General features: G+C 59.0%; 36 protein-coding genes (2 of these 36 only partly in view). 14 read left to right on the top strand and 22 right to left on the bottom strand.

What is annotated here, in order from left to right; all coding sequences use genetic code 11:
* Positions 1-3,141 carry the 3' portion of an ATP-dependent RNA helicase HrpA gene (gene hrpA, locus ACMWKK_RS13725; RefSeq protein WP_112780289.1) on the top strand. The gene continues 762 nt to the left of window position 1, outside the view, so only the last 3,141 of its 3,903 coding nucleotides appear in the window; its start codon lies off the left edge, out of view; its stop codon occupies positions 3,139-3,141.
* Between the two features lie 84 nt (positions 3,142-3,225).
* On the opposite strand, the gene ACMWKK_RS13720 is transcribed toward hrpA, so the two are convergent.
* From ACMWKK_RS13720 to ACMWKK_RS13705, 4 genes are all read right to left on the bottom strand, one after another.
* Positions 3,226-3,885: an O-methyltransferase gene (locus ACMWKK_RS13720; RefSeq protein WP_112780288.1), complete on the bottom strand. Its 660-nt coding sequence runs from the start codon at positions 3,883-3,885 to the stop codon at positions 3,226-3,228.
* A gap of 99 nt (positions 3,886-3,984) precedes the next feature.
* On the bottom strand, positions 3,985-5,364 hold the full coding sequence (locus ACMWKK_RS13715) for an efflux transporter outer membrane subunit (protein ID WP_112780287.1): 1,380 nt from the start codon (positions 5,362-5,364) through the stop codon (positions 3,985-3,987).
* Complete coding sequence (locus tag ACMWKK_RS13710) at positions 5,364-6,443, bottom strand: HlyD family secretion protein (protein WP_045330150.1); 1,080 nt, start codon at positions 6,441-6,443, stop codon at positions 5,364-5,366. The genes ACMWKK_RS13715 and ACMWKK_RS13710 overlap by 1 nt, the downstream gene beginning before the upstream one ends.
* Positions 6,444-6,465: 22 nt before the next feature.
* Positions 6,466-8,118: an MFS transporter gene (locus ACMWKK_RS13705; RefSeq protein ID WP_112780286.1), complete on the bottom strand. Its 1,653-nt coding sequence runs from the start codon at positions 8,116-8,118 to the stop codon at positions 6,466-6,468.
* Positions 8,119-8,321: 203 nt separating this feature from the next.
* Here ACMWKK_RS13705 and ACMWKK_RS13700 point away from each other — a divergent pair, with 203 nt between their 5' ends.
* Positions 8,322-9,116 (top strand): YdcF family protein, encoded by a 795-nt coding sequence (locus ACMWKK_RS13700; RefSeq protein WP_112780285.1) that lies wholly within the window; start codon positions 8,322-8,324, stop codon positions 9,114-9,116.
* Between the two features lie 54 nt (positions 9,117-9,170).
* Here ACMWKK_RS13700 and gap read toward each other — a convergent pair whose 3' ends face one another.
* Entirely contained in the window at positions 9,171-10,172 is a 1,002-nt protein-coding gene (gene gap / locus ACMWKK_RS13695) for a type I glyceraldehyde-3-phosphate dehydrogenase (protein ID WP_045330161.1), read from the bottom strand.
* Between the two features lie 189 nt (positions 10,173-10,361).
* Between gap and cybB the strand changes: the two genes are divergently transcribed.
* Positions 10,362-10,892, top strand: a complete 531-nt coding sequence (cybB, locus tag ACMWKK_RS13690; protein ID WP_112780284.1) for a cytochrome b561 — start codon at positions 10,362-10,364, stop codon at positions 10,890-10,892.
* A gap of 89 nt (positions 10,893-10,981) precedes the next feature.
* Here cybB and ACMWKK_RS13685 read toward each other — a convergent pair whose 3' ends face one another.
* Both ACMWKK_RS13685 and ACMWKK_RS13680 read right to left on the bottom strand, forming a co-directional pair.
* The gene (locus ACMWKK_RS13685) at positions 10,982-12,049 is read right to left on the bottom strand and encodes an oxidoreductase (protein ID WP_112780283.1); all 1,068 of its coding nucleotides are present in this window, start codon (positions 12,047-12,049) and stop codon (positions 10,982-10,984) included.
* 13 nt (positions 12,050-12,062) lie between these two features.
* Positions 12,063-12,806, bottom strand: coding sequence for a DeoR/GlpR family DNA-binding transcription regulator (locus ACMWKK_RS13680; protein WP_112780282.1), 744 nt, complete (start codon positions 12,804-12,806; stop codon positions 12,063-12,065).
* Between the two features lie 738 nt (positions 12,807-13,544).
* On the opposite strand from ACMWKK_RS13680, the gene ACMWKK_RS13675 reads away from it, so the two are divergent.
* The 4 genes from ACMWKK_RS13675 to ACMWKK_RS13660 all read left to right on the top strand — a co-directional run bounded on the left by ACMWKK_RS13675 (position 13,545) and on the right by ACMWKK_RS13660 (position 36,537).
* Entirely contained in the window at positions 13,545-14,882 is a 1,338-nt protein-coding gene (locus ACMWKK_RS13675) for a TolC family outer membrane protein (protein ID WP_112780281.1), read from the top strand.
* A 120-nt stretch (positions 14,883-15,002) separates the two neighbouring features.
* Entirely contained in the window at positions 15,003-33,008 is an 18,006-nt protein-coding gene (locus ACMWKK_RS13670) for an Ig-like domain-containing protein (RefSeq protein WP_406542815.1), read from the top strand.
* Positions 33,009-33,184: 176 nt separating this feature from the next.
* On the top strand, positions 33,185-35,365 hold the full coding sequence (locus ACMWKK_RS13665) for a type I secretion system permease/ATPase (protein WP_112780279.1): 2,181 nt from the start codon (positions 33,185-33,187) through the stop codon (positions 35,363-35,365).
* Entirely contained in the window at positions 35,362-36,537 is a 1,176-nt protein-coding gene (locus ACMWKK_RS13660) for an HlyD family type I secretion periplasmic adaptor subunit (RefSeq protein ID WP_045330177.1), read from the top strand. The genes ACMWKK_RS13665 and ACMWKK_RS13660 overlap by 4 nt, the downstream gene beginning before the upstream one ends.
* A gap of 36 nt (positions 36,538-36,573) precedes the next feature.
* On the opposite strand, the gene ACMWKK_RS13655 is transcribed toward ACMWKK_RS13660, so the two are convergent.
* Positions 36,574-37,458 (bottom strand): MarR family transcriptional regulator, encoded by an 885-nt coding sequence (locus ACMWKK_RS13655; RefSeq protein ID WP_112780309.1) that lies wholly within the window; start codon positions 37,456-37,458, stop codon positions 36,574-36,576.
* A gap of 285 nt (positions 37,459-37,743) precedes the next feature.
* Between ACMWKK_RS13655 and ACMWKK_RS13650 the strand changes: the two genes are divergently transcribed.
* A complete protein-coding gene (locus tag ACMWKK_RS13650) occupies positions 37,744-39,207 on the top strand; it encodes an EAL domain-containing protein (RefSeq protein WP_112780278.1) in 1,464 nt (487 codons plus the stop codon).
* A 27-nt stretch (positions 39,208-39,234) separates the two neighbouring features.
* On the opposite strand, the gene ACMWKK_RS13645 is transcribed toward ACMWKK_RS13650, so the two are convergent.
* Together ACMWKK_RS13645 and ACMWKK_RS13640 are read right to left on the bottom strand one after the other, a co-directional pair.
* Complete coding sequence (locus ACMWKK_RS13645) at positions 39,235-39,507, bottom strand: DUF883 family protein (RefSeq protein ID WP_045330181.1); 273 nt, start codon at positions 39,505-39,507, stop codon at positions 39,235-39,237.
* A 119-nt stretch (positions 39,508-39,626) separates the two neighbouring features.
* On the bottom strand, positions 39,627-40,295 hold the full coding sequence (locus ACMWKK_RS13640; protein WP_045330183.1) for an epoxyqueuosine reductase QueH: 669 nt from the start codon (positions 40,293-40,295) through the stop codon (positions 39,627-39,629).
* A gap of 382 nt (positions 40,296-40,677) precedes the next feature.
* On the opposite strand from ACMWKK_RS13640, the gene ACMWKK_RS13635 reads away from it, so the two are divergent.
* From ACMWKK_RS13635 to ACMWKK_RS13625, 3 genes are all read left to right on the top strand, one after another.
* A complete protein-coding gene (locus ACMWKK_RS13635; protein ID WP_112780277.1) occupies positions 40,678-40,953 on the top strand; it encodes a metal/formaldehyde-sensitive transcriptional repressor in 276 nt (91 codons plus the stop codon).
* 31 nt (positions 40,954-40,984) lie between these two features.
* Entirely contained in the window at positions 40,985-42,103 is a 1,119-nt protein-coding gene (locus ACMWKK_RS13630; RefSeq protein ID WP_112780276.1) for an S-(hydroxymethyl)glutathione dehydrogenase/class III alcohol dehydrogenase, read from the top strand.
* A 160-nt stretch (positions 42,104-42,263) separates the two neighbouring features.
* On the top strand, positions 42,264-43,955 hold the full coding sequence (locus ACMWKK_RS13625; protein WP_406542814.1) for a methyl-accepting chemotaxis protein: 1,692 nt from the start codon (positions 42,264-42,266) through the stop codon (positions 43,953-43,955).
* A gap of 121 nt (positions 43,956-44,076) precedes the next feature.
* Here the strand turns inward: ACMWKK_RS13625 and ACMWKK_RS13620 are convergent, their stop codons facing one another.
* From ACMWKK_RS13620 to ACMWKK_RS13605, 4 genes are all read right to left on the bottom strand, one after another.
* A complete protein-coding gene (locus ACMWKK_RS13620) occupies positions 44,077-46,458 on the bottom strand; it encodes a glucose/quinate/shikimate family membrane-bound PQQ-dependent dehydrogenase (RefSeq protein WP_112780274.1) in 2,382 nt (793 codons plus the stop codon).
* A 246-nt stretch (positions 46,459-46,704) separates the two neighbouring features.
* Positions 46,705-47,628: a LysR substrate-binding domain-containing protein gene (locus ACMWKK_RS13615; RefSeq protein WP_047717716.1), complete on the bottom strand. Its 924-nt coding sequence runs from the start codon at positions 47,626-47,628 to the stop codon at positions 46,705-46,707.
* A gap of 181 nt (positions 47,629-47,809) precedes the next feature.
* Complete coding sequence (locus tag ACMWKK_RS13610) at positions 47,810-48,691, bottom strand: SDR family oxidoreductase (RefSeq protein WP_161656306.1); 882 nt, start codon at positions 48,689-48,691, stop codon at positions 47,810-47,812.
* A 52-nt stretch (positions 48,692-48,743) separates the two neighbouring features.
* On the bottom strand, positions 48,744-49,133 hold the full coding sequence (locus tag ACMWKK_RS13605) for a YdeI family stress tolerance OB fold protein (RefSeq protein WP_045326145.1): 390 nt from the start codon (positions 49,131-49,133) through the stop codon (positions 48,744-48,746).
* Positions 49,134-49,487: 354 nt separating this feature from the next.
* Between ACMWKK_RS13605 and ACMWKK_RS13600 the strand changes: the two genes are divergently transcribed.
* Positions 49,488-50,006 carry a 2-oxo-tetronate isomerase gene (locus ACMWKK_RS13600; RefSeq protein WP_112780272.1) on the top strand — a complete coding sequence of 173 codons (519 nt, stop codon included), beginning with the start codon at positions 49,488-49,490 and terminating at the stop codon, positions 50,004-50,006.
* A 34-nt stretch (positions 50,007-50,040) separates the two neighbouring features.
* Here ACMWKK_RS13600 and cydB read toward each other — a convergent pair whose 3' ends face one another.
* The 7 genes from cydB to ACMWKK_RS13565 all read right to left on the bottom strand — a co-directional run bounded on the left by cydB (position 50,041) and on the right by ACMWKK_RS13565 (position 54,620).
* On the bottom strand, positions 50,041-51,051 hold the full coding sequence (gene cydB, locus ACMWKK_RS13595; RefSeq protein WP_112780271.1) for a cytochrome d ubiquinol oxidase subunit II: 1,011 nt from the start codon (positions 51,049-51,051) through the stop codon (positions 50,041-50,043).
* The gene (locus ACMWKK_RS13590; protein ID WP_048994465.1) at positions 51,051-52,454 is read right to left on the bottom strand and encodes a cytochrome ubiquinol oxidase subunit I; all 1,404 of its coding nucleotides are present in this window, start codon (positions 52,452-52,454) and stop codon (positions 51,051-51,053) included. Before ACMWKK_RS13590 ends, cydB begins: the two co-directional genes overlap by 1 nt.
* A 211-nt stretch (positions 52,455-52,665) precedes the next feature.
* Complete coding sequence (locus tag ACMWKK_RS13585; RefSeq protein WP_024908416.1) at positions 52,666-53,172, bottom strand: ferritin-like domain-containing protein; 507 nt, start codon at positions 53,170-53,172, stop codon at positions 52,666-52,668.
* Between the two features lie 25 nt (positions 53,173-53,197).
* Positions 53,198-53,401: a hypothetical protein gene (locus ACMWKK_RS13580; protein WP_032640249.1), complete on the bottom strand. Its 204-nt coding sequence runs from the start codon at positions 53,399-53,401 to the stop codon at positions 53,198-53,200.
* A gap of 23 nt (positions 53,402-53,424) precedes the next feature.
* Entirely contained in the window at positions 53,425-53,919 is a 495-nt protein-coding gene (locus ACMWKK_RS13575) for a ferritin-like domain-containing protein (protein ID WP_023311678.1), read from the bottom strand.
* 93 nt (positions 53,920-54,012) lie between these two features.
* Positions 54,013-54,198, bottom strand: coding sequence for a general stress protein (locus ACMWKK_RS13570; RefSeq protein WP_004136767.1), 186 nt, complete (start codon positions 54,196-54,198; stop codon positions 54,013-54,015).
* Positions 54,199-54,299: 101 nt separating this feature from the next.
* A complete protein-coding gene (locus ACMWKK_RS13565) occupies positions 54,300-54,620 on the bottom strand; it encodes a hypothetical protein (RefSeq protein WP_139156880.1) in 321 nt (106 codons plus the stop codon).
* A gap of 105 nt (positions 54,621-54,725) precedes the next feature.
* On the opposite strand from ACMWKK_RS13565, the gene ACMWKK_RS13560 reads away from it, so the two are divergent.
* Both ACMWKK_RS13560 and ACMWKK_RS13555 read left to right on the top strand, forming a co-directional pair.
* Positions 54,726-56,069: a VOC family protein gene (locus tag ACMWKK_RS13560; protein WP_112780269.1), complete on the top strand. Its 1,344-nt coding sequence runs from the start codon at positions 54,726-54,728 to the stop codon at positions 56,067-56,069.
* Positions 56,070-56,114: 45 nt separating this feature from the next.
* A complete protein-coding gene (locus tag ACMWKK_RS13555; RefSeq protein WP_045326609.1) occupies positions 56,115-57,620 on the top strand; it encodes a carboxylesterase/lipase family protein in 1,506 nt (501 codons plus the stop codon).
* Here ACMWKK_RS13555 and ACMWKK_RS13550 read toward each other — a convergent pair.
* Positions 57,607-57,671, bottom strand: the final stretch of a protein-coding gene (locus ACMWKK_RS13550; RefSeq protein WP_045326156.1) for a LysR family transcriptional regulator. It continues 778 nt past the right edge of the window; 65 of the gene's 843 nt are visible here — the last part of the coding sequence; its start codon lies off the right edge, out of view; its stop codon occupies positions 57,607-57,609. The genes ACMWKK_RS13555 and ACMWKK_RS13550 overlap by 14 nt on opposite strands.

The raw sequence follows: 57,671 nt of genomic DNA, 5'->3' as shown, positions 1-57,671 counted from the left end.
CCGGTAGAAGTGCGCTATCGCCCGATTGTTGAAGAGGCGGACGATACCGAGCGCGACCAGCTGCAGGCCATTTTCGATGCCGTTGACGAGCTGGGCAACGAAAGCGCGGGCGACATCCTGATCTTCATGAGCGGCGAACGCGAAATCCGCGATACCGCCGACGCGCTCAGCAAGCGCGACCTGCGCCACACGGAGATCCTGCCGCTGTACGCCCGTCTGTCGAACAGCGAGCAAAACCGCGTCTTCCAGCCGCACGGCGGGCGGCGCATCGTGCTGGCGACCAACGTGGCGGAAACCTCGCTGACCGTGCCGGGGATCAAATACGTGATCGACCCGGGCACGGCGCGCATCAGCCGCTACAGCTACCGCACCAAGGTGCAGCGGCTGCCGATTGAGCCGGTCTCCCAGGCGTCGGCTAACCAGCGTAAAGGCCGCTGCGGCCGCGTGTCGGAGGGGATCTGTATTCGTCTCTATTCCGAAGACGACTTCCTCTCGCGCCCCGAGTTTACCGACCCGGAGATTCTGCGCACCAACCTGGCGTCCGTTATCCTGCAGATGACCGCGCTGGGGCTGGGCGACATCGCCGCGTTCCCGTTCGTCGAGGCGCCGGATAAGCGCAACATTCAGGACGGCGTCCGTCTGCTGGAAGAGCTCGGGGCGATTACCACCGACGAGCAGGCGACGGTCTACAAGCTGACGCCGCTGGGCCGCCAGCTCAGCCAGCTGCCGGTCGATCCGCGTCTGGCGCGCATGGTGCTGGAAGCGCAAAAGCACGGCTGCGTGCGCGAGGCGATGATCATTACCTCGGCGCTCTCCATTCAGGATCCGCGCGAGCGTCCGATGGACAAACAGCAGGCGTCAGATGAAAAACACCGTCGCTTCCACGACAAAGAGTCCGATTTCCTCGCCTTCGTGAACCTGTGGAACTACCTCGGCGAGCAGCAGAAGGCGCTCTCCTCGAACCAGTTCCGCCGCCAGTGCCGCGTGGATTTCCTCAACTACCTGCGCGTGCGCGAGTGGCAGGATATCTACACCCAGCTGCGCCAGGTGGTGAAAGAGCTGGGTATTCCGGTAAACAGTGAACCGGCGGAGTACCGCGAAGTGCATATCGCGCTGCTGACCGGCCTGCTGTCCCACATTGGGATGAAGGACGCCGAAAAGCAGGAGTATACCGGCGCGCGCAATGCCCGTTTCTCCATCTTCCCGGGTTCCGGTTTGTTCAAGAAGCCGCCGAAATGGACCATGGTCGCCGAACTGGTAGAAACCAGCCGCCTGTGGGGGCGCATTGCGGCACGAATCGATCCGGAATGGGTGGAGCCGGTGGCGCAGCACCTGCTGAAACGGTCGTACAGTGAACCGCACTGGGAGCGCGCGCAGGGCGCGGTGATGGCGACCGAGAAGGTGACCGTTTACGGCCTGCCGGTGGTGGCCTCGCGTAAGGTCAACTACAGCCAGATCGATCCGGCGCTCAGCCGCGAGCTGTTTATCCGCCACGCGCTGGTGGAGGGCGACTGGCAGACGCGTCACGCCTTCTTCCGTGAAAACCTCAAGCTGCGCGCCGAGGTGGAAGAGCTGGAGCATAAGTCCCGCCGCCGCGACATTCTGGTGGACGATGAAGCGCTGTTCGAGTTTTACGACCAGCGCATCAGCCACGACGTGATTTCCGCCCGCCATTTCGACAGCTGGTGGAAGAAGGCCAGCAAAGAGACGCCGGACCTGCTCAACTTTGAAAAGAGCATGCTGATTAAAGAGGGGGCGGAGTCGGTCAGCAAGCTCGACTACCCGAACTTCTGGCATCAGGGCAACCTCAAGCTGCGTCTGACCTATCAGTTTGAACCGGGCGCAGACGCGGACGGCGTGACCGTCCACATTCCGCTGCCGCTGTTAAACCAGGTCGAAGAGAGCGGGTTCGAGTGGCAAATCCCCGGACTGCGCCGCGAGCTGGTGATTGCGCTGATTAAATCGCTGCCGAAGCCGGTGCGCCGTAACTTTGTGCCCGCGCCGAACTATGCGGAAGCGTTTTTGGGCCGCGTCACGCCGCTGGAGCTGCCGCTGCTGGACGCGCTGGAGCGCGAGTTCCGCCGCATGACCGGCACCACCATTGACCGCGAGGACTGGAACTGGGATCAGGTGCCCGATCACCTTAAAATCAGCTTCCGCGTGGTGGACGATAAAAACAAAAAGCTGCTGGAAGGGCGCTCCCTGAGCGAGCTGAAAGAGGCGCTGAAGGGGAAGGTTCAGGAAACGCTTTCGGCAGTAGCGGATGACGGTATCGAACAGAGCGGGCTGCACATCTGGAGCTTTGGTCAGCTTCCGGAAAGCTACGAGCAGAAGCGCGGCAACTATAAGGTGAAAGCCTGGCCCGCGCTGGTGGACGAGCGCGACAGCGTGGCGATTAAGCTGTTTGATAACCCGCAGGAACAGCAGCAGATGATGTGGCGCGGGCTGCGTCGCCTGCTGCTGCTCAACATCCCGTCGCCGATCAAGTATCTGCACGAGAAGCTGCCGAACAAGGCCAAGCTGGGGCTGTACTTTAACCCGTACGGCAAGGTGCTGGATCTGATTGACGACTGCATCTCCTGCGGCGTGGACAAGCTGATCCACGAGGCGGGCGGCCCGGTGTGGACGGAAGAGGGCTTTGCCCAGCTTCATGAGAAGGTGCGCGCGGAGCTGAACGACACCGTGGTGGAGATTGCCAAACAGGTCGAGCAGATCCTGACCGCCGTGTTCAACATCAACAAGCGCCTGAAGGGGCGCGTGGATATGACCATGGCGCTGGGGCTGTCGGACGTGAAGGCGCAGATGGCGGGGCTGGTCTATCGCGGCTTCGTCACCGGCAACGGCTTTAAGCGCCTCGGCGATACGCTGCGCTATCTGCAGGCGATCGAAAAACGCCTGGAGAAAATGGCGGTCGATCCGCACCGCGACCGCGCGCAGATGCTGAAAGTGGAAAGCGTGCAGCAGGCGTGGCAGCAGTGGCTCAACAAGCTGCCGCCTGCCCGCCGCGACGATGAAGACGTTCAGGCGATCCGCTGGATGATCGAGGAGCTGCGCGTCAGCTTCTTTGCCCAGCAGCTCGGTACGCCGTATCCGATTTCGGATAAGCGTATCCTGCAGGCGATGGAGCAGATTTCCGGCTAAGAGCCTTGCCCGGTGGCGCTGCGCTTACCGGGCCTACGGGGCGAAATGTAGGCCGGGTAAGGCGAAGCCGCCACCCGGCTTTTTTCACCCGTTCACCATCGCCAGCGTAAATCCATCCCACCCCTTAACCCCCACCGTTTGCAGCGCGGTGGCGGTTAAGCGCGGGTTATCTCCAGTCATCTCGATAAAACGCCGCACGCCCTGCACGCGCGCGTCGTCGCTTTGCCCGTTAACCACTTCACCCTCGCGCACCACATTATCGCCGATAATCACCGTGCCGGGGCGGGAATAGTGCAGCGCCCACTCCAGATAGCCGGGATTGTTGGGCTTATCGGCATCGATAAAGATCAGGTCGAACGGCGGAACGTCACCGAAATTTTCGAGCGAGCTCAGCGCCGGGCCTTCAATCAATTCAATACGTTCGCTGAGTCCTGCGAGATGAATATTCTGACGCGCAACGTCTGCATGCCTCGCGTCAGCCTCGAGCGTAACCAGCTTGCCGTCCGGCGGCAGGGCACGCGCCATCCAGATTGAACTGTAGGCGCCCAGCGTGCCGATCTCGAGAATGCGTCTTGCCTGCGCCATGCGCACGAACAGCGCCAGCAGCTGCCCCTGATTGGCCGCGACGTCGTGTTCAGGCAGCCCGGCGCGCTTGTTGTTTTCCAGGACCTGTTCCAGAACGTCATCATCAGGAATAAGCGAAGAGATCATGTAATTATCTACAGCAGACCACGGTTGTTGCATAGATTGATTCCTTGTGGGAATTGCCGGGTGGCGGCTGCGCCTTACCCGGCCTACGGGGCAAATGTAGGCCCGGCACGCGTAGCGCCACCGGGCAGGTCTTCAGGCACTGGTCCAGCCGCCGCCCAGCGCTTTATACAAATCAATCTGCGCCAGCAGCAGGTTATTTTTCACCTGCACGACGCTGGTCTGGACCGAGAACAGGGTGCGCTGCGCGTCCAGCACGTCCAGATAGGAAGAATAGCCGTTGCGATAGCGATTCTGCGCAATGCGCAGCGTCTCCTGGGCCACATCCTGCTGGGCAAGCAGCTCGGTCAGCTGTTCCTGATAGCGCGAAATAGCGTCAAGGCTGTTGTTCACTTCGGCAAACGCGTTACGCACGGTTTTTTCATAGGCGTACAGCGCCTGGTTACGCTGGGACTGGGAAATATCTACCTGCGCATTGAGCGCCTGGCGGTTCAGCAGCGGGGCGAGAATACTGCCCCCGACGCTCCAGAGCTGAAGCGGGTTGTCCAGCAGGCCGGACAGGGTGCGATCCTGAATCGATCCGGTCGCGGTCAGGTTGATCGACGGCAGCAGGCTGGCGCGCGACGCGGCAAGCGTGGCATCCGCCGCCACCAGCTGTCGTTCGGCCTGAACAATATCCGGCCGACGGTTCAGGAGCGTAGAGGGCAGCTGCGACGGCAGCGCCAGCGGCGTCAGGGCCGCAAAGCTTTCGCTTCGCGCTACCGCGCCGGGGTTGCTGCCCAGCAGCAGGCTCAGCGCATTCTCCTGCTGTGCAATCTGGTGCTGCAGCACCGGCACCTGCGCCCGCGTTGAGCGCAGTTCGGAATCCGACTGCATCAGCTCCAGGCGCGAGGTGTAGCCCGTTTCAAACTGACGCTTCGCGAGGTTAAACGCTTCTTCGCGCGATTTCAGCGTGGATTCGGTCACGCGCAGCTGTTCGTCAAGCGAGAGCAGGGTGACATAGCCGGACGCAACGGAAGACGCGACGGTCAAATCTGCGGCGGCGGCGGCGGCTTTTTGCGCCGCCAGCGAGGCTTCGGCGGCATTGGCCGTGCTGCGGTTGACGCCCCAGATATCCACGTCATAGCTCGCCGTCAGGCTTCCTCTGTACAGCGTGCCGTAGACCGGCAGCCCGGTCGCGGCGGATTGCGAACGCGCGCGCGTCCCCGTGACGCCCGCGTCGAGCGAGGGAAACAGGCTGCCGTCGGCCGCAAACACCCGCGCCTGATACTCGTTAATGCGTTCCCGGGCGATCAGCACGTCGCTGTTATGCCGTAGCGCCTGGTCCACATAGCGGTTGAGATGATTGTCGTGGAAGTTGCGCCACCAGAGCTGTTGCGTCGGGCTCGCTGGGCCAGCCTCAGCACGCCACTGGGTGGGGATGTGCAGCGTTGGCTGCGCCGGTTTGACATCGACGGACTGGCATCCGGCAAGCATCGCCGCCGCCACCAGCGCGGCTATCGGACGAAGGATCATTACTTCGCCTCCCGCGTATCAATGGTCACCTGCACCGACATGCCCGGACGCAGCAGCGCCGAATCTTCTGGCTTGCCGAGCACCTCGATGCGCACCGGAATACGCTGGGCGATTTTGACAAAGTTGCCGGTGGCGTTGTCCGGCGTGATGGCGCTGAACTCCACGCCGGTTGCGGGAGAGATGCTCTCCACGCGGCCCTGATAGGCCCTGTCGTTCAGGGCATCGACGGTGAATTTGACCGGCTGACCGACGCGCAGCTCCGCGAGCTGGGTCTCTTTAATATTGGCGATGACCCAGTGCTGAGGGGGCACAAGGGTGGTGAGATGGGTTCCGGCGGTCACATAGGCCCCGAGGCGTACGGCGATCTGGCCGAGCTGACCGTCACGCGGCGCCACAATGCGGGTGTTTTGCAGGTCAATCTGCGCCAGCTCCAGCGCCGCCTTGGCGTTTTCAACGTCCGCCTCCAGCGCGCCGCGATTGACGATTACCGTCTGCAGATCCTGACGCGACATCTCAAGCGCGGCTTTCGCCTGGTCGATATCGGCGCTGCCCTGGGCGGCGCTGGCCAGCGCCGCGTCGCGCTCGCGAATGGAGAGCGAGCCGTCTGACGTCAGCTCTTTCACCCGCTTTAAATCCGCCTGGGTTTTCAGGCTCTGGGCGCGGGCGTTTTTCAGCGCGGCGTCATTTTTGGCGATCGTCGCTTCGGCGCTTTTGCGCTGCTGCAGGTTGTTATTGAGCGCGGCAACCTTCATCGCCAGCTGCGCCTCGGCCTGATGTACGCGCTGACGATAGATACGGTCATCAATCTGCAGCAGCAGGTCGCCTTTTTTGACCTGCACAAAGTCCTGAACATGCACCTCGGTGATATAGCCGTTTACCTGCGGGCTGATAAACGTCGTCTGACCGCGCACGTAGGCGTTGTCGGTAAACTGCGCGTGGCGGGTGAACGGCGGCAGCTGCCACGCATAAAGGATCACCAGCACGCCGACAAGACCGATAGCCGCGGCGGTGAAAACGGAAACAATGCGCACATTTTTGCGGGTGTTGGCCTGCTCTTTGGCGGCATCCTGCTGACTCATAAACTCTCCAGAACTCTTTCAATTATTTGTTGCCGGTGGCGTTCTTCAGCGCCAGACGGGCAGTGATGCGCAGGCGCAGCAAGCGCCATAAAATCCAGACCAGCGTGGCGGCAGCGATGCTCGCCGTCAGCAGATAAGTATCGTTGTAGGCCAGAATATTCGCCTCCAGTGCGGTTACCGTTTGCAGCTGCGTTATTGCCTGCGTGCCCAGCAGCGAGCTGTCGCCAATCAGGCTTTTGTACATTTGGGTATAAAGCTGAATGCGCTCGTTGACCAGCGGGTTGAGCGTGGTGAGCTGGTCCGCCAGCAGGCTGGAGTGGTACTTCTCGCGCCAGGTCTGGAAGGTGCCGAGGATCGCGGAGCCCAGCAGGCCGCCGAGGTTCTGGCTCATGCCAAACATCACCGAGAAGCTGACCAGGTTGCGCGGGTCGGCGATCACCCCGCCAATCGCGGCCAGCATGGCGGGCGCCAGGAAGAAGGCGCTGCCAAAGCCCAGCAGGAACTGGCTTACCATCAGCTGGTCCGGGCGGGTCAGGTTATTAGACTGGCTGTCCAGCAGCGAGGCAACAATCATCAGCGCCAGGGAGGTAATAATCGGCCAGGCCAGCTTCGTCGGCTTGATGGTCAGACAGCTGGTGACGATCCCGCAGACGATCCCGGCAAAAATAGACCACGCCAGGTGCGTCATCTGCTCGTTCTGTAACCCCACGTACTGCAGCCAGCCGATGACGCCGGTGTTTTGCTCTGCCAGCACGATACGGATCAGCAGCATGATCAGCCCCAGACGAACGATGCTGCCGCTCGACAGCCAGCGGGTGTTCAGCAGCGGGTTGGCGCGGTTATGCTCAAAGACGATGGCCGCCACGATCAGCACCAGCGAGAGCGCCAGCGACCAGCCGATCCACGGCGCCTCGAACCACCAGTCAAGGCGGCCTAACGAGAGCACGGCGCAGAGCAGGGCCATTCCGGGCGCCATTAAAAAGAAGGTGATAAAGTCTTTTTTCTCAAAGACCTTGCGCCGGTCGCCCGGCGGCAGTTTCAAGGCTATCACGCAGGCCAGGGAGATCAGCGCCAGCCCCAGCTCGAAGAAATAGAGGCCGCGCCACTCGTCCAGCTGCAGCAGCTCGGTCGAGAACAGGCGGGCCAGCGGGATGGCGAGCGACGAGCCGGTGATCCCGATGGTGAGCGCCTTCAGGCGGTGCTTCGCAGGCCAGGCCTGGATCTGATAGTAAATCCCTAATGAGCTGAGCGCGGCGGCCACCATTCCGTGCGCGGCGCGGACCATCAGCGCCGAACTGAGATCGTTCACGAACAGGTGGAAGAAGGTCACCAGCACGTACAGCACCAGAAAACCTTCGGTGAAGGCGCGCAGACCATACTGCTGGCGGAACTTGACCAGCAGCAGGTTGATGGAGATGTTGGTCATGACGTAGACCGCAGGCAGCCAGGCGATTTCGGTCGACCAGGCTCCGAAGGTCCCCTGCAGGTTTTGCAGGTTAGCGGTGACCACCGCGTTTCCCAGCGCCCCCGTCAGGCACACCAGCAGGCCAACCACGCCGTAGGCAATGCGTTTTGGCGTACTGTGCTCGGGCGTGGAGGGCGAACCCAGCAGGGCGGGTTTCTCATGTGGCTGCCACTCGCGAGGAGCATATGGGTCGCGTTCGGGCAGGCGCATAACGTCGTTTACCTTAGAAATGATTGAATAATTAGCGGGCTAGCGATTCTACGTCTGCCGCAAATGATAATTCAAGTGAATATGATTTACGCATGTTAATCAAATGGTGAAGGTAAATTTAAGGAAAAAGAGCGGCCGGACGTTGCCGTTGTGTTGAGAAACTGAAGTCGTTACCCTGAAGAAATACAGAGAAGGAGTTCATCATGGAGCAGACCCATTTCCCCATCCTGCCGGATGCCACGCTGGCGGCCATCAATACTATTGGTGAATGGCTGGCACAGGACGATCTCAGTGGCAGTTGCCAGCATCCGGACATCGATGCGGTCATCCTGGCAGGAAACGCCGCGATCCCGACCATTGACGCGGCGTGCCTTATTGCAGCAGAAAAGCAGGTACCGCTGCTGATTAGCGGCGGCATTGGACATTCGACCGCGTTTTTATATGAAGCAATCCGCACGCACTCGCGTTATCACACCGTACCGGTTACAGGGCGGGCGGAAGCGAGCATTCTTGCCGATATTGCGCGGGCGTTCTGGCAGATCCCGGAGGCGCGTCTGTGGGTTGAGGATCGCTCCACCAATTGTGGTGAAAACGCGCGCTTTAGCTGGAACATGCTGAAACAGCGCCATCGAACGACCGGGCGGATGCTGGTGGTGCAGGATCCGACGATGCAGCGCCGCACGATGGCGACGTTTGCCCGCGTTTGTCGGGATGAATCCGAGTCACCGCAGTGGATAAGCTTCCCGGGGTTTACGCCAATACTGCAAAACGGCAAAAATAGCGTGGAATTCAGCGAGGGAAACGCCGGACTGTGGCCCGTTGAGCGTTACCTTTCGCTGGTGATGGGGGAGCTGCCGCGCCTGTATGATGATGAGAACGGCTATGGCCCGGCCGGGCGGGATTTTATCGCGCACGTCGAATTCCCCGAGGCCATCACCGCCGCATGGAAACAGCTGCAGCAGGATCCGGTCCTGAAGGTGGCGCGAAAACTCAGCTGAGCACGGAACAATCCCCTCGCCCCTTCGGGGAGAGGGTTAGGGTGAGGGGGAAAATCACAGCGCCGCAAACTTATCCAGCGTCCGCACCAGCTGCGTCACAAACCCATATTCGTTGTCATACCACGCTACGGCCTTCACCAGCTGCAGCTCTCCCGCTTCTGACACCTCCGTCTGCGTGGCGTCAAACACCGAACCATAGTGCGAGCCAATCACGTCGGACGACACGATTTCCTCATCGGTGTACCCGAACGATTTATTTCCCTGGGTGGCCTTTTTCAGCGCGGCGTTGATCTCCTCAACGGTGACCTTCTTGCCCAGAATGGCCACCAGCTCGGTTACCGAACCCGTTTTAACCGGCACGCGCTGCGCGTGGCCTTTCAGCTTGCCGCTGAGCGCAGGGATCACCAGACCGATGGCTTTGGCCGCACCGGTAGTGTGCGGAATAATATTCTCTGCCGCCGCCCGTGAGGCGCGAAGGTCTTTCCCGCGCGGGCCATCCACCAGCGCCTGGGTACCGGTATAGGCGTGAATGGTGGTCATGGTGCCTACTTTTATTTCAAACGCATCGTTCAGAGCTTTCGCCAGCGGGGCAAGGCAGTTGGTCGTACAGGATGCGACGGAAATAATGGTATCACTGGCGTCAAGGGTATCGTCATTCACGCTGTAGACGATGGTTTTCATGTCGCCCGCAGGCGCCGAGATCAGCACTTTCTTCGCGCCAGCGTCCAGGTGCGCCCGTGATTTCTCTTCAGAGGTATAAAAGCCGGTGCACTCCACGACGATATCTACGCCCGCCGTTTTCCAGGGAATGTGCTTCGCCTCTTTTTCGGCGTAGACCGCAATGGTTTTACCGTCAACGATCAGCGCATCCTCGGTGAAATCCACGCTCCACGGGAAGCCGCCGTAGTTGGAATCATGCCTGAGCAGGTAGGCCAGCACTTTCGGGGAGGTGAGGTCGTTGATGGCAACGACGGTATTGCTGTCCTGGGTTTCAAGAAGGCGACGAAGTACAAGGCGCCCAATGCGTCCAAAGCCGTTAATGCCAATTTTACTCATGGTGTTCTCCTGTAAACGTGTCGGTGCGACAGTTTGAACTCATCCAGGCTTAGACCATCACGAGCAGGGCGGCAATTGAAGATGCTTCATGCGTGGCGAAGTATTTGAAAAACCATACAGAAAAATTAATGAATTTTTAAGGAAATGGGATTATGTTGGCGCGATGACTGTTATTCATCGGAAAATCACATGCGCACTAAATATACAAGCCTGCAAATCGGCATCCACTGGCTGGTGTTTCTGTTAATCATCGTCGCCTACTGCGCCATGGAGTTCAAAGGTTTCTTCCCGCGCACCGCGCGTCCCTTGATCAATATGATCCACGTCTCCTGCGGCATCAGTATCCTGGTGCTGATGGTGACGCGTCTGCTGGTTCGCCTGAAATTCCGCGCGCCGCCGATTGAGCCGAAGCCAAAAGCGATGGTGACGGGAATGTCCCATCTGGGGCATCTGGTGGTGTATCTGCTGTTTATTGCGCTGCCGCTGATCGGCATTGTGATGATGTATAACCGGGGCAGCGACTGGTTTGCGTTTGGCATGGCGATGCCGCATGCGGCGGAGTCCAATTTTGACCTGGTGGATCAAATGAAAGCGTGGCACGAGACGCTGGCGAACCTGGGCTATTTTGTGATTGGCCTGCACGCCTTTGCGGCGCTGATGCATCACTATTTCTGGAAAGATAATACCCTTCTGCGCATGATGCCGAAAAAGCGTTCGTAGTCTAGAACGCTTGCCGGGTGGCGCTGCGCTTACCCGACCTACATTTACATCGTAGGCCGGGTAAGGCGTAGCCGCCACCCGGCTTGTTTTTAACCCAGCAGAGCTCGCTCTTCGGCCGTTAACGCCAGCGCCTGGGTTGACCCCGTCTCCGCGGACTTCACCGCCGCTTCCAGCACGGCCATCACCGCTAACGCCTCGACAGGGTGGACAGGATTGCTGATTTTCCCGCGTAACGCATCCCGCACGCTGATGTAATACTGGCGCTGATCGCCTTTCGGCGTCGGGATCGTCTGCACTGCGCCGTCTGCGCCAAAGAACACCATGCTGTCGCTGTCTTCGCCCCAGGCTTCACTGCCGGGAATCACCCCTGAAAGCAGCTGCGCTTCCTGCTGGTCGATTCTGGCTTTCACCACGCTGCCTTTATCCCCATGCACGGCAAAGCGCGCCGTACCGCCAGCCACCAGCATGCTGGCGTGCAGAATAACCTTGTGCTCCGGGTAGTTTAAGACCACGTGCGCCCAGTCGTTGATTTCTGCGCCGTCGCGCAGCGTCGCGATATTTCCCTGAACCGACAGCGGCAGGCCAAAGAGCTGGAGCGTCTGGTCAATCAGGTGAGGCCCCAGGTCAAACCACAGGCCACTCCCGGGGACGTTCTGCTCGCGCCAGCGCACGCGCACTTCCGGGCGGAAGCGGTCAATATGCGACTCCAGGTGTTTAACCTTGCCGAGCGTGCCTTGCTCAATGACCTGCTTAATGCCGAGGAAATCGCTGTCCCAGCGGCGGTTGTGGAAAACGGAAAGCAGAAGCTGCTTTTCTTCCGCCAGCGCAATCAGATCGCGGGCTTCCTGCATGTCGAGGGTAAAAGGCTTATCCACGACCACGTGTTTACCCGCCTTCAGGGCCAGCGTCGCCAGCGGGGCGTGCGTGGCGTTGGGGGAGGCGATTACGACCAGGTCGACATCCGGATGCTGAATGGCCTCCTCCGGCGTCGCCACCACCTGCACGTCCGGCAGATCGCGTTTCACCTTCTCTTCATCACGCGAAGAGACCACCGCCAGCGTCATCCCGTCCACGGACTGGATTAACGGAGCATGGAAGGTTTTACCAACAAATCCATACCCGATCAGCGCAATGTTGATTGTTTGAACGTTACTCATGACCTTCTCCACGTTAATTCGCGCACACCGTAACCTGCAGTGCGCCAGGGTCCCCAAGCTCAGGCCAGGGACGATCTAAAAAGAGCTGTTGAATGTTGGATAACCCGGAAACCAGATAGGGCTCGCAGCGGTTGACTTTCAGGTGGTCGGCAACAATCCAGTGCGCATGGCTTGCGTCAAGCATCGCGCGTTTAACCTCGGCGTCCGCTTCTTTACCGGCGCTCAGGCCGAGTTCGGCATGGATGGCGCAGGCACCAAGAATGGCGATATCTGCCCGATAGCGGGACAGCAGGGACAGCGTGGCGCTGCCGGCAAACAGCCGCTGCTGGTGGTCCCATTTTCCGCCGAGCAGGATCAGCTCGATGTCTTCCCGGTCGCTAAAATGCTGGGCGATATCCAGCGAGGGGGTAATGACGGTGAGCGGCCCCTGAAGAAAGGTGGCGACGGCCATCACCGTGCTTCCGGCATCCAGAAACAGGGTGGAGCCCGGCGGAACCTGCTGCGCGACCCGTTTACCCAGGCGCTGTTTGGTCTCCGGGAGGAGCGTATTGCGGCCCTGACGGTTCATGGCGGAAAGATTGAGCGCGATGGCGCCGCCGTGGTTCTTCTGCGCAAGGCCCTGGTTCTCAAGGTCAGTCAGATCCCGACGAATGGTATCTGCTGAAACCTGCAGCTTTTCGGCCAGTTCGCTGATGCTGGCCTGGCCCTGCTCGCTAAGGAGATCGAGGATAAAGCGTTGCCGAGCGGTTTTGTGCATGAGGGTGTATTCCTGCAAAATGTCGCAATAGCTTGCATAATACAGCATTTTGACGCAGAGAGAAGGGAAACGTCCTGGGAGGCTCGGCAGGGGAGAGATGGTTCACCTGAGTGATTATTAAAATTATATTGATAAGGTATGAGGAACCCGTTCTGAATGTTAACGATGATGTTATTGTTATGTTTTATTTAACGGTTTGGTTTATGTCACCAGGGTATTGCTATTGTATGGATGTAAAAACTATATTATTTGGATAATGCAGAATTTTATCTCTTTAATTAGTTTTTTAAGCGTTTTTAATTTTAAATATCTCCCTTTGGTTACGTAAACTGACAGTTCTTTGAAAATCTTTGTGTCTGAACCTCTCTGAAATTAACGCAAAAATGTGCAGGGAGCCAATTAAGAATTCTCCTTAGATAACAGGCAGTTTATATGTTTCATCTGAAAGGTCATTTTAAGACTTTTGTCCAGAAACCCCATATTTTTTCTTGCTTGTAACACCACATTAACATTGTGGGTGTAGTGGGCTATACCACATTTTGTTATGCTGCCAACCACTTTAAGAAATAAGTAAATTCTTAATTGAAATAAGACGCGGACAGATCTCATCTCCAATGGAAATGGGTATGGGGAGTATTACCTGAAATTCAGCAAGGATGCGAAATAAGATATTTGTCTAATTATCTATACCTCTTTTTGGGTAATTGCTTCAGTGTCACTCAGAGTCAGGGAGATAACATGACGATATTACGAAAAACGACGTTATGCCGATTTACAGCAGTGATGGCATTCATTTCATTAGCCATAAATTCAGCGTACGCCAATAGCCATCAGGTGGGTATTGCCCCGGTGGCAACAACGACCTTAAAAGAAAGTATTCTTTTTGCTATCGATCGCGATCCGTCAATTAGTCAGCAGGCCGCGCAGCTGGGTATTGGCCAGGCGCAAATAGACGAAGCGCGCAGCGGCTGGATGCCGCAAATATCCTTGAACGGGAGCACGGGGCACAGTCAGACCACCGATTCCAGCGGGTCGCTGAAGAATTCAGCCGCCTGGGGACTGAGCCTGACGCAGCTGTTGTACGATTTTGGCAAGACCAATAACAGCATCAGCCAGTCCTCCGCCAGGCGTGATAGCTACCGCTACCAGCTGATGGGCACGCTTTCGGATGTGGCGGAAAAAACGGCGCTGAGCTATGTCGAGGTCAAACGCTATTCCGATCTGCTGCAGGCAGCAAAAGAGAACGTTCAGGCGCTCAAAAACGTCGAGCAGCTGGCAAAGCTGCGCGCAGACGCGGGCGTGAGCTCCACCTCTGATGAGCTCCAGACCCGCACCCGTATTGCCGGCATGCAGGCGACGGTCGCGCAGTATAACGCTGCCTTAAACAGCGCGCGCGCCAGGCTTGCGGTATTAACAGGGATGCAGGCCGAGGCTTATTCGCCCGTGCCCGCGAATCTTGCCGTGGAGCCGGACTCGCTCAACCGCATAGATTATTCCCTGATCCCGGCGGTGATGGCCGCGCAGAACATGGAGCGTTCGGCCCAGTATGGCGTGGAAACGGCGAAGTCTCAGCACTGGCCGACGTTAAGCCTGAAAGGGGGACGCACCCGTTATGAATCGGACAACCGTTCATACTGGGACGACCAGATCCAGCTCAATATTGACGCACCGCTTTATCAGGGCGGCGCGGTCTCCGCACGCGTGCGGCAGGCGGAAGGGGCACGGGCGATGGCCTCCTCGCAGGTCGATCAGGCGCGCTTCGACGTCCTGCAAAAAGCCTCCGTCGCCCAGGCGGACTGGACCGGCGCGCGGGGAAGAATGGAGGCCGGGAAGCAGCAGCTGGAAAATGCGCTGCGCGCCCGCGATGTTTATAAAAATGAATACACCCTGAGCAAGCGGAGCATAAACGATCTGCTCAGCGTTGAGCAGGATGTCTGGCAGGCCACGTCAGCGAAAATAATCGCCGAGTATGATGGCTGGAGTTCGGCAATTAATTATGCCTCCGCGGTTGATAATTTAATGCCGCTTATTGGAATAGAGAAAAACGCTGCCGCAAAATTACCCGATCTGAGTTAACGATAGACGCGCACAGTCGCAAAAAATAAGTCTGACAATAATGGGTGTTTTTTCCCAGGGATAGCTGCATCCGTCTGGTGGTCATATCCACAGGAATACGTACACCTGCAAGGAGAAGAAATGAGTAACGTAAAGGTTGTTGATGTCATCATTCGCAAAACGGCGGAGAAAACGAAATTAACCGGCGAAGGAAATCTGTCGGTCTCTATTTCGTCGCCGAGCGTGATTGAAATCCAGGGTTCTGCTCAGGACGTGGCGCGCTATGTCCGCCAGGGTAAAGACCTCCTTATTTATATGAAAGACGGCAGCGTGATTCGCTGCAATAACTATTTTGTCGAAGATGCAGAAACGCATAATCAGTCTGAGCTGGTGTTCAACGACCGTCAGGAACTGACGCATATTTCTTTTGCCGATACCGGGGAAGCGTCAGGCGCTGCGGTGACCGAATTAACCGCGCAGGCCACGCCGATTAGCAGCATTCAGCCTTTCCTCGAGCAGGAAAGTCTGTTAAGCGATGCGCCGTGGGGCTGGATTGCGGGGGCGGCGTTAGGCGGCGGCGCCATCGGCGCACTGCTGGCAAACGGCGGTCACGGCGAAACGAAAACTAAAGTCATTGATAATACGAAAGAAGTGGAAAGCGCGACGCCGACTTTCTTGCTGTCGGATAAAGCGGGCGACAGGCAGGGCGTGCTGAGCGCAAATGCGATCACGGACGATAACACCCCAACCTTTAGCGGTACCGGTCAGCCGGGCGCGACCATCCAGATTAAAGACAGCAGCGGCAGCACCATTGCCAGCACCATGGTCGGTAAAGACGGCACGTGGACGGTAATCTTACCGACCCAGGCCGACGGCGCGCACACCTGGTCGGTCGTGCAGATCGACGGCAGTAAAACCACCTCTGCGGGCAGTATTAGCGTCACGGTTGATACCGCGGAAGCCACGATCGCGCTGGCGACCACGGCGGGTGACAACGTCATTAACGCCAGCGAGCAATCCGCGGGCTTTACCCTTTCCGGCACCAGCAAAAACCTGGCGCAGGGCACCGAGCTCACCGTGACGCTGAACGGCAAAACCTACGCGGCGGAAGTGGGTGCGGACGGCGCGTGGCGCGTTAACGTACCGGCGGCAGACGCGCAGGCGCTGGGCGACGGTACCTGGACGGTTAACGTCAGCGGTAAGGACGCGGCGGGTAACACCGTCAGCGGAAGCCAGACGATTGGCGTGGACACCACCGCGCCAACGATCTCCGTCGATACCCTTGCGCAGGACAACATCATTAATGCCGCCGAGCACGGCCAGCCGCTGACCCTGACCGGTAAAACGAATGCGGAAGCCGGACAGATCGTGACGGTCACGCTGAACGGTAAAAACTATAACGCTACGGTGGGCAGCGACGGCACATGGTCCGTCACGCTTGCCGCAAACGACGTACAGGCCCTCAGCGAGGGCAACCACACCCTGACGGTCAACGTTAGCGACAAAGCGGGCAACGGTTCGTCCGTGACGGCAGATTTCACGGTGGACACCACGGCGCCTGTCGTGACTGTCCATACCGTGGCGGGCGACGACATCCTCAACAGCAGCGAGCAGGGCCAGGCGCACGTGATTTCCGGCCTGGCGAGCGGTGCCGCCGCGGGCGATGTGGTGACGGTGACCCTTGGCGGTAAGACCTTCACCGGCGTGGTGCTGGCGGACGGCAGCTGGAGCGTCGGCGTTCCGGCGTCCGTACTGGGCGCGCTGGGCGAAGGAAACCACACGATTTCCGTTTCCGTGACCGACGCGGCGGGCAATACCGGCAGCGCCACGCGCGACATTACGCTGAGCGGGCATCCGCCAGAATTTACGATTGACGCCATCAGCCAGGACAACGTGCTGAATGCCCAGGAGGCGATGCAGCCGCTGAGCCTGACCGGCACCAGCAACCTGCCGGACGGCAGCAGCGTCACCGTGACGCTTAACAACGTCAGCTATCAGGCCACCGTCGAAAACGGTCTCTGGGCGGTCCAGGTGCCGGTTTCCGACGTCCTGAATCTGGCGAACACCCTTTACACCGTCACCGTCAGCGGCACCGACAGCGTGGGCAACAGCGGCTCCGCCGGGGCGAATGTGCTGGTGGATACCGTCCTTCCGCAGGTCATCATCAATACCTTTGCGGGCGACAACCTGGTCAATAACGCCGAAGCGGGCGTCGATCAAATCCTTAGCGGTCGCGTCACCGGCGCGGCGGCGGGCGATACCGTGTCCGTTACCGTTGGCGGCAAAAGCTACACCGCCACGGTGGGCAGCGATCTTACCTGGAACGTCACGATCCCGTCGGCGGATCTTAAGGCGTTTGGCGACGGTGACTTAACCCTCACCGCATCGGTCACCAACGGGCACGGCAACACCGGCACCGGCGAGCGTGACATCAACATCAACGCTGAACTGCCGGGCCTGCGCGTGCACACCATTTCCGGCGATGACGTGATCAACGCCATTGAACAGCAGCAGGATCTGAGCGTCACCGGCTCCAGTACCCATCTGGCCCCGGGCACGCAGATTGTCGTCACCATCAACAACGTTGAGTACGTTACCGCGGTTAACGCCAGCGGCAGCTGGCAGATCGGCGTTCCGGCGGCGGACCTGCAGGCCTGGACGGCGGGCGGCATGACCGTTAGCGTCAGCGCGCAGGACGCCTGGGGGAATACCGTTGCGGCTGAACACCCGATTGAACTCGATCTGAACGCCGTGGCGGTCACCATTGATACCGTTTCCAGCGATGACATGCTCAACGCGGTTGAGAAAGGCAGTGATTTGACCCTTTCCGGCCAGACGCAGGGCGTGGAAGCGGGGCAGACCGTGGTGGTGAAATTCGCCGACCAGACCTTCACCACGCAGGTGCAGCAGGACGGCTCCTGGAGCCTGACCGTGCCCGCCAGCGCCATGGAGACCCTGATCGACGGGCGCGCGCAGGTGAGCGTCAGCGTCACTAACGTGAATGGCAACAGCGCCGACGCGTCGCGCGTGGTCACGGTGGATACGCAGCCGCCCGCGATTACGCTCGATAACCTGACCGCCGATAACATCATCAATGCGGCCGAAGCGCAGCAGGATTTACTGTTGAGCGGCAGCAGCAGCGCGGAACCGGGCCAGACGGTTACCGTAACGCTGAACGGCAAAACCTATCAGACCACGGTCCAGACGGACGGCACCTGGCAGCTGAGCGTCCCGGCGGCAGACGTCGGCGCCCTGACGGATGGCATCGTGACCGTGACGGCCACCGTCAGCGACGTGGCGGGCAACACCAGCAGCGCCGATCGCGTGGGACTGGTGGACGCCACCGTACCGCAGGTGACCATTAACGACTTTGTCACCCACAGCAACACCGTAAACCAGCTCGCCCATGCACAGGCACAAATTCTGAGCGGCTCCGTCACCGGCGCCGCTGCGGGCGATCTTGTGACCGTTACCCTCAACGGCACGGATTACACCACCGTGGTAGACGCGGCGGGGAACTGGAGCCTTGGCCTGCCGGCGTCCGTCGTGCAGGGGCTGGCAGACGGGACCTGGACAATCGACGTCTCCGTAACCGACAGATCCGGCAATACCGGAAGCAGTTCGCTGGATGTGGTGGTGAATACCGTGACGCCTGTCATCGGTATCAACACGGTGGCGGCGGATGACGTGATCAATGCGACCGAGAAGGGCGAAGATCTGCTGCTCTCCGGCACCAGCAACCAGCCGGAAGGCACAACCATTACGGTAACCCTGAACGGCATTCAGTACGCGGCCACCGCTGACGCCAGCGGCAGCTGGAGCGTGACCGTACCGGCGGCTGCGGTAAGCGCGCTGGGCGAAGCGAATTACACCGTGACGGCGAACGTCACCGACAGCGTGGGCAACAGCGCCTCAGCCTCACACAGCGTGCTGGTGGACAGCTCCCTGCCGGTGGTGACCATCGACACGCTGGCGGGCGACAATATCGTTAACGCGGCGGAAGTGGCGGCCGGGCAAACCCTGACCGGTAAAGTCGCGAATGCGGCTTCAGGTGACACTGTCACCATTATCCTCGGCGGTCAGACATACACCACAACCGTGCAGGACGATCTGACCTGGAGCCTGCCGTTAAGCGAGAGTCAGCTAACCGCCCTCGGCAACGGCGAACTCACCGTATCGGCCAGCGTCACCAACGCGCACGGCAATACCGGATCTTCTTCTCTCGACTTCACCATCGACGCCGAGCTTCCGGGCCTGCGTATTGACACCGTGGCGGGCGATGACGTGATTAACATCATCGAACACGGTCAAAACCTCATTGTGTCCGGTACCAGCACCGATCTGGCGGCGGGCAGCACCGTGACCGTGACCATCAACGGCAACACCTATTCCGCAACGGTGCTGGCGGACGGCAGCTGGCAGGCGGCCGTCCCGGCAGCGGACGTTTCGCAGTGGGCGGACGGTCCGCTGGATATTAAGGCCAGCGCGCAGGATATCTCCGGCAACCCGGTGACCATCGGCACCGTCATTGACGTCGATCTTGCGCCTGTCGCCGTCAGCATCAACAGCGTAACCGACGACAACGTGCTCAACGCGGCGGAAAAAGGTCAGGATCTGGTGCTGTCCGGCACCACCTCCAACGTTGAAGCGGGCCAGACCGTGACCATCACCTTCGCAGGTAAAACGTATACCACGACGGTGGATGGCAGCGGCGACTGGACCTGGACCGTTCCGGCAGCCGATCTGAGCGGCCTGAAGGACGGCGACGCCCGCGTGCAGGTGAGCGTCAGCAACGTGAACGGCAACGGGGCGTCCTCGGTGCAGGAGTTCAGCGTCGATACCGCCGCGCCGACGGTGACCATTAACACCATCAGCGGTGACAACATGCTGAACGCGGCCGAAGCGGCGCAGGATCTGACCCTGAGCGGTACGTCTACTGCTGAACCCGGCCAGACGGTGACCGTGACCTTCAACGGCAATCAGTACACCGCGCAGGTGCAGGCGGACGGAACCTGGACGCTCGACGTTCCGGCGGCGGATATGGCAGGCATTACCGACGGCAGCGCGGCGGTCACGGCGAGCGTGTCCGACAAGGCAGGTAACCCGGCGAGCGCGGGCTCCTCGGTGCTGGTTGACACCACCGTACCGCAGATTACCTTCAACATCGTTGCGGGCGACGACGTCGTGAACATTGCCGAGCACGGCCAGGCGCTGATCGTCTCCGGTAAGGTGACGGGCGCGCAGGCGGGCGACGTGATTACCGTGACCCTGAACGGCAAAGACTACTCCGCGATGCTGGACGCGTCCGGCAGCTGGAGCGTAGGCGTTCCTGCGGCGGACGTGGGCGCGCTGGCTAATGGTAACCAGACGATCTCCGCGACCCTGACCGATAAGGCCGGTAACAGCACCACCGAGACGCATGAGTTTGACGTCTCCCTGACCGCGCCGGTGATTGCCATCAATACCCTGGCGGTTGACGACGTGATCAACGCCACCGAGAAAGGCCAGGATCTGCTGGTATCCGGTACCAGCAACCAGCCGGACGGTACCACCATTACGGTGACCCTCAACGGCATCAGCTACACGGCCACCACAGACGCGAGCGGGAACTGGAGCGTGACCGTACCGGCGGCGAACGTCTCTGCCCTGGGCGAAGCGAGCTACGCCGTGACGGCAAGCGTGACCGATGCCGCAGGGAACAGCGCGAGCACCGGCCATAACGTACTGGTCGACAGCGCGCTGCCGCAGGTTACCATCAACCCAATCGCCACGGATGACGTCATTAACGCAGCGGAAGTGGCTGCCGGGCAGACCCTGAGCGGCAAAGTGAGCGGCGCGGCGAGCGGTGACACTGTCACTGTTTCTATCGGTGGAAATACCTATACGGCGACGGTGCAGGACGATCTGAGCTGGTCGGTCAAGGTGCCGTCCGCGGTCCTCACCGCCATCGGTAACGGCGATCTGACGGTGTCCGCCAGCGTCACCAACGGCCACGGCAACACCGGCACCGGCGAGCGCGACATCACCATTGATGCCAACCTGCCGGGCCTGCGCGTCGATACCGTCGCGGGCGACGATGTGATTAACAGCATCGAACATACGCAAAACCTGATTATCACCGGCTCCAGCGACGGGCTGGCGAGCGGCTCCGCGCTGACGGTGACCGTCAACGGCAAAACCTACGCGGCCACCGTGCTGGCGGACGGCACCTGGACGGCGGCCATTCCGAAGGCAGACGTCAGCGCGCTGAATGCGGGCACGGTCACCGTGACGGTGGAAGGCCAGAGCACGGCGGGCAATCCGGTTTCCATCAGCCATGACGTGAAGGTGGATCTGGCCGCGGTCGCCATCAGCATTGACGCGATTGCTTCTGACGACGTGATTAACGCGGCGGAAAAAGGCGCGGACCTGGTGCTGTCCGGCTCGACCACCAACGTGGAAGAAAACCAGACCGTTACCATCACCTTCGGCGGCAGGTCGTACACCGCGACGGTGGATGCCAGCGGCAACTGGACGGCGACCGTACCGGCTGCCGATCTTGGCGGCCTGAAGGACGGCGATGCCAGCGTGCAGGTGAGCGTCAGCAACGTGAACGGCAACAGCGCCTCGGCGGGCCGCGAGTACAGCGTGGACGCGACAGCGCCGACGGTATCTATCGAGATCGTCAGCGACAACAACATCATCAACGCGGCCGAGGCGCAGCAGGATCTGCTGATTAATGGCACGACCAACGCCGAAGCGGGCCAGACGGTGACGGTAACGCTGAACGGCAAAGACTACACCACCACCGTAGAGGCAAACGGCAGCTGGAGCGTGACCGTGCCGTCCGCGGATCTGAGCGGGATTACCGACGGCAACTACACCATCAGCGCCGCTGTTGCGGACAAAGCGGGCAACCCGGCCTCCGCGGATCGCGACGTGCTGGTCGATACTACCGTTCCGCAGCTGACCATTCACACCGTGTCCGACGACGACGTGATCAACAGCGTCGAGCATGCGCAGGCGCTGATTGTCACCGGTTCCGTGACCGGTGCGGCGGCGGGCGATGTGGTCACCGTGACGATCAACAATAAATCGTACACCGCCACCCTGGATGCCTCCGGCAGCTGGAGCGTGGGCGTGCCTGCGGCGGACGTAACCGCGCTGGCCGCAGGCGATTACACCATCACCGCGGCGCTGACCGACAAGGCGGGCAACAGCAACAGCACCACGCACAGCGTGGAGGTCAACCTGAGCGCGCCGGTGCTGACCATTGACACCGTGTCCGGTGACGATGTGATCAACAGTACAGAGAAAACCCAGGCACTGACGATCTCCGGTACGGCTTCCGGCCTGGCTACAGGCGCGGTGGTGACCGTGATGCTGAACGGCAAGGCGTACAGCGCGAAGGTGGATGACAGCGGGAAGTGGACCACCACGGTTCCGGCGGACCAGGTCGGTCAACTGGGTGAAGCGCTTTACACCGTTACCGCGTCAGCAACGGACGGCGTTGGCAACAGCACCAGTACCTCTCATACCGTGAACGTCGAGTCCGTACTGCCGGGTGTCATTATCAACACCGTGGCGGGCGATGACGTCATTAACGCGGCTGAGCTGGCGGCAGGCCAGAGCATCAGCGGCTCGGTAGTCAATGCCGAAGCAGGCAACACGGTTACCGTGACTCTCGGAGGCAAAACGTATACCGCAACGGTGCAGAGCGATCTCACCTGGTCCGTTAGCGTGACGCAAGCCGAACTGACGGCGCTGGGCAACGGCGAGCTGACGGTTTCAGCCAGCGTCACCAACGGCGTGGGCAACAGCGGCTCCGCTGAGCGCGATATCACTATCGACGCTAGCCTGCCCGGGCTGCGCGTCGATACCGTCGCGGGCGACGACGTGATCAACAGCATCGAACATAATCAAAACCTGATTATTACGGGTACAAGCGACGGGCTGACGACGGGCACGGCGCTGACCGTGACCGTAAACGGCAAAACCTATGCGGCGACCGTCCTGGCGGACGGCACCTGGACAGCGGCGATCCCGGCGGCAGACGTGGGTGCCCTGGCGGCAGGCACGGTGACCGTGACCGTTTCAGGCCAGAGCAGTGCGGGTAATCCGGTCTCTATCGATCATGATGTGAAGGTCGATCTGGCCACCGTTGCCGTGAGCATCGACGTGATTGCCGCCGACGACGTGATTAACGCGGCCGAGAAGGGCGCGGATCTGGTGCTTTCCGGTACCACCGCTAACGTGGAGGAGAACCAGACCGTCAGCATTATTTTCGCGGGCAAGAGCTATACCGCGACCGTCGGCGCCGACGGCAAATGGTCCACCACGGTGCCGGCGGCCGATCTTTCAGCCCTCAAAGACGGCGATGCCAGCGTGCAGGTAAGCGTGACCAACGTGAACGGCAACAGCGCCTCGGCGGGCCGCGAGTACAGCGTGGACGCCACCGCGCCGACCGTGACCATCAGCACTATCGCGGGCGATGACGTTCTGAACGCGGCTGAAGCGAAGAGCGATCTGACCGTATCCGGCACCAGCACCGCCGAAGCGGGCCAGACCGTGACCGTCTCCCTGAACGGCAAGGACTACACCACGACCGTCGGCGCAGACGGCAGCTGGACGCTGACCGTACCGGCGGCGGATCTGGCAGGATTAACCGACGGCAGCGTAACCGTCACCGCATCGGTCAGCGATAAAGCGGGTAACCCGGCGTCCGTGGATCACAACCTGACGGTAGATCTCACCGCGCCAGCGGTGACCATCAACACCGTTGCGGGCGACGACGTGATTAACATCGCCGAGCACGCGCAGGCGCAGATCGTCAGCGGCTTCGCCACCGGCGCGGCGGCGGGTGATAAGGTCACCGTCACCCTCGGCGGTCAGACGTACACCACCGTGCTGGACGCGGCGGGCAACTGGAGCGTGGGCGTACCGGCGAGCGTGATTTCCGCGCTGCAGGACGGCACCGTGACCGTTACGGCGTCCGTCACCGACGCGGCGGGCAATACCGGCAGCTTCAAACATGACGTCACCGTCGACACCGGCCTGCCGTCCGTCGGCTTCAACGCCCTCAGCGGCGATAACGTGCTGAACGCGGTGGAAAAAGGCCAGGATCTGAACGTGAGCGGCACCAGCGCCAACCTGGCGGAAGGCACCGTGGTGACCGTAACCCTGAACGGCAAGCAGTACACCGCGACCACGGCGGCGGACGGCTCCTGGAGCCTGACCGTTCCGGCTGCGGATCTGTCGGGTCTGGGCGAAGCGAATTACACCCTGAGCGCGACCGCCACCAACGGCGTGGGCAACAGCGTCAGCAACACCGCAAACCTGCTGGTGGATACCGCGCTGCCGACCGTCATCATCAACACCGTGGCGGGCGATAACGTCATCAACGCGGCGGAAGTGGCCGCGGGCCAGATCGTTAGCGGCAGGGTAACGAACGCGGAAGCGGGCAACACCGTGACCGTGACGATTGGCGGCAACAGCTACACCGCGACGGTGCAGAGCGATCTGACCTGGTCCGTAAGCGTGCCGTCTGACGTGCTGACCGCGCTGGGCAACGGCAGCCTGAGCGTGACGGCGACCGTCACCAACGGCCACGGTAATACCGGTTCCGGCGAGCGCGAGATCGCTATCGACGCTAACCTGCCGGGCCTGCGCGTGAATACCGTGGCGGGCGACGACGTGATCAACAGCATTGAACATGCGCAGAACCTGATCGTCACCGGCACCAGCGACGGGCTGGCGGCAGGCACGGCGCTGACCGTCACCGTGAACGGCAAAGACTACGCGGCCACGGCGCTGGCGGACGGCACCTGGAGCGCGGCAATCCCGTCCACCGACGTGAGCGCGTGGCCGGAAGGCACCGTGAAGATCGGCGTCACCGGCGACAGCGCGGCGGGTAACCCGATTACCATCAGCCACGATGTGACGGTGGATCTGGCGACCGTTGCCATCAGCATCAACGCCATCGCTTCAGACGACGTGATCAACGCCGCGGAGAAAGGCGCGGATTTGGTGCTGTCCGGTGCGACCACCAACGTGGAAGCCGGGCAGACCGTGACCCTGAGCCTGAACGGCAAGGTCTACACCACCACCGTCGATGACGGCGGCAACTGGACGTATACCGTACCGTCTGCGGATCTGGCACACCTTAAGGACGGCGACGCCAGCGTGCAGGTGAGCGTCACCAACGTGAACGGCAACAGCGCATCGGCGGGCCGCGAGTACAGCGTGGACGCCACCGCGCCGACCGTGACCATCAGCACGATCGCGGGCGATGACGTTCTGAACGCGGCCGAAGCGAAGAGCGATCTGACCGTATCCGGTACCAGCACCGCCGAAGCGGGCCAGACCGTGACCGTCTCCCTGAACGGCAAGGACTACACCACGACCGTCGGCGCGGACGGCAGCTGGACGCTGACCGTACCGGCGGCGGATCTGGCAGGATTAACCGACGGCAGCGTAACCGTCACCGCATCGGTCAGCGATAAAGCGGGTAACCCGGCGTCCGTGGATCACAACCTGACGGTAGATCTCACCGCGCCAGCGGTGACCATCAACACCGTTGCGGGCGACGACGTGATTAACATCGCCGAGCACGCGCAGGCGCAAATCATCAGCGGCTCCGCCACCGGCGCGGCGGCGGGCGATAAGGTCACCGTTACCCTCGGCGGCCAGACGTACACCACCGTGCTGGACGCGGCGGGGAACTGGAGCGTGGGCGTACCGGCGAGCGTGATTTCCGCGCTGCAGGACGGCACCGTGACCGTCACGGCGTCCGTCACCGATGGCGCGGGCAACACCGGCAGCTTCAAACATGACGTCACCGTCGACACCGGCCTGCCGTCCGTCGGCTTCAACGCCCTCAGCGGCGATAACGTGCTGAACGCGGTGGAAAAAGGCCAGGACCTGAGCGTGAGCGGCACCAGCGCCAACCTGGCGGAAGGTACCGTGGTGACCGTAACCCTGAACGGCAAGCAGTACACCGCGACCACGGCGGCAGACGGCACCTGGAGCCTGACCGTTCCGGCAACGGATCTGTCGGGTCTGGGCGAAGCGAATTACACCCTGAGCGCGACCGCCACTAACGGCGTGGGCAACAGCGTCAGCAACACCGCAAACCTGCTGGTGGATACCGCGCTGCCGACCGTCACCATCAACACCGTGGCGGGCGATAACGTCATCAACGCGGCGGAAGTGGCCGCGGGCCAGATCGTTAGCGGCAGGGTAACGAACGCGGAAGCGGGCAACACCGTGACCGTGACGATTGGCGGCAACAGCTACACCGCGACGGTGCAGGACGATCTGACCTGGTCCGTGAGCGTGCCGGAGTCCGTCCTGACGGCCCTGGGCAACGGTGATTTGACGGTGTCGGCGACCGTGACCAACGGCCACGGCAACACCGGCGTGGGCGAACGCGAAATCGTTATAGACGCCAGCCTGCCGGGCCTGCGCGTGGATACCGTGGCGGGCGACGATGTGATCAACAGCATCGAACACGGTCAGAACCTGATCGTCACCGGCACCAGCGACGGGCTGGCGGTGGGAACCACGCTCACCGTGACCGTCAATGGCAAAACCTATGCGGCCTCCGTGCTGGCAGACGGCAGCTGGACGGCAGCGATCCCAGCAGCAGACGTTGGGGCGCTGGCAGCAGGTACGGTCACCGTTACCGTTGCGGGCCAGAGCACCGCAGGCAACCCGGTGACCATCAGCCATGACGTGACCGTCGATCTGTCTGCGGTCGCGGTGAGCATTGATGCGATTGCGACCGATGACGTGATTAACGCGGCGGAAAAAGGCGCGGATCTGGTGCTTTCGGGCAGCACGTCAAACGTGGAGGAAAACCAGACCGTCACCATCACCTTCGCCGGTAAGACCTACACCGCGAAAGTGGATGCCGACGGTAACTGGACGGCAACCGTGCCTTCCGCGGATCTGGCGGGCCTCAAGGACGGCGATGCCAGCGTGCAGGCGAGCGTGACCAACGTGAACGGCAACAGCGCCTCGGCGGGCCGCGAGTACAGCGTGGATGCCACCGCGCCAGCCGTGACCATTGATACGGTCGCGGGCGATAACGTCATCAACGGCAGCGAAGCGTCCGCAGGGGTGGCCATCTCCGGCACCACCACGGCGGAAGCCGGACAGACGGTCACCGTGACGCTGGGCGGTAAGAGCTACACCGCGCAGGTGCAGCAGGGCGGAATCTGGAGCGTGAACGTGCCGGGCGCAGACCTCTCGGCACTGGCGGATAACGGCTACACCGTGCAGGTCAGCGTGAGCGACGCCGCGGGCAACCCGGGCAGCGCGGGCAAAGCGATTACGCTTGATACCACGCCGCCGACCGTCAGCTTTAACGTGGTGGCGGGCGATGACGTCATCAACAGCGTGGAGCACGGCCAGGCGCAGATCGTCAGCGGCACGGCAAGCGGCGCGAACGTCGGGGATAAAGTGGTGATCGCTGTCGGTTCGAACCAGTACACCACCACCGTTGACGCCAGCGGCAACTGGAGCGTAGGCGTTCCGGCCAGCGTGGTTTCAGCCTTGACCGACGGCACCGTGACGCTGAGCGCGACCATTACCGACAGCGCGGGCAACAGCAGCACCCAGACCCACGACGTGGTGGTCAACACCGCCTCCGTGGCGCTGACGGTGGACACTCTTAGCGGCGATGACGTCATTAACGCGGCTGAAGCGGGCAACGCGCTGGTGATTAACGGCTCCAGCGCTCAGTTCGCCAGCGGAACCGTGGTCACCGTGACCCTGAACGGCAAGACCTACACCGCCACCATTCAGAGCGACGGCAGCTGGACGACTACCGTGCCGGCCGCCGACGTAGGCGCGCTGGCCGACGGCACGCGCTATCAGGTGTCTGTGTCTGCGCAGGACAGCGCGGGCAACAGCGCCTTGGCAACGCACGACATCAGCGTGGATACTACCGCGCCGGTGGTGAGCATTGCGACGCTGTCGGGCGACGACATGCTGAACGCGCTTGAAGCCCAGCAGCCGCTGACGGTGCGCGGTTCTTCCAGCGCGGAGGCGGGTCAGACCGTCACCGTAACGCTGGGCGGCAAAAGCTACACTGCGCTTGTTGGCAGCGACGGGACGTGGACGCTGGACGTACCGGCGGCAGATCTGGCTGCCCTGAGCCAGGGCGCGCTGACGGTGACCGCATCGGTCAACGACAAAGCCGGTAACAACGGACAGACGACGCACACCTTAACGGTGGACACCGTCGCGCCGACCGTGACCATCAGCACCGTGGCCGATGACGATATCGTTAACAACGCCGAGCAGCTGGCGGGCCAGACCATCAGCGGTACCACCACGGCGGAGCAGGGCCAGACGGTGACCGTCTCCTTCAACGGGCACAGCTATCAGGCGACCGTCGGGGCGGACGGATCGTGGTCGGTCTTCGTGCCGGGCCGTGATTTCCTCGGCCTGAGCGACGGGGATTACACCATCACCGCGTCGGTAAGCGATAAGGCGGGCAACCCGGGCAGCGCGACGCACGACGTGACGCTGAACGGTGACGTCCCAACCATCACCATCAACACCTTTGCGCAGGACGATATCGTCAACGCGGCCGAACACGGCACGCCGCTGGTCATCAGCGGCACCACCGACGCGCCTGCGGGCCAGACGGTGACCATTACGCTTAACGGTAAAACCTATACGGCGACCGTGCAGAATGACGGCAGCTGGCGCTACACGATGGGTAGCGCGGACGTGAGCGCGCTGGCGGACGGCGGTGCGTACGTGATTAACGCCCAGGTCAGCAACGCCATCGGCAATAGCGCCAGCGATAACCACACCGTTACCGTGGATCTGACCGCGCCGTCGATGGGGATTAGCATCGATTCGCTGCAAAACGATACCGGCCTGAGCGCGAGTGATTTCATCACCAACGACAGCCAGGTTGTGGTCAACGGCTCCCTGACCGCGCAGCTCGGCAATAACGAGAAGGCGCAGATCAGCCTCGACGGCGGCACCACCTGGATTGACCTGACCGTCACCGGCACCACCTGGCGCTACGCGGACGGCCGCACCCTGAGCGACGGAACGTATCAGTATCAGGTGCGGGTGATCGATAACGCGGGCAACGTGGGGGCAACGGACAGCCAGGACGTGGTGATTGACCTGACGAAGCCAGCGGCAGGCACCATTACGGTCGACTCCATCACCCAGGATACCGGTCTGTCCGACAGCGACTTCATCACCAGCGACAACCAGATCAGCCTGAAAGGGACGCTCGGCGCGGCGCTGGGCAGCGGCGACCACGCGCAGATCAGCCTCGACGGCGGCGTCACCTGGACCGACGTCAGCGTCAGCGGGCTGAGCTGGACGTATGTCGATGGCCGCACGCTGGCCGACGGTGATTACAACTACCAGCTGCGCGTGATCGACGACGCGGGGAATATCAGCGCCACCGCCAGCCAGGTGGTGACCATTGATACCGTCGCGCCGGACGCCAGCAAAACGATCGCTATCGACCGCATCAGCGACGATACCGGCCTGAGCAGCAGCGACTTTATCACCAACGATACGTCCCTGACGCTGCACGGCTCGCTCGGCGCGACGCTGGCCGACGGCGAGTACGCCCAGATCAGCATCGACGGCGGCGTGACCTGGCAGAACGTCATCGTCACCGGCAACACCTGGTATTACGTGGATGGCCGCACGCTAGGTAACCAGACCTATGACTACTACGTTCGGGTAGTGGATGCGGCGGGCAACGTGGGGGCCAGCGCCCATCAGCAGGTGACCGTCGATACGATTGCTCCGGATGCGGCCATTACGGTGACCGTGGATAACATTACCGTCGATACCGGCTTCGACAACAATGACTTCCTGACCAGCTCGACCTCGTACACGCTGCACGGCACGCTCGGCGCCGGGCTGGGTGCGGGAGAGTATGTTCAGGTGAGCATGGACGGCGGCACCACCTGGGTATACGCCACCGTCAGCGGTACCCAGTGGAGCTACAGCGATACGCGTACCCTGTCAGACGGTAGCCATAACTACCAGGTACGGGTTGTTGACCAGGCGGGTAACGTCGGGGCGACCACCTCGCAGGCGGTGACGGTGGATACGCAGGCGCCGCAGTACGGCATCACCATCGACAGCATCAGCGAAGACACCGGCCAGTCCGGGAGTGATTTCATCACCATGGACACCACGCTGACCATCAACGGCTCGCTGGGCAACGCGCTGGCAAACGACGAGCGCGTCCAGATAAGCCTCGATGGCGGGAATACCTGGTCCGACGCCACGGTTACCAACCAGCGCTGGATCTATACCGACACCCGCGATCTGGCGGACGGTGACTACACCTACCAGGTGCGGATCATCGACCAGGCAGGCAACGTCGGCTCTACCGCGTCGCAGGTGGTGACGGTAGATACGACGCCGCCAACCACGGTGGGCACAGTCGTGAGCTATACCGACGGTGAAGGCGAGCGTCAGGGCACCTTTGGCAGCGCGCTGGCCACCGACGATAACTCGCCGCTGATCAACGGGACGCTTAACCGCGCCCCGGACGATGGCGAGATCGTACAGCTTTACCGTGACGGGATTCTGCTCGGCCAGGTGACCATGAACGGCAGCGCAAGCTGGTCCTTCCAGGACAACGGCCTGAGCGACGGAAATCACACCTACATTGTGCGCGTCACCGACAGGGCCGGAAACTACACGGAATCCGACGGCTTTGTGCTGAACGTCGACACCAGCATCCCGACCACCAGGGCGGCGATTACCGCGCAGACCACGTCGGATACCACGCCGATCGTCAGCGGTACCGTCTCCGCTGACCTGGTGAACGGTGAATACCTGGTGGTGACGGTGAACGGTAAAACCTACACCTCCCAGACGGGCGGTGCGGTGGTGGTCGATCCGGATCACAACACCTGGTATCTGCAGATCCCGGACAGCGACGCGCTGAACGTGGCGAGCTACAGCGTAACGGCGCAGGTGAAGAGCAGCGCGGGTAACGGGAATACCACCGGCACCGCGACCGGCAGCCTGGTGATTGACACCACTTCGGTGAATACCGACTGGGCAACCGCGGCGGGGAACAGCAACAACTCCACCATGACCCTCGGCATGAACAGTAGCGGTCTGTGGAATATCATTGCGAACGGCCAGTCGTACTCCAGCAGCGACAGCTCGACCTATGCCGGCAATACGCTGACCAACACCCGTAACTACTACGTGGTGAGCCAGACCGCCGCCGACTTTGACCGTAACGGCACGCAGGACATTTTCGCCACGGAGAACACCTACGGTGGCTCCACTCAGGTGATGTGGACCTACGATGGCAGTACCTATAACGCCAGCCAGCTGGCGGTGGGTACCACCATCTGGTACGGCGGGGTGATCGCGTACGACAAAACCGGTGATGGCTATCTGGATCTGGCCTACGGCGATGCGGGTGCAGACTCCATTACCTACCTGATCAACAACAAAGGCGTACTGTCGCCGGATGGAACTAACGGCGGCGCAGGTTTCTGGGGGCAATTCACCACCATGCGTGAAATCTCCGGCGTTGACCTTAACAACGACGGCACGGTGGATATTGTTCAGCATACCAACCGCAGCGGCGCGTACTCGTTAACCGTGATTAACAACAACGGCAACGGCACGCTCTCTATTGGCCAGAACCTGACCAACGTGTTTGTGGCGAACGCCTCGAACACCACCACGGCGGCATCCATGACGTGGGCGGACTTCAACGGCGACGGCTACATGGATTTGTACCTGGGCAGCAGCTACAACAACAACGGCGGGGTGATCTACTACAACGACGGCACCGGTAAGCTCTCTACCACCAAGAGCGCGGTGGAAGCCTCTAACGCGTCGGCGGGGTATCTTTCGGTGGCGGTGGACTGGAACGGTGACGGGCAGATGGACATCATCAAGCTCAGCACCTACGGCGGTTCGCAAACGGCGACCCTGTTCACCAACAACGGGTACGGTTCCACCTGGACCTCCAGCCAGCTGGCGTCCGGTATTGCCTACGCCACCGGCGTGGCGGCCGTAGACTACAACTGGGACGGCGCGAAGGATCTGCTGGTCTCTCAGCAGAACGGCAAGGTTGTGCTGGTCCAGAACAGCAAAACCATTGCGGACGGTACCGCGATGCATCTGCACATTGTCGATAGCGAGGGCATCAACGCCTACTACGGCAACACGGTCAACCTGTATAACGCCGCGGGCGTGCTGGTTGCCTCGCAGATCATCAACGCCCAGTCCGGTATCGGATCGAACGATACCTCCGCGCTGGTGAGCTTCTACGGGCTGGATCCGAAGGAGACCTACTCGGCGGAGATTGTGAAGATCGCCAACGGGGTGTCGGATAACGTCACCTGGAGCGATCTGGTAGCGGGCAACGGCAAAGAGGGCTACGTCCTGACGGCCGAAGCGGCCACCGGCGGTCACAGCGGAACGATCACCGGGACCGGGTATAACGACACCTTTATTGCGGAGAATGGCACCTATACCTACAACGGATCCGGCGGCTGGAATACCCATTCCGACTACGACACCTGGAGCAACACCGGTGGGATGGACGTGGTGGATTACCGCAATGCGACCTCCGGCGTGACCGTTGACCTGCGCCTTTCAACCGCGCAGGACACCGGCTTCGGGACCACGCGTCTGTTGAACATTGAAGGCATTAACGGCTCGGACTTCGACGATGTGATTACCGGCAACAGCGCCGATAACCGTTTCGAAGGCCGCGGCGGGAATGACACCTTCAATATCGGCAGCGGCGGTCACGATACGTTGCTCTACAAGCTGATCAACGCCTCGGACGCAACGGGCGGTAACGGTCACGACGTGGTGAATGGCTTTACCGTCGGCACCTGGGAAGGAACGGCGGACACGGATCGCATTGACCTGCGCGATCTGCTCTCCGGCAGCGGCTATACGGGCACGGGCTCCGCGAGCTATGTGAACGGCGTGGCCACGCTGGACAGCAGCGCGGGCAATATCAGCGACTACATCCGCGTGGTGCAGAACGGCAGCAATACCGAAATTCAGGTTGACCTGGACGGTACCGGCGGTCAGTTCTCGCCGACCACCCTGGTGACGCTGAACGGCGTGCAGACGGATCTGGCAACGTTGCTGGCTAACCATCAGCTGTTAATTGCGTAAAACAACGCCGCGGGGAGCGATCCCCGCGGCCTTTTGCGTTTCTTTACATAAACGGCAATAACCCTATATTTCACAAGATTATTTTGCGGGCTCGTTTAAAGAATGTTCGATTTTGAGTTATCCCGTAAAGGTATCATTTCAGTGCGAAATTATCGCCCTGAACAGGACGTAGCAATATGAAGACACATCCACAGTACGAACCCTGGCTGCAGGGCATGCTCATCATCGCGAAGCACTACCGGCTGGACTTTTCCGCAGAGCATGTTCGGGTCACGATTAACCACGAAAGCCAGTCTCCGCGCCAGCTGGTGCTGGAGGAGATGGCGCATCAGCTTGGGCTGGGGATGCGTGCGGTGGCGGCTGAAGAGGTCTCCCTCGACCCGTGGCGCCTGCCGCTGCTGGCGGAGTTCACCGGCGGGCAAATTGCGGTGATCAACCGCATGGACACCGAAGGCAACGTCAGCCTGCAGTTCAGCGGCGACGGCGGCCTGGAGACGACGCTGACGCGCGAGGAGCTAGGACCGCGGTTAAAAGCCCTGATGGTGCTGCGCCCGCTCGAGTCCACGCCGGATGCCCGCGTGGATGACTACATCAAACCGTACGAGAAAAACTGGTTCTGGCAGCTGGCGCTGAAGGACTGGCGACGCTACGGCGACATTATGCTGGTGGCGCTGGTGGCTAACGTGCTGGCGCTCTCCGGCATGGTCTTCTCCATGCAGGTGTACGACAGGGTGGTGCCGTCGCAGTCCGAAGCCACGCTGTGGGTGCTGTTTGGCGGCGTCATGATTGCCATCGTTTTTGAATTCATCATGCGCATGCTGCGCGTGCATATTTCTGACGTGGTGGGGAAACGCGCCGACCTGCGCATCTCCGAACGCGTCTTTGCCCACGCGCTGCGGATCAAAAACGGCGCGCGCTCCAAATCAACCGGATCGTTTATCGCCCAGATCCGCGAGCTGGAGTCGGTGCGCGAGCTGATCACCTCCACCACCATTGCGGCGATTTCCGATCTGCCGTTCTTCCTGCTGTTCGTCTTTATCCTGTGGATGATTGGCGGCCCGCTGGTGCTGGTGGTCCTGCTCGCCGTGCCGCTGCTGCTGATTCCTGGCCTGCTGGTGCAGCGGCCGCTGGGTAAACTCTCCAGCGAAGGGATGCGTGAATCCGCCATTCGTAACGCCACGCTGGTGGAAGCGGTGCAGGGCATTGAAGACATCAAGCTGATGCGCGCCGAGCAGCGTTTTCAGAACCAGTGGAATAACACCAACGATGTGGCCGCCAGCGTCGGCATGAAGCAGCGCTGGCTGACCGGCCTGCTGCTCACCTGGACGCAGGAGGTGCAGTCCATCGTTTATGCCGTGGTCCTGCTGGTGGGCTGTTACCTGGTCATCAGCGGCGATATGACCACCGGTGCGCTGGTGGGGACCTCAATTCTGGCGTCGCGCACCATCGCGCCGCTGTCGCAGATTTCGGGCGTGCTCTCCCGCTGGCAGTCGGCAAAAGTGGCCCGCAAGGGGCTGGACGACCTGATGCAGCGGCCGATTGACGACCCGCAGCACGGCAAGAAGGTGCACAAAGCCCACCTGCGCGGCGACTATGCGCTCGAGGACGTCGGGTTTTACTACGATGAAGAAGAGAAACTCAGCGTGCTCAACGTCAGCAGGCTGCAGATCCGCGCCGGGGAGCGCGTGGCGGTGCTCGGGCGCAACGGTTCCGGGAAAAGCACGCTGCTACAGCTTCTGGCGGGCATGCAGGAGCCGCAGCAGGGCAGCATCCTGCTGGACGACATTGCCCTCAATCATCTTGACCCGGCCGACGTGCGGCGCGACATGCAGCTGCTGAGCCAGCAGGCGCGGCTTTTCTTTGGCTCCGTGCGGGACAACATCCTGATGGGGAACCCGCTGGCGACGGACGATGAAATTCACCAGGCGCTGGTCAACAGCGGCGCGCTGGAGTTTGTGCGCAAGCAAAAAATGGGGCTCAACACCCTCATCAACGAGGGCGGCACGGGGCTGTCCGGCGGCCAGCGTCAGGCGCTTTTGCTGGCGCGCGCCCTGATCACCTCGCCGAACATTCTGCTGCTGGACGAGCCAACGGCCTGGCTGGACGAAATGAGCGAAAAGCAGTTTATTCAGCATCTTCACAAATGGCTGGGTAAACGCCGGACGCTGGTGGTGGCGACGCATCGCCTGCCGATTCTGGACCTGGTTGACCGCATCATCGTGCTGGAAAACGGCAAGGTGGTGATGGACGGCCCCCGCGATGCGATCCTGCACCAGCACGGCATGGCGCCGCCGAAAGCCGCGCAGCGCACCGTGACCATGAAACCGGCTGCGGCTGCAGAGGAGGGTGTGGCATGAATGATTTATCCCGTTTTAACAGTCGCCTGAAGGAGCCACGCCTGCCGCGATCGTCTCTGGTGGCATGGTCCCTGTTCGCCCTGCTGGCGGTGTTTATCGCCTGGGCGAGCCTGTTCGAGCTTGATGAAGTCACAACCGGCAGCGGCAAGGTGATACCGTCTTCGCATGAGCAGGTGATTCAGTCCCTGGAGGGCGGCATTATCCACAGCCTGATGGTGCGCGAAGGCGACATCGTTGAACGCGGCCAGCAGCTTGCGCAGCTCGACCGGACCAAAACCGAGTCCAGCGTGCTGGAGAGCGAGTCGCGTCTGAATGCCGCGCTGGCAACCGCCGCGCGCCTGAAGGCCGAGGTCAACGACACCGAACTCGCGTTTCCGGACGAGCTGGATGACGACGTTGAGCTGGTCAAACAGGAAACGGCGCTTTACCAGTCCCGTCGCGAAAGCCTGGAAAAAGGGCTGGCCGGCCTCCGCCAGGGCGCCGAGCTGGTGCAGCGCGAGCTGTCGTTAACCCGTCCGCTGGTGACCCAGGGGGCGGCCAGCAAGGTTGAGGTGTTACGTCTTGAGCGTCAAAAGAACGAGCTTGAGAATAAAATCACCGAGATGAAAAACCAGTATTACGTTCGCGCCCGTGAAGAGCTGGCGAAAGCCAATGCGGAGATTGAAGCCCAGCGTTCGGTGATGAAAGGACGTGAGGATTCCCTGACACGTCTCACCTTCAATGCGCCGGTGCGCGGGATCGTCAAGGATATTGACGTGACGACCGTGGGCGGGGTTATTCCGCCGAACGGCAAGCTGATGAGCCTGGTTCCGCTCGACGATCAGATGGTGGTAGAGGCAAAAATCTCCCCGCGCGATGTGGCGTTTATTCATCCCGGCCAGAAAGCGCTGGTGAAGGTCACGGCCTATGACTATTCCATCTACGGCGGGCTGGAAGGGGAAGTGACCATGATTTCACCGGATACCCTGCAGGACGAGGTGAAAAGGGACGTTTACTACTACCGCGTCTATATCCGCACCGACAGTAACCATCTGACCAATAAGCAAGGAAAAGAATTTCCTGTTTTTCCGGGGATGATTGCGACGGTGGATATTAAAACGGGCAGTAAAACTATCCTTGATTATCTGCTGAAGCCGCTCAACAAAGCAAAAGAGGCGCTGCGGGAAAGATAAGGTAGGGGGCGTTCGGGAAGCCGAACGCCATTTTGGTTATACCATTGTCGTTACGCTGCTGGTTTGACGTCGCTCTTTCGGAACCACGTTGATGTAGTGCGTGACATACGCGAAATATAATCCGGCATAGTTTTCGACCAGTTCGATGAAGGCCGGGTAGATTGACATCCGCCCATCTCCACGGTCTTTAAGATAGCCTGCCTCCTGTGCCGATTTGATAATGCGGTTGACGTGAATACGTGAAACAAAAAATTCTTTTGCGAGCGTGCTGGCTGAATAGTCAATCACGGCACCGTAAGCGGATTTGTTTTGCATGGCCTGTAAATAGATATAAAGCATAATCATACGGCCACCATCTTTATCGATAAATAAACCCACCTCGGGCAACACCTTTCTGAACGTTAACCCTCTAAAAAGATATTCCGCCGCGCGCCGGAAGAAATTATTCCGCATTGTGTCATTATCCAGCAGGTTAACATCAATATTAAATGCCGGATAAAGAATGCTGACGGGCAAAAACGCGCCGGACATATATCGCTTGAGTTCATTCAGGCCTTTTTCGGTTGGCGCGATTCTCGTTTTGCGTCTGTCTTCCGTACAGCGCCAGGTCCTGATGCGTCCGGTGGTTCTGAGTATCGTAATGATCGCGATAACGCTATTGGGGCTGGCTATCTTATAGCGGGAACATAACTCTTTAATCTCAGAAACTGACTCGGCCTGATTGCCAAATATAAAGCAGCACATGGCAAGGATAATGTTAAATCGTGCTTCCTGAAGCATCGTCTTGTAGAACAAAGGTTGTTTTTTATAGATGGCGTCATTAATTGTGTAGTGCTCTAATATTGCCTCACTAAACCGCGGGTTGTTCTTAATAACATCCCTTCGATGTAGCAAGGCCCTGGATGAGATGTGATTATCCATAGCATTTTTCTCGTATTTGATGAGCCGATAGATGAAGTATCCAGCCTTCTTTTTCGGAATTTTCATTATACCTGAGAAAAATCGCTTTGCGGCTGTTATTTGCAAAGAAAGATATATTTACATTTATCTACAGGAGAGAGGTGATTAACGCAAAGATGTTCCGGTGAGTAACGTTGATAACAGTATCTTAACCTCGCGGCGTGCGGTAAAATTCCTCTATTCACCGGATGGTAATTATTTCGCATTCATAATAAGAATGGCGCTTTTTGTGCCCAGGAGCAGGTTATGACCCATACAATTTCTCTCAGAAATGCGGCTTGCAATGAACGGCGATTTGTCATCTCGACCTGCGGTTTTACGTTCCAGGGTTATTCTTTAATGCTTGAAAAATACGGCATTGAGGCCTCGCACATTCACTTTCAGGGAGATGACGCGTGCGATCGGGATAGGGAAAATATTGTTATTAATCATAATGCTCATATCGTCGTGTTCCTCGGAAAAGGTGTTGTTAATCTCCTGGAAAGCCTGAAGCGGCTGGCCTCCGTTCTGAATGCACTTCCGGTTATTCGACGCGTTACCCTGTACGGGGATATTCCCGACAGCTGGCTGTATCGAACCTTAAGCAGCCTGTTAAATAACAGCCATCAATTATCATTGATTCGCATTGCCAGCATTTCCGATGTTATTACCTGTTTTCATACCCATAATAAGGGGTTTAAAGACCGTTCGCGCTTATTGCGCGATAGCTATATGGGGTATTCTCCACAGGAAAACCTGCGGTGGCTAACGCGCAGAGAAATAGATGTTCTATTAAATTTTTACCGCGGCATGTCCGTAAAAGAGCTGTGCGACAGGCTTGGACTCTCAAATAAAACGGTTTACACCCATCGTAAAGAAGGGGTGCAAAAATTACAGCATATTAAGCGGTGGTTAAACGATCCGCACAGTTTCAAGACGGAAAGAAGCGTTAAGCGTCAGCGTCAGAAAGAGGGTTTTTCAGATAAAGAAGCAGAGATCTTCAATGCGCTGATGAAGCGAGAGATATTCCCTGCCTATCAGATTATTACCGATCGTGATAAAAAAGGCGTCGGCTTTGAAATACTGATTCGCTGGAATAAGAACGGAAAAATCGTTAAGCCAGCCTGTTTTTTAGATGACATTGTTAATCATGAAATATGGTTGAAAATTACGGCGCTGGTGCTTCATGCCGCCGTGTCCGGGATTAATAAATATAACGGGAAATTTTATTTTTCGGTCAATATTCCACCTCGCCTGGCGTCCGGGAACGCATTGCCCGAGATGGCGAGGAAAGCCATCGGCATGCTGCTCAAGCCCCAGTGGGCTGAAAAGCTGGTCTTTGAATTTGCGGAAGATATTGATGTGACGAAAGATAAAAACATTCCTGAAACGATGCGGCACCTTCGTAATACCGGGTGCAAACTGTTTCTGGACGACTGTTTCTCTAACCACCACACCATGTTCCCCGTGAGGCAGGTGCATTTTGATGGGCTAAAACTTGATCGGGACATCGTCGAACATTTTGTGGCAAACGACAATGACTATAATCTGATTAAAGCCATTCAGATCTACAGCGATATGACCGGAACGGACTGTATTGCCGAGGGGGTAGACAGTGAGGAAAAATTTGAAAAATTAGTCGAGCTAGGGGTGAAAAACTTCCAGGGATATTATCTTTCACGCGCCGTAAAAGAGGAGGAGTTAGACCGCATGGTGAGGCTTTTTAGCTAGAAAAAATAAAGCCCCGAAGGGCCTTGATTATTTACGTCCCAGCAGCAGGCCGAGCACAATACCTACCGCACCCGCCGCGACGAGGCCGGTGAGGGGGTTATTTCTGACAGCATCTGTGACATCAGAAACAGCATCGCTGGCCTGCGCGGCGTATTTTTTAGCCGCACCTTTTATCTGATGCTTTGGTGAATCAACGAATTCACCAAACTGTTGCTGCGCCGAACCTGCAAGCTCATCAAATTTATTTTTTGCTTTATCTTCAGCATACTGGGTATTTTTATCAGTACCGATATCAGACATTTTTGCCTCCTTTTGTTGATACTTAAAGGATAGCCGCTCCTGGTGAATGTGGGAGACGGGGGGCTAAATAAACCCCCCAACGGGGCGGTTTTCGGATATATCTCTATAACGGCAAGCCGTTATTTCTCATTCTCATCCTGACCGTAATACAGTTTCCCGATGCGGATCAGCGGCCGTCCCTGAGACTTACGATGCAGGTTACTGTCCCTGAGCGAATACACGCACCCGCAATATTCCTGCTGGTAAAACTGCTCCCGCTTGCTGATCTCAATCATGCGTGAGGAACCGCCCTGTTTGCGCCAGTTGTAGTCCCAGTAAACCATACCCGGATAGCGCGCGGCCGCGCGCTGGCCGCAGTCATTGATCTGCTGCATGTTCTTCCAGCGGGAGATCCCCAGCGAGCTGCTGATGACGCTGAATCCATGCTCTGCCGCATAGAGCGCCGTACGTTCGAAACGCATATCGAAGCACATGGTGCAGCGGACGCCGCGCTCGGGCTCCCACTCCATGCCTTTTGCGCGCTCAAACCAGTTATCGGTGTCGTAATCGGCATCAACAAAAGGCACGCCGTGTTTTTCTGCAAACCGAATATTCTCCTCCTTGCGGATGAGGTACTCCTTTTGCGGATGGATATTGGGGTTATAGAAAAAAATGGTGTAATCAATGCCCGAAGCCTGGATGGCCTCCATCACCTCACCCGAGCAGGGGGCACAGCAGGAGTGCAGCAGCAGCTTGTCGGCACCGTCTGGAAGGGTGAGCTGAGGGCGGATAAAGGGGGCTGTTGTCATGGCGTTTTGCACTATGTTTATGAAATTTATGGAAGGGTAGCATAAATTCAGAATCTGTTGAGACGGGATCGACGCCGGAAATTCGATCCCGCCGGGGCTTCTCAACCCCGCTATACTGCGGATTGTAGAATCGTGAAGGGCACGCACAATTTTTAACGAATCCAATATTGGATTCGTTCACGGAGCACGGTTACTCAGTTGTTTTCCTTGAACGCACGCTGGTGTAGGCCGGGTAAACGCAGTGCCACCCGGCACAATGGCGATCAATTAAGGTAAAAACTCGTTAGGCAATAAGTGTGCTGTTGTTATCGCATCTCAACGGGAAGGTTTACATCGACAGGTAAGTAAAATACTATACCCCACTATAGTATCAGGAGGGCGTATGCCGCATTCACCCGCAGATAAAAAACGTATTCTTACTCGCGTCCGTCGCATTCGGGGCCAGGTTGATGCCCTTGAACGCGCGCTGGAGGCGGGCGATCCCTGTCTGTCCATCCTGCAACAAATTGCCGCCGTGCGCGGAGCTGCCAATGGCCTGATGGGCGAAATGGTTGAAATTCACATCAAAGACGAGCTGGTGGCGGGAGAGACAACGCCGGACCAGCGAGCCGTTCGCATGGCGGAAGTCGGCCATTTACTGCGCTCTTATCTAAAATAAACCCACACACCTGACAAAAAAGGGAAGACATATGAAATCTCGCGCTGCTGTCGCATTTGGCCCCGGCCAGCCGCTCAAAATCGTTGAAATCGATGTGGCACCGCCGAAAAAAGGCGAAGTGCTGATCAAAATCACCCATACCGGCGTGTGCCATACCGATGCGTTTACCCTCTCGGGCGACGACCCGGAAGGCGTTTTCCCGGCCGTACTCGGACATGAAGGCGGCGGCGTTGTGGTGGAAGTGGGCGAGGGCGTGACCAGCCTGAAGCCGGGCGATCACGTGATTCCGCTCTACACGGCGGAGTGCGGCGAGTGCAAGTTCTGTAAATCCGGCAAAACTAACCTCTGCCAGGCCGTTCGCGCCACGCAGGGGAAAGGGCTGATGCCGGACGGCACCACCCGCTTCTCTTATAACGGCGAGCCTGTTTATCACTACATGGGCACCAGCACCTTCAGCGAATACACCGTTTGCGCGGAGATCTCGCTGGCGAAGGTGAACCCGCAGGCGCCGCTGGATAAAGTCTGCCTGCTGGGCTGCGGCGTGACCACCGGTATTGGCGCGGTGCATAACACGGCAAAGGTCAAAGAGGGCGACACCGTGGCGGTGTTCGGTCTTGGCGGCATCGGTCTGGCGGTGATTCAGGGCGCGGTGCAGGCGAAGGCCGGGCGTATCATCGCGGTCGACACTAACCCGGAGAAATTCAGGCTGGCGGGTGAAATGGGCGCGACCGATTTCGTGAACCCGAAAGATCACGAAAAACCCATTCAGGACGTCATCGTTGAGATGACCGACGGCGGAGTAGACTTCAGCTTCGAATGTATCGGCAACGTCAACGTGATGCGTTCCGCGCTCGAATGCTGCCACAAAGGCTGGGGCGAGAGCATCATCATTGGCGTAGCCGGTGCGGGTCAGGAAATTAAAACCCGTCCATTCCAGCTGGTCACCGGGCGCGTATGGCGCGGTTCTGCATTTGGCGGCGTCAAGGGGCGCACCCAGCTTCCGGGTATGGTTGAAGATGCGATGGTCGGCAAGATTCAGCTCGATCCGTTCATTACCCACCGTTTGCCGCTGGAGCAGATCAACGAGGCGTTCGATCTGATGCACGACGGAAAATCCATCCGTACCGTTATCCACTTCGGCGACAAGTAACTCTTCTGCCAGCGGTTTTTCGCCGCTGGCATTGCTTTAATAATCTTCTCTAAAGTGTGACCAGTGCGGCGTTTTTAGCCGTAATCTTAATCCCCACCGTGCCGATGACTACTTAACACGCACGTTTTTACGCATCTTCCCTACAAGAGAGTCGACGGTCATGGACAACACTTCTTCGATGCAGCCGCAGCGCACGCTGGGCTTCTTGCATCACATCAGGCTGGTTCCGCTGTTTTCCTCCATTCTCGGTGGCATTATTCTTCTGTTTGCCTTGAGCTCGGGTCTGGCGGGGTATTTCCTGCTGCAGGCCGATCGCGACCAGCAGGATGTCACATCCGAAATTCAGGTGCGTATGGGGCTGTCGAACAGCTCAAACCATCTGCGAACCGCGCGTATCAACCTGATCCACGCCGGTGCGGCAAGCCGTATCGCGGAGATGGATGCGATGAAGCAGAACATCAGCGAGGCGGAAACCCGCATTAAGCAGTCCCAGGATAGCTTTACCGCCTACATCAATCGTGCCGTGCGAACCGCTGAGGACGAAGCGCTGGATACTGAGCTGAAAGCGCGCTACGACGCCTATATCGCGGGTATGCAGCCGATGGTGAAGTTCGCCAAAAACGGCATGTTCGAAGCGATTATCAACCACGAAAACGAAACGGCGCGCCCGCTGGATGACGCCTACAACGCCGTGCTGCTGAAGGCGATTAAGATCCGTACCGACCGCGCGAGTGCGCTGACGGCGCAGGCGCACAGCCGCACGCAGCTGGGGCTGATGTTTATGGTGGGCGCGTTTGCCCTGGCGCTGGCGCTGACGGCGATGACCTTTGTGGTGCTTCGCCGCACGGTCATTCATCCGCTGCAGCGTGCAGCGAAACGTATCGAGAATATCGCCAAAGGCGACCTGACGATGCCGGACGACGCGGCGGGCCGCAGCGAAATTGGGCGCCTGACGCGCGATCTGCAAACCATGCAGCACTCGCTTGAAAACACCGTAGGCACCGTGCGCCAGGGGGCGGAAGAAATCTACCGCGGCACCAGCGAGATTTCTGCCGGTAATACCGATCTCTCTTCGCGCACCGAGCAGCAGGCGGCGGCCATTGAGCAGACGGCGGCGAGCATGGAACAGCTGACCGCGACGGTAAAACAGAACGCCGATAACGCCCATCATGCCAACAAGCTGGCGGAAGATGCGTCCGGTAAGGCCAGCCGCGGTGGCCAGATGGTCTCCGGCGTGGTGAAAACCATGGGCAACATCTCCAGCAGTTCGAAGAAGATCTCTGAGATTACCGCCGTGATTAACAGCATTGCCTTCCAGACCAATATTCTGGCGCTGAACGCGGCGGTGGAAGCGGCGCGGGCGGGTGAACAGGGGCGCGGATTTGCCGTGGTAGCCAGTGAAGTCCGCACCCTGGCAAGCCGCAGCGCGAATGCAGCAAAAGAGATTGAAGGCCTGATCAACGAATCCGTTTCGCTGATCGACCAGGGCTCAGGTGAAGTTGTCGCCGCCGGTAACACCATGAATGAAATCGTCGACGCCGTTAAGCGCGTCACCGACATTATGCTGGAGATTGCCGCCGCCTCGGATGAGCAGAGCCGCGGTATCGTGCAGGTCAGCCAGGCGATTTCGGAGATGGATAAAGTGACCCAGCAGAACGCCTCGCTGGTGGAAGAAGCCTCCGCGGCGGCCGCGTCTCTTGAAGAACAGGGCGCGCGTCTGACCGAGGCGGTGGGAGCGTTTCGTTTGAGCGGCGCGAAGCAGGGCCGCGCGGTGACGGCTGCACCGGTGGCGCATAACGTGCCGTTGCGCCCTGCGGCGACGGTTTCCGGGGATAACTGGGAGATGTTCTGAGTCGCCAGCCGTGTCGGGTGGCGCTTCGCTTACCCGACCTACAAAATCCGGCCTGTAGGCCCGCGTAAGCGAAGCGCCACCGGGCAAAAAAAAGGGACCAAAAGGTCCCTTTTTTCATCGGTTACTTCTTATCAGGTAACGCGTACGCGATAACGTAATCACCGCGGTCCGGCGACTGACGAGCGCCCCCGGCGTTGATGATAATGTACTGTTTGCCGGTTTTCGGCGACACGTAGGTCATCGGACCGGACTGGCTGCCGACAGGCAGACGGTCTTTCCAGATCTCTTTCCCGGTGGCGGTATCAAACGCGCGCAGGTAGAAATCCTGGGTGCCGGCAAAGAACAGCAGGCCGGACTGGGTAGAGAGCGACGCGCCCAGCGTTGGCATCCCGATTGGGATCGGCATGTGCATGCGAATGCCCAGCGGGCCGGTATCTTCCACCGTACCGACAGGAACCTGCCACACCAGCTTGCCGGTTTTCAGGTCAACCGCTGACATGGTGCCAAACGGCGGCTTCTGGCACGGAATGCCCAGCGGCGACAGGAAGCGTTCGCGCATGGCGCCAAACGGCGTGCCGTCCATCGGGACGATACCCATCTCAATGCCGCTGGCGTTTTTCGCCACGTTCGCGCGCGGCACCATGTAGTTTGCCAGCCCCAGGCGCATATCGTTGACGAACATCAGGCTGTTGTTCGGGTCAACCGAGACGCTGCCCCAGTTCATTCCGCCGAGCGAGCCGGGGAACTGCAGGGAACGGTCGAGACCCGGCGGGGTGAAGACGCCCTGATGACGCATCTCTTTAAACTGAATGCGGCACAGCAGCAGGTCGACAGGGGTCGCGCCCCACATGTCGGATTCGGTCAGCGTCTGGTTGCCGATCATCGGCATGCCCACGGAATACGGCTGGGTCGGCGAGTAGCGTTCACCCTCAACGTTACCGGCCGGTACCGGACGTTCTTCCACCTTCGCCACCGGCTTGCCGGTTTCGCGGTTAAGCATGAAGATCATGCCCTGCTTGCTGGTCTGCACCAGTACCGGCGTGGTGCCGCCTTTACCGTCGGGCAGGTCGTACAGCAGCGGCTGGGAAGGGAGGTCAAAGTCCCAGAGATCGTGGTGGGTCGTCTGGAAATGCCAGCGTACCTGACCGGTGGCTGCGTCAACGGCGACAATAGAGGAACTGTACTTGTCGTCCAGCGCGGTACGCTCGCCCGCCCAGAAGTCTGGCGTGGCGTTACCGGTTGGCAGGTAGATCAGGTTCAGTTTGGCGTCGTAGGACATCGCTGACCAGACGTTCGGCGTGCCGCGGGTGTAGGTTTGACCTTCCGGCGGCAGGCCGGTCAGGTTCGGATTACCCGGATCCCACGCCCAGGCCAGCTTGCCGGTGTGAACGTCATACGCGCGGACCACGCCCGGCGGTTCGCCGGTGGAGAAGTTATCCGCGACGCGACCGCCGACGACAACGACGTTCCCGGCGACCAGCGGCGTGGAGGTCTGCTGATAGTATCCTGGTTTGATTTCGCCCATGCCGACGCTCAGATCCACGGTACCGTGGTCGCCGAAGTCGTCGCAGACCTTGCCGTTATCCGCGTTGATAGCAATCAGGCGGGCATCGGTGGTCGGCAGGAACAGGCGGCGAGGGCAGGCAGCAGGCTGTGTTTCTGCTTGTGACGTTGTCACGCTTGAGCGATCTTCAAAATAGCCAAGACCGCGGCAGCGCTGCCAGTTAGGCGCGGTGGCTTTCGAGTCGTAGCGCCATTTTTCTTTACCGGAATCCACGTCCAGCGCCAGCACCTTACTGTACGGAGTACAGACATACAGCGTGTCGCCAATCTGCAGCGGCGTGTTCTGATCTTCCGCGCCGGACCCGTTGCTTTGCGGGATATCGCCGGTGTGAGCCACCCACGCGACTTTCAGCGAGTTGACGTTTTGCTTGTTAATCTGGTCCAGCGCGGCAAAGCGATCGCCGTGGGTGGTGTTGCCCCAGTGCTCCCAGTTCTTTTGCTGCTCGCCGGGCGCGACGGGCTTCACGGGAACGGGCTCGTTTGCCGCCACGAGGGTTTGCGGCTTAAACATCCAGCCCAGGCTGACCAGCATTGCCAGCGCGAGCACGGCCGCGACGCCAAACGCGGGCGCCTTGTTCGGTGCTGTGTGGTTTGCCGTGCGCAGGAAGGGCCAGACGATGGCGCTCAGGAACGCCAGTACGGCAAAGGTAAACAGGCGGGAGAAGAGCGGCCAGAAGTCCCAGCCCGCATCGCTTACCGCCCAGAACAGCGAGGCGATAAACGCGATGCCGTAAAGCAGGATCCCGCTGGTGCGGTTGAGGAAAATCAGGATCGCGGCAATCACCATTACCACGCCCATTATCAGGAAGTAAAGACTTCCGCCCACGGTGGCGAGCTTAAAGCCCAACCCGCCGACGGCCAGACCGATGAGCATCATCAGTCCGGCAAGAAGCCACTGCAGAATACGAGGTATCCCGCGCGGCGCGCTGCCAAATGCCATTTCTCTCTCCTTAGCTCCCCCCGCCGTGTCGGGTATGTACCAGTTGGGTAATAAATGCGGAGGGGGTAATGTTTTATACGAGTGAATTCGGTTTTATAAAATGATTTGCGAACCATTTGGTGAATTCACCGATATCATAAAACTGTTAAATTGTTTTACGCAATTGTTAATGATTTATTCCGCATTATTTGATTAACGCACGGGACGGCCCGCTCTCCCCTAAGAGGAGAGGGCCAGGGTGAGGGGTTAAACCGGCATCGATTTACGGATGGCGCTGAGCAGCGTCTGCGCACCCGTTGAGAGAGGGGCATCTACCCGGGTCAGAATGCCGATAGGTTCACCGGCGCCGGGGGCCGTTACCGGAAGAGCGGTCAGCGTGCCCTGGCGCAGGTCATCTTTCACCGCGCCGGAGGGAACGAACCAGACGTAGTCATAGTCGAGGGTTAGCTGGCGTGACAGCGAGGCCGAGAGCGTTTCGATACACCCGGACGGTAACGTACACCCCTGCATTTGCAGCAGGCTTTCGGCGGACTGGCGCGGAACGGTTCCTTTCGGGCACACCACAACCGGCCACTCCATGACGCGGCTTAAGGTCACCGTATCCTGCAGCAGGGGGTGATCGGGACGAACCACCAGCTTCAGGGATTCAAGGAACAGCAGTTCGTAATTAAGGCCACCCATCAGTTCAGGATCGGACATGCGGCCGATACCGATATCCAGCTCGCCGGATTTCAACCCCGCGAGCAGCATGGTGTTATTCATGGTGGCAACCTGAATCGTGGTATGCCGCTGCTGCTTGTGGAACTGGCCAATCACCGGCGGAAGAATGCCCAGCGCGGCGGTGGGCAGGGCACCCACGCGCACCACCTCACTGGAGATCTCCTCTTTTCTGTGCAGCGACTGGCCTGCGGTATTGAGCGCATCCAGCACCTTAACGGCGTGCGTCAGGAACTGTTCGCCCACGATGGTAAGCTGCGCGCCCAGCCGACCGCGGTCGAAAAGACGCGCTCCGGTCAGCTGTTCCAGCTCGTTGAGGGTTTTCGAGAGCGCAGGCTGGCTCAGGTTGAGAGTTTCAGCCGCGCGCCCCAGCGTTCCCTGTTGAGCGACGGCCACAAATGTATGCAAATGGCGCAAGCGTATGCGCTGACTGAACAGACCATTTTTTTCCATAGGCGATGTTAAAAACAGAGCGATGCGGGTGACAAGTTAAGTTGTTTAAATTTGATAACTTGATAGCAAAATATTTTTAACATTTGATCTGTTTGAGTTACAACATGTTTTTAGGCGGGGGAGCAAAAGCGAACGTCCCTGTTCATTTATTGCTCATTGCTGATGGGAAAGAATTGCGGAGTTAGATGACGCCGTCACCGCCGTCAGAGCACCACACCTGGCCGGACGTAAACGAACATTCATCCGAGGCCAGCGTGACGTACAGCGGAGCAATCTCAACCGGCTGGCCAGGACGTCCCAGCGGCGTATCGCCCCCAAACTCCTTCACCTTATCCATCGGCTGCCCGCCGCTGGACTGGAGAACGGTCCAGTAAGGACCGGGGGCAACCGCGTTGACCCGGATGCCCTTAGGACCCAGCTGTTTGGCTAAAGACTTGGTAAACACCGCCAGGCAGGCCTTCGTCTGGGCGTAGTCCAGCAATACGGGGCTGGGCTTCACCGCCTGAACGGAGGAGGTGTTAATGATAACGGACGAGGCTTTCAGGTGGCGCAGCGCCGCCTTGGTGATCCAGAAAGGCGCGTAAACGTTAGTTTTAAACGTGGCGTCAAAGTCTTCGGTGGTCAGCTCTTCCAGAGATTCCCGGTACTGCTGACGGCCAGCGTTATTGATCAAAATATCCAGCCCGCCCAGCTTAGAGACGGCTTCTTCGACCAGATTCTGGCAGAAGGTTTCGTCCCGAATATCTCCCGGCAGCGCGACGGCCTTACGGCCTTCCGCTTTGATCAGGTCGATGACCTCTGCGGCGTCCTTTTCCTCTTCCGGCAGGTAGCTGATGGCGATGTCAGCACCTTCGCGGGCATAGGCGATGGCAACGGCGCGACCGATACCGGAGTCACCGCCGGTGATCAGCGCTTTTTTGCCTGCGAGGCGGCCGTGTCCTTTATAGCTGGTTTCCCCATGATCGGGAACGGGTTGCATCTCTGACGCCAGCCCCGGCGGCGTTTGCGGCTGTTCCGGGAACGGGGGTTGCGGGTAAGCGTTCTTACGTTGTGTATCACTCATAGCTGACTCCTTAAGCCTTGATGGATAGTTGCAGCGTTAACGCTTCGCTGAATTATTTCTGTAAACGATCGACACGGACGACGGCAGGAGATGATTTTTTATCAAGCGAACCGTTGATGCTGATCATCTGATCGGGTTTAACCGTTCTGCCGTCGAAGACTGCCTGGGGAATAATAACGTCGATTTTTCCGGTTTTATCCTGAAATACAAACCTATCGCCGCTACCGTCAATAAGATTACCGCGCAATGAAATTGTCGCACCGTCGTGCATTTGTTTTGCCTGATTGATGGTCATAATACGCGCATCGTCAGTTCCACGATATCCGCTATCCAGCGCGTGGGGTGGCGGCGGTGCGTCGCCTTTTTGTAACCCGCCGTTATTATCCGCCCAGGCAGCCGGAACCAGAAATATTAATAAAGCGTAACAAGGGGATAATTTCATCTGCTATCCTTCATTTTATCGTGTCTTGACTTGTTAAGTATTGTTGCTATTTCTTTATGTGGCAAATGTGATAAGTCCTAAAAACATTCTCATTGAAAATCATGAGCATCTGAAAATAAGCGAAGCGATGTCAATGACCGTGAAGCGTGAGGTGAAAAGTTGCCAGGGATAGATGAGAGTTATCGCTTGCTGACGTTTGAATACGCGCTTCGTCAGATGGATTTTATTGTTATGTTGGCTATGGTTGGGGTGAAAGAATAATAGCATTAAAAACATGGGAGGAATTAAATCTGCCAGGTTAGAACGCAATCATCACATTTAAATTATTCCTTTCGAGAAATCAAAGGGGGAAAGATGAGCACTCTTTTTCACGACAGTAATAATACCGTGTGTGAACTGACGAAAAAACTTGCGAACAAATTAACCGATCTCGGGCTTCGCTTAACCACGGCGGAATCCTGTACCGGGGGAAAGCTCTCGGTTGCGCTTTGTGCGGAAGAGAACACGGCCGATTTTTATGATGTTGGCCTGGTGGTGTTCAGCGATGATGCCAAAACGCGGATCCTGGGCGTTCGTCCTGAGACGCTCGCACGATACACCGCCGTGAGTGAACGGACGGTAACCGAAATGGCCGCCAGCATCCGCGACATTGCCCAGGCCGATATTAGCATCGCCATCAGCGGCTACGCGGGGCCAGAAGGAGGCGACGATGGCACGGCGGCGGGGACGGTCTGCTTTGCGTGGAACATCCGCGGTGAGACCCAAACCCGCACCGTGCTGTTTTCCGGCGAATGTCAGGATGTTGTGGAAAAAGCGGTACATTTTTCGCTGGCTGAACTGGTAGCCATCTTGTCGAAACGCCCTCGCGGTTGATTTCAGGCGGACACGGCGGCTACCATCGCGTTCCTCAGTGGTAGCCTTCAGTATCCGAAACCTTGCCCCGGAAGACGTAGTAGCTCCAGGCGGTGTACACCAGGATCACCGGGATAATCAGTAACGTCCCGACCAGCATAAACAGCTGGCTGGCAGGCGGGGCCGCGGCCTCCCACAGGGTAATGCGCGGCGGGATAATATTGGGCCAAAGGCTGATGCCCAAACCGCTAAACCCGAGGAAGATCAGCCCCAGCGTCAGCAGGAAGGGGCGGGAGTGGCTGGCCGGGTTGCGAGTCAGCCGCCAGATCAGCACGCTGAAGATCCCGACCAGCAGAGGAACCGGCAGGAACCAGAAGAAGTTGGGCAGGGTAAACCAGCGGTCGGCGACGTACTGCCAGCCGAGCGGCGTCCAGACGCTGACCACCGCGATAACCACCATCAGGGCCAGCAGCACGTGGCGGGTTAGTTCGCGCATGCGCTGTTGCAGCGCGCCCTCGCTTTTCATAATCAGCCAGGTGGTGCCCAGCAGCGTGTAGGCGACGACCAGCCCGATGCCGCAGAAGAGGTTGAAGGGGGTGAGCCAGTCCAGCGCCGAACCCACAAACCGCCGCCCCTCAACGTCGAAGCCGTTGATCACGGCGCCTACCACCACGCCCTGGCTGAAGGTGGCGAGCAGGGAGCCGCCGGCAAAGGAGTAGTCCCAGAACCTGCGGTGTGAGGGCGTGGCTTTGAAGCGGAACTCAAAGGCGACGCCGCGAAAAATAAGGCCAATCAGCATCGCGGTGAGGGGAATGGTCAGCGCATCAATAATCACCGCATAGGCCAGCGGAAACGCGCCGAACAGCCCCGCGCCGCCGAGCACCAGCCAGGTCTCGTTACCGTCCCAGACGGGCGCCACGCTGTTGACCATCACGTCGCGCTCTTTTGCATCGCCCACGAAGTTAAACAGCAGGCCAATCCCCAGATCGAAGCCATCCATAATAATGTACATCAGCGTGGCAAAGACGATGATGGCGAACCAGATTACTGAGATATCGACGCCCATCAGATTCTCTCCTCTTCTGATACCGACTCCGCGGCGGAAAGCGGTCGGGCGGGCGTGCCCGAGGTATTTGACGTCAGCGTATCGACGGGCTGCGGGCCTTTTTTAATCAGCCGGATGAGGTAAACATAGCCCACGCCGAACACGGAAGAGTAGACGACGAAGAACGCCAGCAGGCTGATGCTCATTTGCAGGGTGCTGTGCAGCGACACCGCGTCGATGGTGCGCAGGTAGCCATAGACGACCCACGGCTGACGCCCCACTTCGGTGGTCACCCAGCCCGCGAGCAGCGCCAGCAGACCGGCAGGCCCCATACAGAGGGCAAACCAGTGGAAGGGGCGCGAGTGGAACAGGCGGCGACGATAGCGTAGCCAGAGGCTGAGCAGGCCGAGGGTAATCATCAGCAGGCCCATCCCGACCATGATGCGGAACGACCAGAAAACGATGGTCGAGTTGGGACGATCCTCTTTCGGGAAATCCTTCAGCGCCGGGACCTGCTTATCCAGGCTGTGCGTAAGGATCAGGCTGCCGAGCGCGGGGATTTCGAGGCTGTATTTGGTGCGCTCCTCGTCCATATCCGGCAGGCCAAACAGCAGCAGCGGGGTGGCCTCGCCGGGCGGGTTTTCCCAGTGCCCCTCAATGGCGGCAATTTTTGCCGGCTGATGCTCAAGCGTGTTCAGGCCGTGCATATCGCCCACCACCGCCTGAATGGGCGCGACCAGCAGCGCCATCCACATCGCCATGGAGAACATGGTCCGGACGGCGGGCGTGTCGTTACCGCGCAGCAGGTGCCATGCGCCGGACGCGCCGACAAACAGCGCGCTGCTCAGAAACGCGGCGATAGCCATATGAATCAGGCGGTAAGGGAAGGAGGGGTTAAAGACGATGGCCAGCCAGTCCTGCGGAATGACCTGCCCGTTTTCGATAGTGAACCCCTGCGGCGTGTGCATCCAGCTGTTGGAGGCGAGGATCCAGAAGGTCGACATCAGCGTGCCGAGCGCCACCATGCAGGTTGAAAAGAAGTGCAGGCCGGGGCCGACTTTGTTCCAGCCAAACATCATCACGCCGAGGAATCCGGCCTCCAGGAAGAAGGCGGTTAGCACCTCATAGGTCAGAAGCGGGCCGGTAATGCTGCCCGCAAACTGGGAGAACCCGCTCCAGTTGGTGCCAAACTGGTACGCCATCACCAGCCCGGAAACGACGCCCATGCCGAAGTTAACGGCAAATATCTTTAGCCAGAAATGGTATAGCGATCGCCAGACGTCGTTTTTGGTGCGCAGCCACATGCCCTCCAGCACCACCAGGTAGCTGGCGAGACCGATGGTGATCGCGGGAAACAGGATGTGGAACGAGACGGTAAAAGCGAACTGGATTCTGGCCAGATGGAATGCATCAAGTGCGAACATGGTCCGTACCTCTGAAACGATGGGGCACGCGCATTGCCGGCTGCTTTTGCTACCCGGCAAAACCGATTACGGTTTTTATACCGGCGCCTGAATCGGCCCCGATGAGCAGGTCGGAATGCGGATCGCCGTGCCAACTTCCGCGAACCTCTCTACCTAAAGATAGAGTGTAGTCCGTGTTGGCAAAATCCTCTCCCGGCGGCGTTAGACCGGGCTATTTTTTCGCTTCGACACCCGACGCGTCTGAACGCAGCAGGAACTGTTCCGTGGTTTGCGGAATGTGGCGAATCAGCCAGTCGGCCATTTCACGCTCTTCCGCGAGAATCGTCTCGATAGCGGGGACCGAGGCGACGTCGCCTGCTTTTTTTGCCGCAGCGAGCAGGGAGGTATAGCAGGCTATTTCAAACTGTTCGAAGACATAGCCGCTGATTGACCCCTTAACGATCTCGTCAGAAGGGAACATGCCGCCGATGGATTGACCCAGCGCCGCCATTTTGCTCATCGAGTCTTTTAAGACCGAACGGGAAATATCATTCCGATCGAGGATTTCCTCCAGCAATGTAATTTGCCGTTTTGTCTCATTAATATGCTGTTCAATTCTGGCGCGAACATCAGGATAATTATCGATGCGGCTAGCCATGGATTCCAGCATAGATTCGGCTTGCTTTTCCATCGCATGGGCATCGCGTAGCCAGTCATGGTAGTGTTCTACGTGATTCATCATTGTATCCTCATTAGGTGTTCGCTTATTTAGTTTCACTTTCAGCAGCCTGATCGGCACGTGCGGCACTGTAGCCAGATAAATGGCCGACAATATTGGCATAGATACTGATAATAATGACCCACAGCACGCTGCTCTTCCACCATATTACGGAAGGAATGGCGAGAATGAACCATATTATAGCTGCCGCTAAATGGCACCGTTTAATTGTCCTGGGACTGATGCTCATTTTATTTAACCTGTGTTATAGCGTCATTTTTGCGCTTTTTGGTTAATGTTTCCAACGGCCAGGTCGGTGAGTTTAAGGTCGGTCTCTTTTTCTTCTTCCAGCGTTTCGGCAAGAAGCTTAACGGCTTTTTTATAGCCCAGCTGTTCTGCTAAGGTGGCAAGGGTGCCGTAGCTGGCTATTTCGTAATGCTCGACTTTTTGCGCGGCGGCAATTAACGCGGCATCACGCACTTCATTTTTTTCCGTGCTCTCGATAACTTCGTTGGCTTCTTCAATTAAGCCTTCCATCGCCACGCACTTCATGCGTTTGATCTTAATCCCGTCTTCCTGCTCGACGATCTGGTCAATACGTTCGATTTGACCCTGAGTCTCTTCCAGGTGGGCGGTAAAGGCGGCGCTCAGCTTCTCGCTGGAGGCGGCGCGGGCGAGCTTGCTCAGCGCACGGGTAAGCTGCTTTTCTGCACTGTAGGTATCCGATAGTAGATGAATAAAAACATCCTCAACACTTTTCATATTCATAATAATTACGCTCCGGTAAAATAAAGAAAGGGTACTGCGAGCTTTTCAGCCCGCAGCATGCTCTCGGTTTTATTAAAAGAGTTTTAAATAAGATTAGGAGTTATCAGACTTACGGCCTCCGCCGTGACTGTTCTGTCCCCCCTTCTTGCCAGCTTCAGATGCGCGTTGCGGATCGTTTTTAAAATTACCGCCGCTGTGCTGGCCACCTTTACGTCCAGCTTCTGATGCTTTATCACGGTCTTCAGCGAAATTACCGGAACCACCACGATGCTCTGCCATATTAAACCTCATAGTCATATATTGGTTATGTCAGTACGATACGAAAATATTCCGTATCACTCGTCGTTCGAGTAATAACTCTAGTCGCTGTGCGTCATCCGTCAAATGCGTTTTGCTTTTTGCGGTTGCGTTATTTTTAAATATTGGAGGATTTGCGCTTCGCTTAAAATGGAAATATGGATAGGCAGGAAGGACTTGTAAACAACCATTAAGATTAATCCTAACTTCGGGCTAAAAATTTGAAAGGTGAGAATAAAAATAATGGTGTGCTCAAAGTGGTTTATTTGCAGCTTCGGGAAAGGCAAAAAATACTCCTTTATAGCTAGAAAGCGGAACCCTAAATAATTATAAGGAAAATCCTGGATAAAAGCGTTCCGGTCAAAAGGGCGGTTCCACCGGGCCGGTTCTGGGGCCAGTAGCACACGGTTTGACCACTGTCGTCTTAAGATCACAAATCAGAAATTCTTCCCCCCGGAAGGAACGGGTTTCTCTACACTCCAGGTAATATTCACTGGAGGCATGACATCATGGCGAACACCATCACGGCTGATGATATTCGGGAACGCTTTTCGCAGGCTATGTCGGCGATGTACCAGCAGGAAGTTCCGCAGTACGGCACCTTGCTCGAACTGGTTGCGGACGTCAACCTGGCGGTTCTGGAAAATAATCCACTATTACATGAACAACTGGCTAACGCCGATGAGCTTGCGCGCCTGAACGTCGAGCGTCACGGGGCGATCCGCGTCGGCACGGCGCAGGAGCTGTCTACCCTGCGCCGCATGTTTGCCATCATGGGCATGTACCCGGTCAGCTACTACGATCTCTCTCAGGCGGGGGTGCCGGTCCACTCCACGGCGTTTCGCCCGATCGATGACGCCGCCCTGTGCCGTAATCCGTTTCGCATCTTTACCTCGCTGCTGCGCCTTGAGCTGATTGACAACGTTGCGCTGCGCGAGCGGGCGGCAGAAATTCTGTCTCACCGGAACATCTTCACCCCGCGCTGTCTGGCGCTTCTCGATCTGCATGAGTCGGAAGGGCAGTTTACCGACGCGCAGGCGCGCGAGTTTGTGCAGGAAGCGTTAGAAACCTTCCGCTGGCACCGTCATGCGACGGTCGACCAGGAAACTTACCTCGCCCTGAGCAACGAGCACAGGCTGATAGCCGACGTGGTCTGCTTCCCGGGCTGCCACATCAACCACCTCACGCCGCGCACGCTGGATATCGACCGGGCACAGGAGCTGATGCCGAAGTACGGCATTGAGCCAAAAATTCTGATTGAAGGCCCGCCGCGCCGCGAGGTTCCCGTCCTGCTGCGTCAAACCAGCTTTAAGGCGCTGGAAGAACCGGTGCTGTTTGCCGGTGAACATAAGGGCACCCACACCGCGCGCTTCGGTGAAATTGAACAGCGCGGCGTGGCGCTGACCCCTAAAGGCCGTGAGCTGTACGATAGCCTCCTTGCCCAGGCCGGAACGGGTAAAGATAACCTGACGCACCAGCTGCATCTGCGGGAGGTCTTTAGCGCCTTCCCGGACAGCGAGCTGTTAATGCGTCGTCAGGGGCTGGCGTATTTCCGCTACCGTCTGACGCCAGCGGGAGAAGCGCATCGCCATGCGTTCCGCCCGGGAGACGATCCGCAGCCGCTGATTGAGCGGGGATGGGTAGTGGCCCAGCCGATCACCTACGAAGATTTCCTCCCGGTGAGCGCCGCCGGGATTTTCCAGTCCAATCTCGGGAATGAAACCCAGGCGCGAAGCCACGGTAACGCCAGCCGCGAGGCGTTTGAAGCCGCGCTCGGCTGCCCGGTGCATGACGAGTTCGCCCTCTATGAGGAGGCTGAGACGCGCAGCAAACAGCGTTGCGGTTTGCTCTGAAACCGTTACTCTGCTGGGGTGTGATGGAAAAAAAATAAGGTCGTTATGCAACATCTTTCCACCCCTGTAGTTGAAACGCGCCAGGGCGCGCTGTCTGGCTTAACCGATGAAAACGTCCACCTCTGGTGCGGTATTCCCTACGCCGCACCGCCCGTAGGCGAGTGGCGGTGGCGTTCGCCCAGGCCGCCCGAACGCTGGGATGGCGTTCGCGAGGCCACCGTCTTTTCGGCCTCAAGCTGGCAAAGCAGCGAGTATTGTCAGGAGCTGGGCGGGGGCGATCCGGGCTCCTTCTCTGAAGATTGCCTCTATCTGAACGTCTGGTCTCCCGTTGACCGTAGCGGGCCGCTTCCGGTTATGGTGTGGCTGCACGGCGGCGGGTTTACCGTTGGCGCGGGTTGCTTGCCGCCCTATAACGGTAAAGCGCTGGCCACGCGCGGCGTGGTTATCGTGACAATCAACTACCGCCTCGGTCATCTCGGCTTTTTTGCCCATCCCGCGCTGGAGGGCGAGGAAGATCGCGTGGTGCATAATTTTGCCCTGCTGGATCAGATCGCCGCGCTGGAATGGGTGCGGGAGAATATTGCCGCGTTTGGTGGCGATCCTGACAATGTGACCCTGTTTGGCGAATCCGCCGGCGCGCGCAGCGTGCTCTCTCTGCTGGCCTCGCCGCTGGCAGAAGGGCTGTTCCATAAGGCGATTGTGCAAAGCGGATACACCCTGCCGGACACGCCGCGCGAGCAGGCCCTGCAAAAAGGGGAGGCGCTGGCCGCCCATTTCGGGCTGGAAAATGCGACGGCGGAGCAGCTGCGGGCCATTCCGCCCGAGGCGTTCTGGCCGCTCGCCGCGCCGCTCAACGTCGCTCCGGCGCCCATCGTGGGGGACTGCGTTCTGCCGGAAGCGATGCTGGACGTCTTTTTCGCTGCGCGCCAGCATCCGGTACCGGTGATGATTGGCTCTAACAGCGATGAGGCCAGCGTGATGGCGGTATTTGGCGTCGATCTCGCCGGACAAATTCAGAAGCTGCGCCGGGAGCGCCGCTTCGGGCTGGGGCTGATTAAGCTGCTCTATCCGGGCGTGAAGGGCGATGAAGAGCTGGGCAGGCAGGTGTGCCGCGACATGGCCTTTACCACGATGGGCTACGTGGTGATGCAGGCTCAGCAGCGTGTCGGCGGCTTGTGCTGGCGCTATTGGTTTGACTATGTCGCCGAAGCGGAGCATGGAACCTACGTTAACGGCGCGTGGCACGGCAACGAAGTGCCCTACGTTTTCGATACCCTCGGCCAGGTGGAGCCTTCACGTCAGTACGTCAACGAGCGGGATCTGCAGTTTGCGGCGCAGGTAGCGGATTACTGGGTGAGCTTCGCGCGTGAAGCGGGATCTCGCGACAGCCTGCCCGGACCGACGCACTGGCCCGCGTGTCGTAAAGGGCGGGACGTTCTGTTACGCATTGGCGTGAATAAACATGCAGATTTCAGGCTTGAAAACCGCTTTATGCGCGCCCGCATGAGCCTCTTCAAACGGGTGATGAAGCACCACGTCAGCCTCGATTAAGCAAACAGGCGCGAAACGCCGCCAGTCCATTCTCCTCGGCTGGCGTTTCGC

The organism is Enterobacter sp. 01-M-03-SI-ECC, from assembly GCF_047530215.1.
Classification (GTDB): domain Bacteria; phylum Pseudomonadota; class Gammaproteobacteria; order Enterobacterales; family Enterobacteriaceae; genus Enterobacter; species Enterobacter chengduensis.
This window is presented reverse-complemented; position numbering and strand designations above follow the sequence as displayed.

Bases quoted from the DNA above. Each gene is read 5' to 3' on its own strand.
- ACMWKK_RS13720 (WP_112780288.1), bottom strand. From the start codon at position 3,885: ATGCAACAACCGTGGTCTGCTGTAGATAATTACATGATCTCTTCGCTT.
- ACMWKK_RS13715 (WP_112780287.1), bottom strand. From the start codon at position 5,364: ATGATCCTTCGTCCGATAGCCGCGCTGGTGGCGGCGGCGATGCTTGCC.
- ACMWKK_RS13710 (WP_045330150.1), bottom strand. From the start codon at position 6,443: ATGAGTCAGCAGGATGCCGCCAAAGAGCAGGCCAACACCCGCAAAAAT.
- ACMWKK_RS13705 (WP_112780286.1), bottom strand. From the start codon at position 8,118: ATGCGCCTGCCCGAACGCGACCCATATGCTCCTCGCGAGTGGCAGCCA.
- ACMWKK_RS13700 (WP_112780285.1), top strand. From the start codon at position 8,322: ATGGAGCAGACCCATTTCCCCATCCTGCCGGATGCCACGCTGGCGGCC.
- gap (WP_045330161.1), bottom strand. From the start codon at position 10,172: ATGAGTAAAATTGGCATTAACGGCTTTGGACGCATTGGGCGCCTTGTA.
- cybB (WP_112780284.1), top strand. From the start codon at position 10,362: ATGCGCACTAAATATACAAGCCTGCAAATCGGCATCCACTGGCTGGTG.
- ACMWKK_RS13685 (WP_112780283.1), bottom strand. From the start codon at position 12,049: ATGAGTAACGTTCAAACAATCAACATTGCGCTGATCGGGTATGGATTT.
- ACMWKK_RS13680 (WP_112780282.1), bottom strand. From the start codon at position 12,806: ATGCACAAAACCGCTCGGCAACGCTTTATCCTCGATCTCCTTAGCGAG.
- ACMWKK_RS13675 (WP_112780281.1), top strand. From the start codon at position 13,545: ATGACGATATTACGAAAAACGACGTTATGCCGATTTACAGCAGTGATG.
- ACMWKK_RS13670 (WP_406542815.1), top strand. From the start codon at position 15,003: ATGAGTAACGTAAAGGTTGTTGATGTCATCATTCGCAAAACGGCGGAG.
- ACMWKK_RS13665 (WP_112780279.1), top strand. From the start codon at position 33,185: ATGAAGACACATCCACAGTACGAACCCTGGCTGCAGGGCATGCTCATC.
- ACMWKK_RS13660 (WP_045330177.1), top strand. From the start codon at position 35,362: ATGAATGATTTATCCCGTTTTAACAGTCGCCTGAAGGAGCCACGCCTG.
- ACMWKK_RS13655 (WP_112780309.1), bottom strand. From the start codon at position 37,458: ATGGATAATCACATCTCATCCAGGGCCTTGCTACATCGAAGGGATGTT.
- ACMWKK_RS13650 (WP_112780278.1), top strand. From the start codon at position 37,744: ATGACCCATACAATTTCTCTCAGAAATGCGGCTTGCAATGAACGGCGA.
- ACMWKK_RS13645 (WP_045330181.1), bottom strand. From the start codon at position 39,507: ATGTCTGATATCGGTACTGATAAAAATACCCAGTATGCTGAAGATAAA.
- ACMWKK_RS13640 (WP_045330183.1), bottom strand. From the start codon at position 40,295: ATGACAACAGCCCCCTTTATCCGCCCTCAGCTCACCCTTCCAGACGGT.
- ACMWKK_RS13635 (WP_112780277.1), top strand. From the start codon at position 40,678: ATGCCGCATTCACCCGCAGATAAAAAACGTATTCTTACTCGCGTCCGT.
- ACMWKK_RS13630 (WP_112780276.1), top strand. From the start codon at position 40,985: ATGAAATCTCGCGCTGCTGTCGCATTTGGCCCCGGCCAGCCGCTCAAA.
- ACMWKK_RS13625 (WP_406542814.1), top strand. From the start codon at position 42,264: ATGGACAACACTTCTTCGATGCAGCCGCAGCGCACGCTGGGCTTCTTG.
- ACMWKK_RS13620 (WP_112780274.1), bottom strand. From the start codon at position 46,458: ATGGCATTTGGCAGCGCGCCGCGCGGGATACCTCGTATTCTGCAGTGG.
- ACMWKK_RS13615 (WP_047717716.1), bottom strand. From the start codon at position 47,628: ATGGAAAAAAATGGTCTGTTCAGTCAGCGCATACGCTTGCGCCATTTG.
- ACMWKK_RS13610 (WP_161656306.1), bottom strand. From the start codon at position 48,691: ATGAGTGATACACAACGTAAGAACGCTTACCCGCAACCCCCGTTCCCG.
- ACMWKK_RS13605 (WP_045326145.1), bottom strand. From the start codon at position 49,133: ATGAAATTATCCCCTTGTTACGCTTTATTAATATTTCTGGTTCCGGCT.
- ACMWKK_RS13600 (WP_112780272.1), top strand. From the start codon at position 49,488: ATGAGCACTCTTTTTCACGACAGTAATAATACCGTGTGTGAACTGACG.
- cydB (WP_112780271.1), bottom strand. From the start codon at position 51,051: ATGGGCGTCGATATCTCAGTAATCTGGTTCGCCATCATCGTCTTTGCC.
- ACMWKK_RS13590 (WP_048994465.1), bottom strand. From the start codon at position 52,454: ATGTTCGCACTTGATGCATTCCATCTGGCCAGAATCCAGTTCGCTTTT.
- ACMWKK_RS13585 (WP_024908416.1), bottom strand. From the start codon at position 53,172: ATGAATCACGTAGAACACTACCATGACTGGCTACGCGATGCCCATGCG.
- ACMWKK_RS13580 (WP_032640249.1), bottom strand. From the start codon at position 53,401: ATGAGCATCAGTCCCAGGACAATTAAACGGTGCCATTTAGCGGCAGCT.
- ACMWKK_RS13575 (WP_023311678.1), bottom strand. From the start codon at position 53,919: ATGAATATGAAAAGTGTTGAGGATGTTTTTATTCATCTACTATCGGAT.
- ACMWKK_RS13570 (WP_004136767.1), bottom strand. From the start codon at position 54,198: ATGGCAGAGCATCGTGGTGGTTCCGGTAATTTCGCTGAAGACCGTGAT.
- ACMWKK_RS13560 (WP_112780269.1), top strand. From the start codon at position 54,726: ATGGCGAACACCATCACGGCTGATGATATTCGGGAACGCTTTTCGCAG.
- ACMWKK_RS13555 (WP_045326609.1), top strand. From the start codon at position 56,115: ATGCAACATCTTTCCACCCCTGTAGTTGAAACGCGCCAGGGCGCGCTG.